Source organism: Pedobacter sp. NJ-S-72, from assembly GCF_053890575.1.
Window position 1 is genome coordinate 1623566 of record NZ_CM132681.1, and the last position, 57118, is coordinate 1680683.

Annotated in this window: 65 protein-coding genes, 2 tRNA genes and 7 pseudogenes (2 of these 74 cut by a window edge); 24 read left to right on the forward strand and 50 right to left on the reverse strand. The window is 37.6% G+C overall.

Translation table 11 applies throughout. The features are described 5' to 3' along the window. The 10 genes from ACWYN3_RS10770 to ACWYN3_RS10815 form a co-directional block, all read right to left on the reverse strand. On the reverse strand, nt 1–317 hold the 5' portion of the coding sequence (locus ACWYN3_RS10770) for a glycoside hydrolase family 2 TIM barrel-domain containing protein (protein WP_456221143.1). Its footprint begins 145 nt before the window's first position; only the first 317 of its 462 coding nucleotides appear in the window; it begins with the start codon at nt 315–317; the stop codon falls past the left edge of the window. 29 nt (nt 318–346) lie between these two features. Beyond that, complete coding sequence (locus ACWYN3_RS10775; protein ID WP_456221144.1) at nt 347–1324, reverse strand: glycoside hydrolase family 2 protein; 978 nt, start codon at nt 1322–1324, stop codon at nt 347–349. Continuing rightward, nucleotides 1315–1665 carry a sugar-binding domain-containing protein gene (locus ACWYN3_RS10780; RefSeq protein WP_456221145.1) on the reverse strand — a complete coding sequence of 117 codons (351 nt, stop codon included), beginning with the start codon at nt 1663–1665 and terminating at the stop codon, nt 1315–1317. Before ACWYN3_RS10780 ends, ACWYN3_RS10775 begins: the two co-directional genes overlap by 10 nt. 203 nt (nt 1666–1868) lie before the next feature. Next, nucleotides 1869–2303: a hypothetical protein gene (locus ACWYN3_RS10785; RefSeq protein WP_456221146.1), complete on the reverse strand. Its 435-nt coding sequence runs from the start codon at nt 2301–2303 to the stop codon at nt 1869–1871. Then, complete coding sequence (locus ACWYN3_RS10790; RefSeq protein WP_456221147.1) at nt 2300–2899, reverse strand: RagB/SusD family nutrient uptake outer membrane protein; 600 nt, start codon at nt 2897–2899, stop codon at nt 2300–2302. Before ACWYN3_RS10790 ends, ACWYN3_RS10785 begins: the two co-directional genes overlap by 4 nt. After that, nucleotides 2877–3863, reverse strand: coding sequence for a RagB/SusD family nutrient uptake outer membrane protein (locus tag ACWYN3_RS10795; protein ID WP_456221148.1), 987 nt, complete (start codon nt 3861–3863; stop codon nt 2877–2879). The genes ACWYN3_RS10790 and ACWYN3_RS10795 overlap by 23 nt, the downstream gene beginning before the upstream one ends. Before the next feature lies 1 nt (nt 3864). Then, a complete protein-coding gene (locus ACWYN3_RS10800) occupies nt 3865–4011 on the reverse strand; it encodes a hypothetical protein (protein WP_456221149.1) in 147 nt (48 codons plus the stop codon). A gap of 55 nt (nt 4012–4066) precedes the next feature. After that, on the reverse strand, nt 4067–5896 hold the full coding sequence (locus tag ACWYN3_RS10805; RefSeq protein ID WP_456221150.1) for a SusC/RagA family TonB-linked outer membrane protein: 1830 nt from the start codon (nt 5894–5896) through the stop codon (nt 4067–4069). Then, complete coding sequence (locus tag ACWYN3_RS10810; RefSeq protein ID WP_456221151.1) at nt 5871–6407, reverse strand: hypothetical protein; 537 nt, start codon at nt 6405–6407, stop codon at nt 5871–5873. Before ACWYN3_RS10810 ends, ACWYN3_RS10805 begins: the two co-directional genes overlap by 26 nt. Next, on the reverse strand, nt 6361–7197 hold the full coding sequence (locus ACWYN3_RS10815) for a TonB-dependent receptor plug domain-containing protein (RefSeq protein ID WP_456221152.1): 837 nt from the start codon (nt 7195–7197) through the stop codon (nt 6361–6363). Before ACWYN3_RS10815 ends, ACWYN3_RS10810 begins: the two co-directional genes overlap by 47 nt. Before the next feature lie 419 nt (nt 7198–7616). Between ACWYN3_RS10815 and ACWYN3_RS10820 the strand changes: the two genes are divergently transcribed. The 10 genes from ACWYN3_RS10820 (at nt 7617) to ACWYN3_RS10865 (ending at nt 14336) form a co-directional block, all read left to right on the forward strand. Then, nucleotides 7617–7889: an ATP-binding cassette domain-containing protein gene (locus ACWYN3_RS10820; protein ID WP_456221153.1), complete on the forward strand. Its 273-nt coding sequence runs from the start codon at nt 7617–7619 to the stop codon at nt 7887–7889. Nucleotides 7890–7912: 23 nt separating this feature from the next. Then, nucleotides 7913–8491 (forward strand): ATP-binding cassette domain-containing protein, encoded by a 579-nt coding sequence (locus ACWYN3_RS10825; RefSeq protein WP_456222959.1) that lies wholly within the window; start codon nt 7913–7915, stop codon nt 8489–8491. Between the two features lie 3 nt (nt 8492–8494). After that, nucleotides 8495–8878 carry a hypothetical protein gene (locus ACWYN3_RS10830; RefSeq protein ID WP_456221154.1) on the forward strand — a complete coding sequence of 128 codons (384 nt, stop codon included), beginning with the start codon at nt 8495–8497 and terminating at the stop codon, nt 8876–8878. Between the two features lie 11 nt (nt 8879–8889). Next, the gene (locus ACWYN3_RS10835; protein WP_456221155.1) at nt 8890–10092 is read left to right on the forward strand and encodes a hypothetical protein; all 1203 of its coding nucleotides are present in this window, start codon (nt 8890–8892) and stop codon (nt 10090–10092) included. A 188-nt stretch (nt 10093–10280) separates the two neighbouring features. Continuing rightward, nucleotides 10281–10889: an ABC transporter permease gene (locus tag ACWYN3_RS10840; RefSeq protein WP_456221156.1), complete on the forward strand. Its 609-nt coding sequence runs from the start codon at nt 10281–10283 to the stop codon at nt 10887–10889. Continuing rightward, complete coding sequence (locus ACWYN3_RS10845; RefSeq protein WP_456221157.1) at nt 10882–11436, forward strand: ABC transporter permease; 555 nt, start codon at nt 10882–10884, stop codon at nt 11434–11436. Before ACWYN3_RS10840 ends, ACWYN3_RS10845 begins: the two co-directional genes overlap by 8 nt. A 14-nt stretch (nt 11437–11450) precedes the next feature. After that, a complete protein-coding gene (locus ACWYN3_RS10850; RefSeq protein WP_456221158.1) occupies nt 11451–12671 on the forward strand; it encodes an ABC transporter permease in 1221 nt (406 codons plus the stop codon). Nucleotides 12672–12738: 67 nt separating this feature from the next. After that, nucleotides 12739–13194, forward strand: a complete 456-nt coding sequence (locus tag ACWYN3_RS10855; RefSeq protein WP_456221159.1) for a PaaI family thioesterase — start codon at nt 12739–12741, stop codon at nt 13192–13194. 53 nt (nt 13195–13247) lie between these two features. Further along, a complete protein-coding gene (locus tag ACWYN3_RS10860) occupies nt 13248–13925 on the forward strand; it encodes a serine hydrolase domain-containing protein (RefSeq protein WP_456221160.1) in 678 nt (225 codons plus the stop codon). Nucleotides 13926–14099: 174 nt separating this feature from the next. After that, a complete protein-coding gene (locus ACWYN3_RS10865; RefSeq protein ID WP_456221161.1) occupies nt 14100–14336 on the forward strand; it encodes a hypothetical protein in 237 nt (78 codons plus the stop codon). Here ACWYN3_RS10865 and ACWYN3_RS10870 read toward each other — a convergent pair. Together ACWYN3_RS10870 and ACWYN3_RS10875 are read right to left on the reverse strand one after the other, a co-directional pair. Then, nucleotides 14321–14584 carry a hypothetical protein gene (locus ACWYN3_RS10870; protein ID WP_456221162.1) on the reverse strand — a complete coding sequence of 88 codons (264 nt, stop codon included), beginning with the start codon at nt 14582–14584 and terminating at the stop codon, nt 14321–14323. The two genes, ACWYN3_RS10865 and ACWYN3_RS10870, sit on opposite strands and share 16 nt — an antisense overlap. Before the next feature lie 18 nt (nt 14585–14602). After that, nucleotides 14603–14722, reverse strand: a pseudogene (locus tag ACWYN3_RS10875) (sigma factor-like helix-turn-helix DNA-binding protein); the annotation flags it as partial. A 231-nt stretch (nt 14723–14953) separates the two neighbouring features. Here ACWYN3_RS10875 and ACWYN3_RS10880 point away from each other — a divergent pair. The 3 genes from ACWYN3_RS10880 to ACWYN3_RS10890 all read left to right on the forward strand — a co-directional run bounded on the left by ACWYN3_RS10880 (nt 14954) and on the right by ACWYN3_RS10890 (nt 15935). Beyond that, nucleotides 14954–15026, forward strand: a tRNA-Lys gene (locus tag ACWYN3_RS10880). A 178-nt stretch (nt 15027–15204) separates the two neighbouring features. Further along, nucleotides 15205–15444: a hypothetical protein gene (locus ACWYN3_RS10885; RefSeq protein WP_456221163.1), complete on the forward strand. Its 240-nt coding sequence runs from the start codon at nt 15205–15207 to the stop codon at nt 15442–15444. A 101-nt stretch (nt 15445–15545) separates the two neighbouring features. Continuing rightward, the gene (locus ACWYN3_RS10890; RefSeq protein ID WP_456221164.1) at nt 15546–15935 is read left to right on the forward strand and encodes a zeta toxin family protein; all 390 of its coding nucleotides are present in this window, start codon (nt 15546–15548) and stop codon (nt 15933–15935) included. Between the two features lie 472 nt (nt 15936–16407). Here the strand turns inward: ACWYN3_RS10890 and ACWYN3_RS10895 are convergent, their stop codons facing one another. The 7 genes and pseudogenes from ACWYN3_RS10895 to ACWYN3_RS10925 all read right to left on the reverse strand — a co-directional run bounded on the left by ACWYN3_RS10895 (nt 16408) and on the right by ACWYN3_RS10925 (nt 20310). Next, entirely contained in the window at nt 16408–16782 is a 375-nt protein-coding gene (locus tag ACWYN3_RS10895) for a helix-turn-helix transcriptional regulator (RefSeq protein ID WP_456221165.1), read from the reverse strand. A 14-nt stretch (nt 16783–16796) separates the two neighbouring features. Beyond that, nucleotides 16797–17195: a cupin domain-containing protein gene (locus ACWYN3_RS10900; protein WP_456221166.1), complete on the reverse strand. Its 399-nt coding sequence runs from the start codon at nt 17193–17195 to the stop codon at nt 16797–16799. Between the two features lie 491 nt (nt 17196–17686). Further along, nucleotides 17687–18060: pseudogene (locus tag ACWYN3_RS10905) on the reverse strand (DUF6122 family protein). Next, a complete protein-coding gene (locus tag ACWYN3_RS10910; protein ID WP_456221167.1) occupies nt 18050–18373 on the reverse strand; it encodes a hypothetical protein in 324 nt (107 codons plus the stop codon). The pseudogene ACWYN3_RS10905 and the gene ACWYN3_RS10910 overlap by 11 nt, the downstream one beginning before the upstream one ends. Next, nucleotides 18366–18752 carry a hypothetical protein gene (locus tag ACWYN3_RS10915; protein ID WP_456221168.1) on the reverse strand — a complete coding sequence of 129 codons (387 nt, stop codon included), beginning with the start codon at nt 18750–18752 and terminating at the stop codon, nt 18366–18368. The genes ACWYN3_RS10910 and ACWYN3_RS10915 overlap by 8 nt, the downstream gene beginning before the upstream one ends. A gap of 197 nt (nt 18753–18949) precedes the next feature. After that, a complete protein-coding gene (locus ACWYN3_RS10920; protein WP_456221169.1) occupies nt 18950–19885 on the reverse strand; it encodes a hypothetical protein in 936 nt (311 codons plus the stop codon). After that, nucleotides 19882–20310 (reverse strand): hypothetical protein, encoded by a 429-nt coding sequence (locus ACWYN3_RS10925; protein WP_456221170.1) that lies wholly within the window; start codon nt 20308–20310, stop codon nt 19882–19884. The genes ACWYN3_RS10920 and ACWYN3_RS10925 overlap by 4 nt, the downstream gene beginning before the upstream one ends. Before the next feature lie 341 nt (nt 20311–20651). On the opposite strand from ACWYN3_RS10925, the gene ACWYN3_RS10930 reads away from it, so the two are divergent. The 3 genes from ACWYN3_RS10930 to ACWYN3_RS10940 all read left to right on the forward strand — a co-directional run bounded on the left by ACWYN3_RS10930 (nt 20652) and on the right by ACWYN3_RS10940 (nt 22076). Then, nucleotides 20652–20915 carry a hypothetical protein gene (locus tag ACWYN3_RS10930; RefSeq protein ID WP_456221171.1) on the forward strand — a complete coding sequence of 88 codons (264 nt, stop codon included), beginning with the start codon at nt 20652–20654 and terminating at the stop codon, nt 20913–20915. A 273-nt stretch (nt 20916–21188) separates the two neighbouring features. Further along, nucleotides 21189–21326 carry a twin-arginine translocation signal domain-containing protein gene (locus ACWYN3_RS10935; RefSeq protein WP_456221172.1) on the forward strand — a complete coding sequence of 46 codons (138 nt, stop codon included), beginning with the start codon at nt 21189–21191 and terminating at the stop codon, nt 21324–21326. Between the two features lie 93 nt (nt 21327–21419). Continuing rightward, on the forward strand, nt 21420–22076 hold the full coding sequence (locus tag ACWYN3_RS10940) for a sugar phosphate isomerase/epimerase family protein (RefSeq protein WP_456221173.1): 657 nt from the start codon (nt 21420–21422) through the stop codon (nt 22074–22076). Nucleotides 22077–22299: 223 nt separating this feature from the next. Here the strand turns inward: ACWYN3_RS10940 and ACWYN3_RS10945 are convergent, their stop codons facing one another. The 8 genes and pseudogenes from ACWYN3_RS10945 to ACWYN3_RS10980 form a co-directional block, all read right to left on the reverse strand. Further along, complete coding sequence (locus ACWYN3_RS10945) at nt 22300–22905, reverse strand: helix-turn-helix domain-containing protein (protein ID WP_456221174.1); 606 nt, start codon at nt 22903–22905, stop codon at nt 22300–22302. After that, nucleotides 22886–23209, reverse strand: coding sequence for a hypothetical protein (locus ACWYN3_RS10950; protein ID WP_456221175.1), 324 nt, complete (start codon nt 23207–23209; stop codon nt 22886–22888). Before ACWYN3_RS10950 ends, ACWYN3_RS10945 begins: the two co-directional genes overlap by 20 nt. A 418-nt stretch (nt 23210–23627) precedes the next feature. Next, the gene (locus tag ACWYN3_RS10955) at nt 23628–24260 is read right to left on the reverse strand and encodes a GIN domain-containing protein (RefSeq protein ID WP_456221176.1); all 633 of its coding nucleotides are present in this window, start codon (nt 24258–24260) and stop codon (nt 23628–23630) included. Between the two features lie 638 nt (nt 24261–24898). Then, the gene (locus tag ACWYN3_RS10960) at nt 24899–25045 is read right to left on the reverse strand and encodes a hypothetical protein (protein ID WP_456221177.1); all 147 of its coding nucleotides are present in this window, start codon (nt 25043–25045) and stop codon (nt 24899–24901) included. 88 nt (nt 25046–25133) lie between these two features. Further along, a pseudogene (gene xylA, locus ACWYN3_RS10965) lies at nt 25134–26476 on the reverse strand (xylose isomerase). Nucleotides 26477–26499: 23 nt separating this feature from the next. Beyond that, the gene (locus tag ACWYN3_RS10970; RefSeq protein WP_456221178.1) at nt 26500–27903 is read right to left on the reverse strand and encodes a xylulokinase; all 1404 of its coding nucleotides are present in this window, start codon (nt 27901–27903) and stop codon (nt 26500–26502) included. 78 nt (nt 27904–27981) lie between these two features. Further along, the gene (locus ACWYN3_RS10975; RefSeq protein WP_456221179.1) at nt 27982–28479 is read right to left on the reverse strand and encodes a gluconate 2-dehydrogenase subunit 3 family protein; all 498 of its coding nucleotides are present in this window, start codon (nt 28477–28479) and stop codon (nt 27982–27984) included. Nucleotides 28480–28551: 72 nt separating this feature from the next. Next, a pseudogene (locus tag ACWYN3_RS10980) lies at nt 28552–30234 on the reverse strand (GMC oxidoreductase). Nucleotides 30235–30457: 223 nt separating this feature from the next. Here ACWYN3_RS10980 and ACWYN3_RS10985 point away from each other — a divergent pair. Both ACWYN3_RS10985 and ACWYN3_RS10990 read left to right on the forward strand, forming a co-directional pair. Beyond that, nucleotides 30458–30751: pseudogene (locus ACWYN3_RS10985) on the forward strand (AraC family ligand binding domain-containing protein); the annotation flags it as partial. Between the two features lie 443 nt (nt 30752–31194). Then, the gene (locus ACWYN3_RS10990; RefSeq protein WP_456221180.1) at nt 31195–31308 is read left to right on the forward strand and encodes a helix-turn-helix domain-containing protein; all 114 of its coding nucleotides are present in this window, start codon (nt 31195–31197) and stop codon (nt 31306–31308) included. 284 nt (nt 31309–31592) lie between these two features. Here the strand turns inward: ACWYN3_RS10990 and ACWYN3_RS10995 are convergent, their stop codons facing one another. From ACWYN3_RS10995 to ACWYN3_RS11010, 4 genes are all read right to left on the reverse strand, one after another. Then, nucleotides 31593–31898, reverse strand: coding sequence for an ABC transporter permease (locus ACWYN3_RS10995; RefSeq protein ID WP_456221181.1), 306 nt, complete (start codon nt 31896–31898; stop codon nt 31593–31595). Next, entirely contained in the window at nt 31882–33909 is a 2028-nt protein-coding gene (locus tag ACWYN3_RS11000; protein ID WP_456221182.1) for an ABC transporter permease, read from the reverse strand. The genes ACWYN3_RS10995 and ACWYN3_RS11000 overlap by 17 nt, the downstream gene beginning before the upstream one ends. A 532-nt stretch (nt 33910–34441) precedes the next feature. Beyond that, nucleotides 34442–34906 (reverse strand): TMEM175 family protein, encoded by a 465-nt coding sequence (locus tag ACWYN3_RS11005; RefSeq protein ID WP_456221183.1) that lies wholly within the window; start codon nt 34904–34906, stop codon nt 34442–34444. Next, nucleotides 34885–35046, reverse strand: a complete 162-nt coding sequence (locus tag ACWYN3_RS11010) for a TMEM175 family protein (protein WP_456221184.1) — start codon at nt 35044–35046, stop codon at nt 34885–34887. The genes ACWYN3_RS11005 and ACWYN3_RS11010 overlap by 22 nt, the downstream gene beginning before the upstream one ends. A 57-nt stretch (nt 35047–35103) precedes the next feature. On the opposite strand from ACWYN3_RS11010, the gene ACWYN3_RS11015 reads away from it, so the two are divergent. The 4 genes from ACWYN3_RS11015 (at nt 35104) to ACWYN3_RS11030 (ending at nt 37199) form a co-directional block, all read left to right on the forward strand. Then, nucleotides 35104–35451: an AAA family ATPase gene (locus ACWYN3_RS11015; RefSeq protein ID WP_456221185.1), complete on the forward strand. Its 348-nt coding sequence runs from the start codon at nt 35104–35106 to the stop codon at nt 35449–35451. Between the two features lie 389 nt (nt 35452–35840). Next, nucleotides 35841–36452, forward strand: a complete 612-nt coding sequence (locus ACWYN3_RS11020; RefSeq protein WP_456221186.1) for a hypothetical protein — start codon at nt 35841–35843, stop codon at nt 36450–36452. Nucleotides 36453–36493: 41 nt separating this feature from the next. Continuing rightward, nucleotides 36494–37024 (forward strand): hypothetical protein, encoded by a 531-nt coding sequence (locus ACWYN3_RS11025; RefSeq protein ID WP_456221187.1) that lies wholly within the window; start codon nt 36494–36496, stop codon nt 37022–37024. 102 nt (nt 37025–37126) lie between these two features. Continuing rightward, a tRNA-Lys gene (locus tag ACWYN3_RS11030) sits at nt 37127–37199 on the forward strand. Nucleotides 37200–37438: 239 nt separating this feature from the next. On the opposite strand, the gene ACWYN3_RS11035 is transcribed toward ACWYN3_RS11030, so the two are convergent. Beyond that, the gene (locus tag ACWYN3_RS11035; RefSeq protein ID WP_456221188.1) at nt 37439–38080 is read right to left on the reverse strand and encodes a hypothetical protein; all 642 of its coding nucleotides are present in this window, start codon (nt 38078–38080) and stop codon (nt 37439–37441) included. Nucleotides 38081–38105: 25 nt separating this feature from the next. After that, the gene (locus ACWYN3_RS11040; RefSeq protein WP_456221189.1) at nt 38106–39608 is read right to left on the reverse strand and encodes a hypothetical protein; all 1503 of its coding nucleotides are present in this window, start codon (nt 39606–39608) and stop codon (nt 38106–38108) included. A 223-nt stretch (nt 39609–39831) separates the two neighbouring features. Between ACWYN3_RS11040 and ACWYN3_RS11045 the strand changes: the two genes are divergently transcribed. Then, the gene (locus ACWYN3_RS11045; protein ID WP_456221190.1) at nt 39832–40002 is read left to right on the forward strand and encodes a DUF1003 domain-containing protein; all 171 of its coding nucleotides are present in this window, start codon (nt 39832–39834) and stop codon (nt 40000–40002) included. Between the two features lie 346 nt (nt 40003–40348). Here the strand turns inward: ACWYN3_RS11045 and ACWYN3_RS11050 are convergent, their stop codons facing one another. From ACWYN3_RS11050 to ACWYN3_RS11090, 9 genes and pseudogenes are all read right to left on the reverse strand, one after another. Next, the gene (locus tag ACWYN3_RS11050) at nt 40349–40840 is read right to left on the reverse strand and encodes a hypothetical protein (RefSeq protein ID WP_456221191.1); all 492 of its coding nucleotides are present in this window, start codon (nt 40838–40840) and stop codon (nt 40349–40351) included. Nucleotides 40841–41346: 506 nt separating this feature from the next. Continuing rightward, a complete protein-coding gene (locus ACWYN3_RS11055; RefSeq protein ID WP_456222960.1) occupies nt 41347–41592 on the reverse strand; it encodes a glycoside hydrolase family 95-like protein in 246 nt (81 codons plus the stop codon). A gap of 54 nt (nt 41593–41646) precedes the next feature. Then, nucleotides 41647–42946 (reverse strand): annotated as a pseudogene (locus tag ACWYN3_RS11060) (glycosyl hydrolase family 95 catalytic domain-containing protein); the annotation flags it as partial. Further along, the gene (locus ACWYN3_RS11065; RefSeq protein WP_456222961.1) at nt 42939–43493 is read right to left on the reverse strand and encodes a glycoside hydrolase family 95 protein; all 555 of its coding nucleotides are present in this window, start codon (nt 43491–43493) and stop codon (nt 42939–42941) included. The gene ACWYN3_RS11065 and the pseudogene ACWYN3_RS11060, both read right to left, overlap by 8 nt. Nucleotides 43494–43675: 182 nt before the next feature. Next, nucleotides 43676–46282, reverse strand: coding sequence for a glycoside hydrolase family 3 C-terminal domain-containing protein (locus ACWYN3_RS11070; RefSeq protein ID WP_456221192.1), 2607 nt, complete (start codon nt 46280–46282; stop codon nt 43676–43678). Between the two features lie 153 nt (nt 46283–46435). Next, on the reverse strand, nt 46436–48211 hold the full coding sequence (locus tag ACWYN3_RS11075) for a RagB/SusD family nutrient uptake outer membrane protein (RefSeq protein WP_456221193.1): 1776 nt from the start codon (nt 48209–48211) through the stop codon (nt 46436–46438). A 79-nt stretch (nt 48212–48290) separates the two neighbouring features. Next, nucleotides 48291–49565: a hypothetical protein gene (locus ACWYN3_RS11080; RefSeq protein WP_456221194.1), complete on the reverse strand. Its 1275-nt coding sequence runs from the start codon at nt 49563–49565 to the stop codon at nt 48291–48293. Further along, complete coding sequence (locus tag ACWYN3_RS11085; protein ID WP_456221195.1) at nt 49562–49921, reverse strand: hypothetical protein; 360 nt, start codon at nt 49919–49921, stop codon at nt 49562–49564. Before ACWYN3_RS11085 ends, ACWYN3_RS11080 begins: the two co-directional genes overlap by 4 nt. 5 nt (nt 49922–49926) lie before the next feature. Beyond that, nucleotides 49927–51435 (reverse strand): TonB-dependent receptor plug domain-containing protein, encoded by a 1509-nt coding sequence (locus tag ACWYN3_RS11090; protein ID WP_456221196.1) that lies wholly within the window; start codon nt 51433–51435, stop codon nt 49927–49929. Nucleotides 51436–51693: 258 nt separating this feature from the next. Between ACWYN3_RS11090 and ACWYN3_RS11095 the strand changes: the two genes are divergently transcribed. Continuing rightward, on the forward strand, nt 51694–52473 hold the full coding sequence (locus ACWYN3_RS11095; protein ID WP_456221197.1) for an AraC family transcriptional regulator: 780 nt from the start codon (nt 51694–51696) through the stop codon (nt 52471–52473). A gap of 99 nt (nt 52474–52572) precedes the next feature. On the opposite strand, the gene ACWYN3_RS11100 is transcribed toward ACWYN3_RS11095, so the two are convergent. The 8 genes and pseudogenes from ACWYN3_RS11100 to ACWYN3_RS11135 form a co-directional block, all read right to left on the reverse strand. Next, a complete protein-coding gene (locus ACWYN3_RS11100; RefSeq protein WP_456221198.1) occupies nt 52573–53004 on the reverse strand; it encodes an L-rhamnose mutarotase in 432 nt (143 codons plus the stop codon). 7 nt (nt 53005–53011) lie between these two features. Beyond that, nucleotides 53012–53434, reverse strand: coding sequence for a hypothetical protein (locus ACWYN3_RS11105; protein WP_456223357.1), 423 nt, complete (start codon nt 53432–53434; stop codon nt 53012–53014). After that, nucleotides 53400–54572: pseudogene (locus ACWYN3_RS11110) on the reverse strand (sodium:solute symporter family transporter). Before ACWYN3_RS11110 ends, ACWYN3_RS11105 begins: the two are co-directional and overlap by 35 nt. A gap of 15 nt (nt 54573–54587) precedes the next feature. Beyond that, nucleotides 54588–55478, reverse strand: a complete 891-nt coding sequence (locus tag ACWYN3_RS11115) for an enolase C-terminal domain-like protein (protein WP_456221199.1) — start codon at nt 55476–55478, stop codon at nt 54588–54590. Beyond that, nucleotides 55465–55761 carry a hypothetical protein gene (locus tag ACWYN3_RS11120; RefSeq protein WP_456221200.1) on the reverse strand — a complete coding sequence of 99 codons (297 nt, stop codon included), beginning with the start codon at nt 55759–55761 and terminating at the stop codon, nt 55465–55467. The genes ACWYN3_RS11115 and ACWYN3_RS11120 overlap by 14 nt, the downstream gene beginning before the upstream one ends. 195 nt (nt 55762–55956) lie before the next feature. After that, nucleotides 55957–56433, reverse strand: a complete 477-nt coding sequence (locus ACWYN3_RS11125; protein WP_456221201.1) for an aldo/keto reductase — start codon at nt 56431–56433, stop codon at nt 55957–55959. A 10-nt stretch (nt 56434–56443) separates the two neighbouring features. Continuing rightward, nucleotides 56444–56683, reverse strand: coding sequence for an aldo/keto reductase (locus ACWYN3_RS11130; RefSeq protein ID WP_456221202.1), 240 nt, complete (start codon nt 56681–56683; stop codon nt 56444–56446). 288 nt (nt 56684–56971) lie between these two features. Beyond that, on the reverse strand, nt 56972–57118 hold the 3' portion of the coding sequence (locus tag ACWYN3_RS11135) for a hypothetical protein (protein ID WP_456221203.1). The gene runs 837 nt beyond the window's last position; only the last 147 of its 984 coding nucleotides appear in the window; its start codon lies beyond the right edge, outside the window; its stop codon occupies nt 56972–56974.

The window sequence follows — 57118 nt, forward strand, 5'->3', positions numbered from 1 at the left end:
CAGGCCATAGCACCGCTTACAAAAGGCTTTTTGATAATCTCATTTAAATAAACCTGGTTGAATTTGATAGCATACTCCATACTCTTATCAAACCTGACTGGTGAAAATGAGCGGATCCGCGGGTCAGCATCTGCACCATACTCAGTAACAAGCATTGGTTTATCTGCTAATTCTTTATGATGACGATCCAGGAATTTCCCAAAATCATCGATATTACCAGAATACCAGCCAGAATACAGATTCCAACCCACAATCATTGGAATTCTTGTTAAACCTATTTTATGATAACTATCGAAAGAACCATGATTTGCTATCATTGTATATCTTGATGGATCTTCTTTTCGCGTTAAGCTATCCAGTGTCTGCGCAAGTGCAACGATACGATATGTTTAAAATAAACTGCTTGCCTGGCTTTATCATCAGCAAACTTAGGCCGCAGCAAAATCTCATTCATATATGCCCAGATCACAACACTTGGATGGTTAAAATTCTGTCTGATCATTTCTACCTGCATATTTTTGCAGTTTTCAGTAAAAGCAGCTGATTCTGTAATTGTATTCACAACCGGAATTTCTACAGAGGCCAGAATTCCTAAGCGGTCACAAGCTTCAAGAACCTGGGGGTCTTGCGGATAATGTGAGACTCTCAAAAAATTACCTCCCATTTTTTTTAGCAATTCTACATCTCTGATCTGTAAAGCATCAGGAACAGCGTTTCCCATATCTTTATAGTCCTGATGACGGCTAGCCCCTATTAATTTTAAGTGTTCCCCGTTTAGTGAAAAACCTTTTTCTGCATCAAATTTAAACCAGCGAAAACCTAATGGATTTGAAACCTGATCTAATACAGTTTTAGTTTTAACATCAATAATCTGAGTAATAACCCTATATAGATAAGGATTTTCCGGAGACCAGAGCTGTGGATTCTTAACATTTTTAATATCCTGTACAATGGTGCTGTTTTGATGGGCAGGTAATGTTAATGTGCTTAGATTTGTAGCAACAACCAAACCTTCAGCATCTGTTAGATCTGTATGCACCTGAACTTTAACACCTTCTGCTAAAGCGTTTGCAATTATGCTTTTGATCTTTATACTTGCAATTTCTTTTGAGACAACTGGTGTAGTCAGATAAACACCAGACGTAATGCCATGATCATTTTTAGAGAAATGGACCGGTTCTGTGATCATTAGATCAATATTCCGATAAATACCTCCAAAAAAGGTAAAATCAGCAGTTAATGGCGCAATATCCTCATTAAACCCATTCGTTACTTTTACTTGTATTTCATCGTCCTGATAATTCAGCAAATGAGTCACAGGCACAACAAATTTCGTATATCCTCCAATATGGCTTCCTGCAAGCTTTCCATTGTATAAACTTCAGCTTCTTGATTCACACCATTAAAAACCAGGAAAATTTCTTTTTTTTTTAGGTTAGCATCAAGTTTCAGTTTTCTTTTATACCAGCCAGTACCGCGGTAATATCCAGGTTCATCGTCCATGACATCTTCCGCATTCCATGTATGAGGAATACTCAGATTTTGCCAGTTTAAATTCGAAGCTGGAGCCTGACCGGTACTCTGGTCTTTACTAAACTTCCACTGCTCATTTAAACTGATCAGTTTGGCTGGTTTACTTTGGGCATAGCTAGTAGAGGCACTCAATAAAATGCAGGGTATCAGCAATGAGATGAGGTGTCGGCAAGTATATTTCAAAATTCAGGGTTTAATTAAAATTTATTTTAATCCCGGATTACTCTCTTCCTAATCCGGGATGTATAGTTATTTTATTTCCAAAAAGCGTATATAAGCCTGTGAAAAGGTTCCTACGGTATATTTTTCATTGGTATTTTTCACCAGGTCAAGCTCTATTTCCTGGTTCCGGCTACAGCACTATTCAAGACCTTAATATAGATCGTATCTACCAAAGCTTTAGCTTGAGGAAAATTAAGTGAATATATTGCATTAGCTGTTGTAATCGTATTTCCATTTTTATCGACAACGGCAAAGTCCTGTCCGGCAACTGCTGGATTTGTGATTCCTGTGGTCACGAAGGTAAAAGTCGCAGTGGCATCATAATCACGTACAAAAGCCGAATGAAATTCAACCGGGAACTTCACCAATTTCGTTTGAGTCCGCAGTACGGATTCAGTCCCCGTATTATTCCATGGCAGGAATCCAGCGTAATAATAATTTTCATATTCAGGCAGACCTTTCTTTGAATTATCATTATCCTTCTTACAAGCAGTTAAAATAATGGAAGAAAGTGCGAAGACGGTTAGATATATAATTGTTCTGTTCATATTTTTAGTATTAAGGCCCAGGCTGGAATTAACTCCAGCCCGGATTTAAGATTAATTCCAACCTGGGTTTGTACTACTACATTATTTCCGCTCAGTGATATTTCCTGCAATGGAACCGGATATAAATAATCCCTCGCAGGATCAAAAGTCCTTTTACTGGCATCTTCTACAACCAGGATTTTATCCGCATTTAGGTTTAAAGAAGCCGCAGTAGTCCCTACCCATTCAGTAACGTTGTATTTCGCACCTAATAGCGTTTTTGGCAATACTGTTTCAGCAGTTCTCCAACGCATTAAGTCTGTGTAGCGGAACCCTTCCAATGCCAGTTCTACAGTTCTTTCTCTTCTGATTTCTTCACGCATATTCAGGTTATTAGCGATAACAAATGAATTGGTTAATTTAACTGTCAAACCAGCTCTTGTTCTTAAAGCATTAACGGTCAGATTCAAATCCTCATCGGTAATTGCACCATCAATTTCATATTTTGCTTCTGCATAAATTAATAAGACTTCGGCATAGCGGATCAATGGCTTATGAACATTTGCATTACCGTTAATTGCCCAATCTGCTGCATTAAATCCCTTTTTTACCAGCAAAAGCAGATCTTGTACCTAAAGACGTACCCGGAACCCATGCTCTTTGATAAGATTGTTCACCACTTCTAAATACTAAAGTGGTAATCCTTGGATCCCTGTTATCTAAAACAGTATTGTAGCTTACTTCATCTTTCTCATTCACAAAAAATGCGGATTTAGTAGTAGAGGGTGTGTTATCCGTATTATATGCAGGCAAACCATCTTTATATAGAAACATCCGGATTAAATTACGGGTAGGCGCAATCCTTCCGTTTTCAAGATCACGCGAGGTATTATGTGTTAAACCTAATGCTGCTGTTAATCCATAAAGTTTTACAAAAACATTTTCTGTATTCCCCGCTCCCTCACCATCATGGGTAAACATGCCCTGGTAATTAGCGAATAAAGTATGTCCCTGCCCCATTACCAAAGTTGCTGCCTGTACTGCAAGCTGAAGATTTTGCTGATAATTTGGCGTATTAAAAAACTTACCTCTCGTTCCTTCATCTAAAGCAACTCTAGCCTTTAAAGCCCATGCTGCGCTTTTAGTAACCCTGCCATATTGTGCCGCAGGAAGTGCTACTCTTGTTGGTAACCAGAGCGCCGCATAATCAAGGTCATCATAAATTGACTGAACAACTTTTGCTCTTTCGGTACGTGGCATACTGAGCTCTGGTGATTCAATTGTTAACGTTTTCAGCAGCAAAGGCACATCTCCATATCTTTGTACTAAAGTCGCATAAGCATAAGCCCTAAAAAAGCGTGCTTCTGCAAAGTATCTGTTTTTAACAGCGTCTGTAACCTGTGCTTTACCAGCTTTCTCCAGAATATTATTAGCAGTATAAATCTGCTGATATGGAACTTTCCAATCATCACTAGTACCGGAAACACCACGATTACCATTGCTTATTGTATTTAAGCCACCCTGGTTCACATTATCATCTCCCCGGTTGTCAATAGAATAGCCAATCAACTGCTGATACATTCTATTTGCCGCATTTTAAATCATTTTCAGTATTCCAGAATTGATCATCTGTAAAAGATGTCTCTGGTAATCTGTCCAGTTTTTTACACCCGGCATTAAGTAGTACCAGTGCCAGAACAGAGATTAATAGTATATTAATTTTTTTCATTGTCATCTTACATTTTGTGATTACTGATTGGTTCCATTAATAATCGGTTCTTTGGTTACAAAGTGATATTCAGTCCAAATGACACAGAACGATAGAAAGGATAGGTCTGTGCATTTACCCCATTTTTATCACTTCCCAATTCCGGATCAAATACACTCAGTACCTTAGTACTTTCAAACAAATCCTGACCTGAGAAATACACTTTAAGATTTTGAATATATTTTCTGTTAACCTTAAAAGTATAGCCCAGCTGAATATTCTTCAAACGGATATAATTCCCGTTCTGAGCCCATTTATCTGAAGGCTTGAAATTATGTGCACTAGTCTGATACATGCGGGGGAAAAAAGCATCAGGATTGTCTGGTGTCCAGTGATCCTGGTGAATTGTCCATGGCATGTTAGCTGTACCAAGAATCGGTGAAAGTGTACCCTCGTCAATTAAAAACGTACGTTTAAGGACTCCTTGGAAGAATACTGAGAAGTCAAAACCTTTCCATGTAGCACCTAAATCTACCCCAAAAGTATATCTGGGATTAGTATTACCCAGGTAGACTAAATCCCCTGGTTTATCTGGTGTACCGCCACCTGCATCAATAACGCCGTTCCCGTCTAAATCTTTATATTTCACATCTCCAGGCCCAGGGCTGGCAAAAAAAGGATATTTTACCTTTGCTTTATAAGCATCAGCCTCTGCCTGAGTTTGGAAATAGCCATCTGTTTTATAACCCCAGACACTATTTAACGAATACCCTTGCAATAGTGGAACATTACCTCCCGAACCAATAGAATTTTTACCATCATATTTCGTCAGTTTATTTTGGTTATCAGCAATGCTAAATCCAATATGATAATCACCATTTTTAAAGATATCTCTCCATTTAATTTCTAATTCAGATCCCCAGCTTTTCAGTTCACCTACGTTACTGCTTGGAATACCTACACCTATAATACTCGGCAGGTTCAAAGTAGCTAACATGTTTTTATTGTATTTTTGATAGTATTCTGCTGTAATAGTAAGCCTGTTTTTAAACAAACTAGCATCAATACCGATATTACTGGATTCTACAGTTTCCCATGTTTTACTTCTGGCCGCCAGATTTTTTTGATACAAATACTGAGCCTTAGCGCCATTAAAGACAAGATTTGGCTGATTTTTTGTATCATCAGTAACAGTTAAACCACTAGTAATTAAACTGATATAATCATACAAACCTAATACTGAGCCATTACCTTGCTGTCCCCATGAACCACGTATTTTTAAATTATCTACAAAATGTACGTTGTTTTTGAAAAAAGGTTCTTCACTAATACGCCATCCAGCAGAAAAAGCTGGAAAGATGTGGAAACGGTTATCAGGCGCTAAGCGTGAACTTCCATCACGTCTTACGACAGCTTCAAACAAATATTTTCCGTCATAATTATAGTTAAATCTTCCAAACAGTGAACCAATTGCCCATGTTTCTATATTGTCACTATTGGTCTTACTGGCAGGATCTCCGAAATTCAGACTAAAGAAATCATTGGTTACCATACTCGTTGCACTTGCCGCATTTTCATCCTTACGGTATTGTTCAAAAGAGGCACCGCCTAATAATTTAAAATTATGTTTATCAGCCAGTTGAAGATCATAAGTAAACTGTCCCGTAAGGTTATCCTGATAACCTTTATTCTTTAAAAGATCAAGCTGATTAGGTGTATTGAGCGAATTTCTAATCGTAGACGTACTTCTTCCATACCAGTTTAACGTTCTTTTCTCCGACCTGGAATTATAGAAATCCTGATTTCTGGAAGCCGATACATCAAAGGCCAATCCTTTAACCAGGTTTTTGATATTCAGACTGATTTTACCTAAATAACTTTCAAGTTGACGTCTTAGTTCCCGCATTGTTTTCTATATCGATCGGATTCAATTGCAGATCGCCATTATATTTCTGGCCAGTTACATCTTCTGCAGGCGTAAAAACTGACTGTCTGGTACGAACCCTGTATAACAGATCTATGATATTACCTGAATCATAGGAATTTTCATGGATTGTTGAATTTACATAACCCGCAATCAAACCAATGCTCAGATATTTATTAACTTGTGAATTTACAGACAAGCGTAAGTTCTTTCTGGAATTGTCATCAGGCCCATAACGTAACACACCATCACGTTTATAGAGAGATCCAGATAATAAATAATTTAGTTCCTGTTTTCCGCCACCTACAGATAGCGCATAATTTTGAGAGGCATTTACCTTACTCATCCCCTCTTTAATCCAATCGGTATTATCGTAATAATCCCAGCGATCTGCTGTTAAGCTTGGTCTGTAAGTAAAGTTTGGATTTTTAAGCCATTCGACCTGCTCATCGGTAAACTCCTTTAGCTCCTGTAGCATTAAACCTCGCTTCATCAACAAGCGCTTGTTCATCCCAAGAGTTTAATCGTTTTGGTTGTCTGGCAGTAATGTTTAGACTATAATTATTACTAAAATTGATTCTTGTTTTACCACTTGTTGATTTTTTAGTAGTTACCAAAACTACTCCGCCGGCTGCTCTTGCCCCATAAATAGAAGCTGCTGCTGCATCCTTTAAGACTGAGAGGTTCTCGATATCATCAGGATTTACAAGTGCAAGATCCATTTCCACTCCATCTACCAATACCAAAGCTTTGGTCTCATTGGCTGATGAGAAACCGCGGATACGCATATTGTAGCTTTCGGCTCCCGGTTTCCCGCTATTTCTGGATATTGTTACACCAGGCGAAATTCCCTGAAGTGCAGCAATTGCATTGGGTACAGGTCGGTTTGTCAGGACATCTCCGCTGATCTGAGCCACAGAACCAGTCAAATTAACCTTCTTCTGTGTACCGTACCCTACTACAACGACCTCATTCAGTCCTTGTGCATCTTCGTCCAGTGTAACGTTTACATTTGATTTTCCATCAAATGAAAGCTCTTTAGGGAGGAACCCTACATAACTGAAAATAATTACACCATCGTTATTAGTTGAAGAAATACTGTATTGGCCATTACCGTTAGTAAATGTCCCCGTTTTAGTATTTTTAATTTTCACACTCACACCGGGTAAGGGTAACCCTTTAGTGTCTCTCACTGTACCTGTTACTTTTTGTTGTGCAATAGCAGTAACGGAAAGGCAACAGCACAACGAGATATATAGAAAATAGCTGTAAAGTTTATCCATAATTTTTAAATATTTGGTTGGTTAGCTTGTTTAACCCAATTGTGGAATTGGAAAGACCATTGATTTATAGCTAATCTTATACAGGAAAGGCTTGATTAATTTGCAGATTAAAAGAGGAGACATAGAGATGCCGGCATCTCATAATGAAGTTTAGGGAATTCATCATAATATATTTTTTTAGTTTAATTAGGAAATGAAATTAAACAACGGCACTCTAAATGGTTTAGGCTAAATCTTCAAAAACGGGCTAAAGGCCGCTTTTCTATCATTTCAAGCGTTTGAAATAATTTGATATATATAGGGGATAGCACTAAAGCCCATCATTTTAAATTTCCCTATCAAAAGCGGCAATATTCATTTATTTCATCAACCATGTAACTTAATACAGGATGCAATGTCTTATTAATACAAATAAACTTATGACGCTCGAAATTAAAAATCTAACCAAGAAATATAACAAACATAAAACAGGGCTTTCTGATTATTCCATTACACTTGAAAAGGGAATTCTAGGTTTACTAGGACCAAATGGTGCTGGGAAGTCAACATTAATGAAAATTATCGCTACGATCAGCAAACCGACACAAGGCACTTTGTTTTTTGATGGTGTTGATATAGTGCAGAATCCTGGTCATATCCGCAAAGTTCTTGGCTACCTGCCTCAGGATTTTGGTGTTTTTACCCTAATCTGAATGCCTATGAGTTCCTGAAATATATTGCTGCTATGAAAGGTGTTGGCGGTAGAGGACTGAACCAGCGTATAGATATGCTACTTGAAGGCGTAAACCTCATTGCAGATGCAAAAAGGCCTATTGGTACTTATTCTGGTGGTATGAAACAACGTATTGGTATTGCCCAGGCCATGCTTAACGACCCTAAAGTATTAATATTTGACGAACCAACCGTTGGCCTTGACCCTGAAGAACGCGTAAGATTTCGTCAATTGATCACAGACCTTGCCGATGATTGTATCATTATACTTTCATCACATATTGTATCAGATATTGAGACTATCGCAGATGAGGTTGCAGTAATGCAAAATGGCAGGCTCATCACAAAAGGTAGCCAGCAGGATATTATAAAGTACGCAGAAGACAAGGTCTTTGAGGTGCTTTTAAGCACTGCTGATGTTCCTGCCTTCAAAACTAAATACAGTGTAATTGATACTGGCAGACAGAATGATCAGGTTCGTGTACGCTATATTAGCCGTGGTAACGATGTTGTCCCGGGTTCAACCCCTGCTAAAGCAAGTTTAGAGGATGCTTATTTATTCTTAACTCAAAGCAAAGTCTAGCCTGTGAAATACTTCTACAATATCATCAAAGCTGATTACCTGCAACGCACGCGCAGTTATTCTTTTCTCATCACGCTGGTAATTACAGTATATGTAGCTTATTTATTTGTGCCGCTTCATACGGCAAGTTATACAACACTAAACGTCAAAGGTTTCAAAGGGGCTTATAATTCAGCATGGGCCGGATACATTTCAGGGATAATGACTACGTTTATGCTTTCCTTGTATGGTTTTATGCTGGTAAACAGTGGTATAAAAAAAGATATCGATACCGAAGTCGGTTTAATCATTGCCTCTACTCCTATTTCCAATTTCAGCTACCTTTTAAGCAAACAGTTAAGTAATCTCTTAGTCCTGCTAACTATTGTAGGCTGCACACTTTCATAGTCAGTATAATTATGTTTTTTATACGTGGTGCAGCTTATCCTTTTGTTTTCTCAGACTTCATTTTTCCATATCTTATTTTTGCTGTTCCGGCAATGTTCTTAGTAGCCGCCCTTGCTGTAGTTGCAGAAGTCTTTTTAGGTAAAAAAAGTATTTTACAATTCATTCTTTACTTTTTCCTTTTTGGTTCAGTGATGTCTGCGATTAATTTTCGGCATGCAGATGGTCTGATTACTTTAATCGACCCATTTGGTTTAAAGACGCTAACGCTGAGTGTCACGAAAGAGATTAATTCACAATTCCATACCAATATCCAGGACGTATCATTTGGATTTATATTTAGTGGTCAGAAACCCTTTAAAATCTTTGTTTATGAAGGGATCAACTGGCAGGTTCCTTTCCTGATCAGTCGTTTTCTCTGGATAGGTATTAGTTTAATGATGGTCTATTTTTCATCGTTCTTTTTCCATCGGTTTGATTTTAAACAGACCGCAACTAAGAAAAGTCTTAAACCGGTCAAAGGAGAATTAGTTCAGGATCAGCAGCAGCCTAATGGGTTCAGCATTTCCCCATCAGGAATAAACAGAGCATCAATGCCACCTTTAGTTTCAGACTATAGCATTTTTCCCTTTGTAAAAACTGAACTACTCATATTGATCAGGAAAGGTAATAAATGGTTATGGCTCGTGAACAGCGGCTTATGGATAGCCATGTTATTTGTCCCTTTAACTATAGCTCATGCCTATCTGCTGCCTATTTTATTATTCCTGCAAGTAACCCGATGGTCGGATCTTACGACAAAAGAGAAAACAAACAGGGTTCATTATTTTACTTATGCATCTTACAAACCATTGTTTAGAATACTACCGGCACAAATCATATCTGGTATTATATTAGCGATTGCGATGGCATTACCTGTAATTCTACGTTATGCTATGATTTCAGATTTATATTCAATTATCAATATCATCAACGGATCAGTTCTTATTATTTTATTAGCTGTCTGTCTCGGAATTATAACGGGTGGTAAGAAACTGTATGAGATTATATTCTTTATGCTTACCTATTCGGCATTAAACAAGCTGGCTATAACTGATTACCTGGGTAATACTGTCCATGATAACCGGATAGGTTATATGATTGTATTACTGGGATTAAATTTAAGTTCACTATTGATCAGTTTTATCGTTAGAAACTACCAGTCAAGGCATTTATAATTGCTCTGAATGGTAGTTTCCTCCAATTATTATAACTGTACGGTTCCGGTCATTTGCTGTTCATCAATGAACAGTTGAATTAATTTACATTACCAATAAATTGATTTAAAGCCATTTATTGATTAATTTACAATTGGCATACCATTAGCTAACCAGATAACATATTACGAATAGCTAATTAGAGAAACATGTTCAAGTTAAATTTGAAGATTGCATGGCGAAACCTTTGGAAGAACAAAGGTTACACGCTGATCAATATACTGGGTCTTTCTATTGCAATGGCAAGTTGCATTCTCATTTTTATTTTTATCCGTTATCAGCTGAGTTTCGATGAAGGTTATAAAAATCAAGATAGGATTTACAGGTTCACAACCCATTGGAAATACAGTAGTTTCGAGGATGACAGTCAAGGTGTGCCGGTCCCTTTAGCCGCAGCAGTAAGAAATGAACTGGCAGGTTTAGAAACAGCTGCAACTGTTGTTAGAGGCAATGGTATTCTCCAAATTAAAAACAAAAATGGAACGGATAGGATAAAAATCCAGGAAAGGGTTTATTATGCTGAAACTGGTTTCTTTGACATATTCAATATGGGCTGGCTTGCCGGAACACCCCAAACGGCTTTAGCTGAACCCAACACAGTAGCGCTATCCGAAACAATGGCAAAGAAGTTTTTTGGTACTGTCCAAAATGCCATGGGGAAAAGCATTGTTTTTGATAACAATGTAAACCTGAAGGTTACTGCCATATTTAATGATATGCCAGCTAACACAGCAGCATGCCTTTCAAATCATGATTAGCTATCAAAATTTTTATGGGAAGAATAGCAAGAGCTGGGATTCTGTAGGTTCACAAATTGAATGTTATGCCTTATTGAAAAATGGTGTAACAGCGGCCGATTTACAAGAGCCGCTAAGATTATTTAATAAGAAGTATTATCAGGATAAAAAAATTGAAGGGAACCAGACTAATGCACTTCAAGCGCTAAGAGATATTCATTTTAGTGAACGATATGGCAATTTTGCTGATCTGTCCATTACGAGAAAAGAAATTTATGGATTGGCTATTATTGGTCTGTTTTTAATGATTACTGCTTGTATTAACTTTATCAACCTAACCACTGCACAATCAATTAACCGTTCTAAAGAAGTTGGTGTACGTAAGGTAATGGGCAGTAAACGCAAACAATTAATTGTTCAATTCTTAACAGAAACTTTTACGATCACCCTGATTGCTTTAATCTTTGCCTGTATCTTAACAGAATTAGCACTTCCACAAATGCAGAACCTTTTAAGGCTCAGATCTCATTTAGCTTCTTTCAGCATCCAATTATTTTTGTATTCCTGATCGGACTTGTTGTTATGGTCAGTTTACTTGCCGGTTTCTATCCTGCATTGATCATTTCTGGTTTTAGCCCTGCTTTAGCTATCAAGAATAAAATAGCTGTAAACTCAGGAAATATGAGCTTACGCAAAATTCTAATCGTGATACAGTTTTCGATAACGATTATACTGATCATTGGAACTGTTGTGATTTTGCAGCAAATGGATTATGTCCATAAAAAATCATTGGGATTTAATACCAATGCCATTGCAATGATGAATGTCCCCGCAGATAGTTTGAGTCAAACCAAATACAATACTTTTAAAGAACGGGCACAACAAATAAATGGAGTACAGCTTATAAGTTATTGTCAGCGGCCTCCCCTCTCAGGTGATGTAAGTTCTACTAATTTCACTTATAATGGTCATAAAAATGATGATTTCGAACTGAGAACGTCTATGGCAGATGCCGATTATTTTAAAGTTTTTGATTTAAAACTGATTGCCGGAAAGATATTCTTAAAGAGTGACACGAATAATGGTTATGTCGTTAATGAGACCTTTCTTAAAAAAATGAGTATCATCAATCCGCAGGATGCAATAGGTAAAATATTACTTCAAAACGGTCAAAAAGTCCCTATAGTGGGTGTAGTTAGAGATTTTAATGATAAATCGCTCAAAGAGCATATTTCCCCACTGGCAATTTTTTCTCAGAAGAATGCCTATTATAAAATAGCGGTAAAGATGGATAAGGATCAGCTTATGCCAGCGATGAACAAAATGGAAGCTTTGTGGAACAGCACTTTCCCTAATGGGATTTACAGCATCGAATTTGTAAATGATGATATTAACCGGTATTATGAAAGTGAACGCGTCATGGGTATATTATTCCGTGTCTTTGCAGGGATTATCATTTTCATTTCATTCATTGGTTTATTCGGATTAATCTCTTTCGTAGCCACACAGCGTACCAAAGAAGTAGCGATAAGAAAAGTATTAGGTGCATCAACACTGGAATTAGTAAAAATGCTTAATGGCTCGTTTCTATTGATGGTTTTCATAGCCAACCTGGTGGCCTGGCCTCTGGCTTATTTATTTGTCTCCAAATGGTTATCGGGGTTTGCCTACTGCATAGATTTGAGTATATGGCCGTTCGTGCTGGCCTTTGTACTCTCTATGCTGATTACTTTGATCACTGTTAGTATCCGGTCTTATAAAGCTGCTGTTGCCAATACAATTGATGCGCTTAAATATGAGTAATGTTATTTTTTAAATAATAACTTGAATTATAATACCAATTGGTATATTAGTGTTATAATTTAAGAATATGAAAAATGACACTACCCAAATCAGAGAAAGCCTGATCAATCAGCTCGGACAAACAGTAACAGAATCACCGTCAGCATTTATGTTATGGCTCGCACCGGTTGTTAGAGAAATTGATCAGGGCAGTATGACTTTTGAATACTGTATCAGGAAAGAAATGACCAATCCTATCGGGACATTACATGGTGGTGTAACTGCAGCTATAATGGATGACATGATTGGTGCTACTATTATTAGCCTGGGCAGAGAGCATTTTTATACGACGGTCAATAATGCCATAGATTATTTCTCAACAGCGAAAATTGGTGATATTATTACTGGTAAAACAAAAGTAATTAAGGCTGGTCAGCAAATTATAAATGTCCAGTTTGAGTTGTGGAACCTGGAGAAAGAGCGTCTACTGGCAAGAGGTTACTCCAATGCATTAAAAACAGACCATAAAATAAATGGGGCATAGAGCATTAAACTATGCTAATCTGTTTGTAAATTGACTATTCAATTTTTTTCTTTATGCAAAGAGTTCTCTCCTGCTTTAGCTTATTGCTTTTATTTCCTCTGCTTTTACAGGCACAAACCAATTCTCTTAACAACTCTGAAATAAGAAGGGTTGATCATGTGCTTGACTCCTGCATTCAGAAGAATTTCAATGGAGCCGTATTAATAGCAAAAAATGGAAAAATTGAGTATCTGAAATATACTGGAATTGCTAACAGGCATTATGACATTAAATTTTCAGAAAAATCGAGGTTCAAGATATTTTCGATCACTAAAACTTTTACCGCTGTTTTAATTATGCAATTGTATGAACAGGGAAAGATTAACCTGGATTCTACAATATCTGCATACTACCCTGCATATAAGGGTGAAGCAGCTAAAAAAGCCACGATCAGAAACCTTTTGACGTATAGCAGCGGAAGAGATACAAAAGACATGAGAGATGTTTTCGAAGCGTATAGCAATGATATATGGTCTGTTGATGAGTTTATTCAAAAATTCTGTTCCGAAAAGCTGATTGATACCCCAGGAACTAAATTTAATTACAGCAATGGAGATTATATCATTTTAGGCAAGATCATTGAAAACATATACAAGAAACCATATGAAGAAGTATTAAGAGAAAAAATTCTGAGACCTCTTCTATGCACACACAGATTATCTGCATCATCAGGATATCATAAGCGGTATTGATGAGGGATATGATAACGTAGCATCGAGTACAACAAAATTAATAATGCCTACCAATCACTATATTGACAATCATTTTTCTGCCGGGGCGATGTATTCAACACCAGAAGATCTACTGATTTTTGATCAGGCAATTTTCAACCATACGATTCTCAAAAAAAAGAAACTGTTGATCTGATGCTCACTTCTTATGAGAATCTTGGAAATGTAGCAATTGGTTTTTGGGTATACCCAAAAACATTCGGAAAAATAAATACCATATTCGCCGAAAGACAAGGCGCAGGCTATGGTCACAATGCCAATTGGATACATCTTATTGATAAAGGATTAACTTTCATTTTATTATCAAATACCAATACGGTTGATTTAAATAAAATGCGGCTAAACGTTATTTCTGCTTATCTGAGGCAATAGCCATAGCTTATCAATAGCTCATCCGTAAAAAACAGCAATGCTGACTGATGATTAGCTGTACCTACCTGAATAGTCTGCATCTTTTGATAAGCATCATAAACGTATAAAAGCAATTCAGAGGTAACCTTAATCTGATCAGATAATAAGTTTTCCAGAGCAACTGTCTCACCACTTTTAATGATATTAATATAACTAGTCAAATCTGACGTCTGATCAAGAGATTTCAGCTCAGGATTTTCATTCTTCATCAGACTAAGTTTTGTTTTCGATCTGCTCAATAATTTTCTTGAATTCTCAATAGTACAGGACAGCACTTCAGCTATTTCCTGATGTGAATAATCGAAACCCTGGTTTAAGATAAATACAGATCTCCCTTTTGGGTTCAGCTATTCCAGCAAAACCATCAAAAAAACAAAAAACAGGTAAAAAAACTACTCCACAGACTTCAAATATATTAAATGATGAAAATTATTATAACTAAGATTCAACGCTTTAGCCTATAAAAACGGAATAACCTGCTTTATTAGTATTTAAAACGCATTATATTTCATTTTAAAATGATACTTTTGCATCACTGGAAACGGAAACGCTTACAGTATTGTTCTGAAAAGAATGATGATTCCGTAGCTCAGCTGGTAGAGCATTACACTTTTAATGTAGTGGTCCTGGGTTCGAATCCCAGCGGGATCACGAGATGCCTCAATGCAAATTGAGGCATTTTGCATTAAAAAATAGTACTAAATCCCCCTGTATAAATATCACTTCTGTGATATTACCACCATTATAATTATATTTGAATAATTCCTTTAATGAATTATCGGAATTGTTTCTTATACTGTAATGACTTCTATCTAAATATTTTATCCTCATGAAAACATCCTCTATTGTAGACAAACTTTTAAAAAACATGGGTAATATGCATGAGCTAGGCCGTCAGCGAGCATTTGAATTAGGCAATCCATTTTATGCACAGTTTGCAGAAGACAAGGGATATTGGCGTAAAGAGTTGCCAACAGGCGAGAAATATCTTGTTTCTCTGGAAGTGATAACTGATGAAAATGATATGCCTATTGAGGTGAGAGATACGATTATCAAAAGATTGGATTAACATTATGCCTGAATTGTTTTTTTGTAGCTGGCTGTAATGCTGCCGGTAAATCGACATTTATTCGTACAAGGTTAAATGAACTTGAAGGTTTTGAAGTATTGATGACCGATGTGTATAAGGGCCGAACTAAAGATCTAGCCAAACAAAGCATTGATAATGGTAAAGATGTATTGATAGAAACTGTTTTTAATGACGCCTCATTTAAAGATTTAGCTGATTATGCTCGTAATGCTGGTTACAAGACGTCTCTGGTGACTCTTTTTTTAGATAGCATTCAGCAGTCGATTACAAGGGTAGCTCTCCGTGGTATACAACAAAGTGGCTTAACTATATCTGGAAATAACATCAGAATTAATTTCAACGAGAGCTTTAAAAATATAGCGAATTTCTTCTTCTATTTTGACAGATCTGATTTTATTTACACCGGTGAAGGAGAAAGTAAATCAATTGATCATGAGCTTTCAAAATGGAGAATTACTCAAATACCATAGTAATGAATTAATTTACCCTCAAAATTTTGCTAAATATGGATTTAGCAATGGAAGATTAGATCAGCATATTTATGATGTTATTGTTGAAAATAAGAATTTTCATAAACCGAGTTCAAATCAATCAGGAAGAAAATTTAAGATATAAATTTAGATCGCTTTATTTGAAATTATGATGGGTTTTCATAATTTTATTCTATTGCAATTGCAGCTAAAACGTATCGAAAAAAATGGTGAGCGATTGGGTGAGTGAAAATCGAAAACCACATTAAATACTATTTAAACGCTGATTTTAGCACTAGGTGCAAATCCCAGCGGGATCACTGAGAAAAGCTCCACTGAAAAGTGAGGCTTTTTTCTTAAATACTGTCAAAATCAGTACTTGATCCATTTCTATGACGAGTTTAAATTAGCAAAGTCAATAAAAACCTCTCCATTCTCTTATTACTAGAAAAAATAAAACGCACAATTTATTCTACACCCTTGACATTGTCTTAAATTCGGTAGGCCTCATGTTTGTCAATTGGTGAAAATTATTACTGAATGCAGATATATTAGAATATCCAATCTCATAGGCGATTTCGGTCATATTCAGATCGCTGTCTTTAATCAATTCCATAGCCCGAATAATCCTCAACATTTTTATATACTGAATAAAGGTGATGTGAAGTTTTGTCTGAAATAATCTTGTCAGACTTCTTACACTTATACCCCATTGTTTGGCCGTATCTTCTAAGGTAAGGTTTTCATTCAGTACACTTCGAAGCTGACCAACAATGGCTTGGAGCCTCTGATCGTTAGTAGTAGGAAGTTGAATCGAAAACTTTTTAAGGTTTTCTTTAGGCAGCACGTTTTTCAGTGTTGTTAAAAACTCGAATTCCCACGATCCTTTGAAATAATCACCGTGCCATTTTTCGCTAAAAGATAGCATTTCAGATAAGAGCTTACTCCCGGATAAATGCCCAATTCATTATAAAATTCGCCGGAACTTTCTCCCGGAAAATAAATATTTATGATATACAGATCCTGTGTATTGAACATCAAATTATGTGGATAATTTTTAGGTATCCAGATATAATGACTGGACGGAATATAGAAATCCTTTTCGCCTGTTTGCAGGTAAGCAATCCCTCCAAAAACCAATAGTAACTGGGCTTTATCGTGTCGATGTGAAGGCAAACGTTGTTCGGTTTGCTGTCGCACCACCAAGATAGAGTCAGGATTCTGGTCAACACTATCTACAAGTTGCTTAAGAACATCCATATGGCCGAATATAACAAATATTAGGCTTATTATATAAAAAGATACTTTACCAGTATGAATAATTTTGCTATGTAAATAATAATAGAGTCATTATGAAACAGAAAATCACAAACCATAATAAAAGCGTTGAGCTTGTAACACAAGAGAAACCTTGTGATCATGTAGAATCCCATTCAGCAGAAGAAATTGAAGCATTTTAATCTCTTCTGGGTTGCTTATTTTTATCCTTTCATGCCCATGATCGATTTAACCATCGTCTTCAATGAATTAAGAAAGATGGTAAAAAATTGGTTCTTAAATAAAAGAGAACATACAAATCATTTCTAAACTCTTCAAATTTATATTGATCCTCAAGCAATTGAAAAAGGTCAGAATTCTTTTAGATATTGGCCAATTTCTCCAATTCTTCCACGAAGTGGTTCGACAAACGTATCATCGGGATTACGAAGGCCTCAATACAAATTGAGGCTTTTTGTATTAAAACATATTAATTAACCAACTCGATAATTAGCGAGTAACTTTATTTGCATCAGAATCGCAGACCAATGGCAATCCTGCCAATCAGTAAACATATGAAAGAGCAATCCTACCGCAATTATTCTGGTTTTAGGGAACAGTAGTAATATAAAATAAACTGCAATTGCGTAATAAGAATGTAACGGATGATAACCAATACTACACCTGGTCGATCGAAAATTGGTGTTGCCAATAAATGATCAGCGTCTACTATCATAGTACAGACCATGATGAGCCATGCCCGCTTCCATTCTTTTCTAAAAAATAAAAAAGCGATAGCCCCGGGGACTAAAAAATGGAAACTGTAGTGAACAATTGGTTGCAATACATTCATAAAATCACTGTACATATTGCTCAATAAAGGATTTTCTAGTCATAATATGCAGATACGGATAATCTTCAGATAGTTGTCTGCGCTGCTTCAACTGATAAATAAAATGCCCTCCCAAATCAACAATGATTGGATTTTTTGCCTGATACCACACCCGGTGCGGGTGTTTCCAGCAAAATGAGTAATAGTAAGAGGTCAATGGAATCTTCTTAAGCTCCGGATGATGAAAATTCAGAACCCGGGGCCTCCCCTGAAGAAAATCAGACTTTCTGATCATCGACAGGTGGTCAGTATTGCAGAAATCATAATCAACAATTCTGGGATCATCCACATCCGGAAGATTTTTTCAAGACCCGGAAGCCTTTAAATTTTTTTCCATTCAGAATCCATATCAGCTTCGGATAAAAGGCTTCTCTGCTTTTTAGCTCTTCCAGACAAATTGGAGAATTCTGAAATTCAAGCGTAGTGCCACAGGGAGTATGTACATCTGCGCGGTGAATTTCTCCCAATGTTACATCAGAGAAGCTCACCTCCCTGAATACTCGTGGGAAAGCTGCTTTCCAGTCGCGATGCCACTCCGTCTCACCATGATATTTTCTCAAACTCCTCTCCTTTTCTATAAGAGATTCCTTCCCTGGCTGCTTGTTGTCTATGCGTATAGAAGAATTAGGCTCCATATAATCAGGCTGCAGGAATTTAGCAGCACACAAATCTATACTAATATTTTTAGTGAATCAAAATATTAAAAAAATAGTCAGTTTATTGCACTGTCTTCAAAACCTATATTTTAATATCCTGACTATAAAGTGGAATTAATGATTAATTTTCCTATTGTGCGGAGTATTTATAATGAGTTTTTCAAACGCCATAAAATCCAGATCCAGTTTGGCAAGCAGCTGCTGCTTCACTAATGGTTCCTTAATAAAAGAATATTTTTTATACTATTATAAATAATTCTTTTAATATCATTATAGGTAAATTCCGGATATCTGCTGGCCAGCAATACATATTGTTCAGTCAGATTGGTTCTCAGTACCCCTGCATCATCTGAACCGATTACAATGGGTACATTAAATTCTTTATAAAGTGTTACCGGATGACGGTCACCTTTTACTTTCAAAATAAATTCATTACTGAACAGATTAATTTCTACAGCTATCCCCTTTTCTTTCATATAATTCATTAAAGCATAGCTATTTGCTTCATACGGCATATCTACACCATGTCCAATACGTGAAGCACCCGCATCATAAACAGCCGAACTAATATGCCAGGTCAATTCTTCGGGTTTAACCAGACCAAGCGCAAGTTCACCTGCATGCAATGTATATTTAACTTCAGATTTTTTTTTATGACAGTAGCTGAACATCTGCATATGTAACCAATAGTCACGCATAGCTACCTCATTATTTTCCGGAGAAAGAATGTTTACGCCAACTATAAGCGGGTTTTTACTAGCCGCCTCAAAAGCTAACAGCAGCCGTTTGAAAACTTCACTGGCTCCAAGAGTTCTTACAGTATACGTCTGGTAACGCATGATAAATGAATCGTCGTCGATATGCAGCGAGTTATGTAGTTTGTTAATCGTATTTACACTAAAGTTATCCGCACAGGAAACAATATTTCTCTCCATAAGCTTACCATAAAGCATATCCAGGAGTGCCTCACAGTGCTGCTTATCTTTTTGCTGAAGTACAATGCGAAATTTCGGATCGAATTGTAGACTCAGGTCATCTGTACGATCACATTTAACAGAGGCAAGCATAGTTTCTATATAGCTCACATGTTCCCTCACAGCCCGGTTCTTTATCTCCAGTAATCCAGAATCGATATTTTTTTTCACTTGCAATATGCAATATCAAAACTCGGGAAAGTTTCGAAAAATTGCTTATCGGAAGGAATACTGACGTTATTATAATCTTTAACAGACCATTTTTTTAAAAGCCTGAATTTATATTCCGCTGATTGACCATCTTTTTCAAGGGAGCTGAACCTAGTCCAGTCTCTATCATTTGATGGTTTCTTTTCAGCTATTTCAAGTGTTTCCCTGTGTATAAAATAATCCTTTTCGACAATATAATCAATGAAGGTTTCTGCATAAACAGAACCGCTATAATGATGATGAAGATCACCACCCTTAGGCATTTGCGAAAAGAAAGCAGTAAGCTTTGCTGGATTGTTCCTGATTTTCTCCAGATAGTTACTTACTGATTGGGCATGTGCATGAAATAAAAAAAAGGCAAAAAATACAGTTAAATACTTTCTCATTAACTAGGTTGGATTGTTAACAGCTAAAAACAGTTGGCTTAAATAATATCCAAACATACTATAGATATTTCAATAACAATAGTAGAGATTGGGCAATTTCTCCTAATATCCCACAATTTTTGTTCGATAAATAGAAACGACAGGAGCTTACCAAACTATGAGCGTCTGATTAAAACACATTGTATATCAGCCTAAGTAAATCTTTTTACTTCAGCCTCGAAAACTGCTTAATATATTGCCGCAGGTCTCTCTATAGTTGCGATAATAGGAGTAATATCATTAAATTTGCCGGCCGAAGGCACTAAAGGCCTTGAATACTTTAAAAATTACAAAAAATATAAATGGAAGAAAACGATTTTGTATCCATCTGGCTTGAAGAAACCGGAAACCCCGCTATAGAGGAATTAACCCAGTTGAATCTGGACATTGCCAGTAAAGCTGTAAAAACGTTAGCCGATAAAGGCCTTTCAGAAAATGACCTCGCTGTCTCTCTGGACATCAATCCAGACGAAATCAAAAGGTGGCTGATGGGCAGGCATTCTTTCAGTATAAAGACAATAAAGGAAATCTCTGGTACGCTGGCAGATTATTCTTGCTTTTCTTAAAAAAATACATTTAGACATTGTTTTGGGTGTAACTGGGAATACTTTAACATCAATTTTCGCACTATTCTGATCTTTAGCAATTTTTGCAGGAATAAGGTTACAATTCTGATTTTTTACCCCAACTATTAAACCCGGGGTATAGATAAATTAATAGCTAAAATAAATCAGGTTATTAATAAAACAATATGAATTAAACCTTGTAATAATTTTGTGGCTTAATTGTTTTATATGGTCAATATGTTAAATTTATTTAAACCAACTAATTTATTAACAATGACATCAAGACGTTCGTTCCTGAAAAGTAGTGCAATGCTGTCAGCCGGCTTATTAATAGCTCCCGGATTATTTGCAGCAAAAAAAAAAAAGATATGTAGGTTTACAACTTTATACTGTACGCGATGCAATGGCTAAGGATCCTATTGGCTCCCTGGCTAAGGTTGCTAAGGTAGGCTTTAACTCAGTTGAAGGTGCCACATATACCGGTAGCCAGAAAAATTCTATGGAATGCCTCCTGCAGAATTTAAAAAGGTTTTAAACGATAACGGCCTGATTATGCCAAGTGCCCACTTTATGCTTGGCGAAGGAATGCCCGGTACGAAAGGAACTATTAGCAACGACTGGCAAAAAGCCGTTGACGATGCAAGTGCGGCAGGCATTAAATATATGGTTTGTGCCTATTTACTTGACAGCGAACGCGGAACGCTTGATCATTATAAAGAAACTGCTGAAAAGCTAAATAAAGCTGGCGAAATTACCAGGAAATCGGGTATACAACTCTGCTATCATAACCACGATTTTGAATTCATAACGGAAAATGGCAAATACCCATACGACATATTACTGAACAGCACAGATGCCGGGCTTGTAAAAATGGAAATGGATATTTATTGGATGTACAAAGCTAAGCAAGATCCTATCGCGATGTTTAAGAAGCACCCCGGACGTTTCCCGTTATGGCACGTAAAAGATATGGACAACACGCCAAAACAGATGTTTACTGAGGTTGGTAATGGTGTTATTCCTTTCAAGAATGTTTTTGCAAATGCTAAAACGGCGGGATTAAAGTATTTCTTTAACGAGCAGGATATTTGTCCAGGCGATCCGTTTGATAGTATCACCAAAAGCTACAATTACATTAAAGCAAATAATTTTCACGTGTAATTTAGAGCGGTGGAAATTAAAATTTAAATATTAAGCTGTAATCGATTGTGTTAATTATTATAGTTCTTATAATAATTAACACGCAAACTCAGAAGAATTATGGTCCGGATCACCCCCCAAAAAAGGATGATCCGGTTTGTATTCAGCATAGTATATATCCAACCAGCAAAACGATTGTTGGGTGACTTGTAATACTGGTTGCTACAATCTGAGAATAATCATGCTATGCAAATGATAAAATAGTATCCTTAACCTTCCTGAAATCAGCAGGTGAAATCCCAGAGTAATTTTTAAAGAAACGCGTAAAATAGGCAAGGCTTTCAAAGTTTAGGACGTCAGAAATTTCCCGGATAGTCTGAGGAGTATATTTCAGCAAAAACCTGGCTTCCCGGATAATCCTGTAATGGATCATACGAAGTGCAGTTTGATCGGTGTTTTCCCTAATAACTTCTCCAAGAAATCTCGGACTAACATTTAAAAGATCAGCATACTCCCTAATGGTTTTAATACTATGAAAATGTTCATCAATCAGTCTTTGATACGCTCTGACCAGTTGCTTACTGCTGGACAAATTCGAATCTGGTGAAGCGGGACGCACTGTGCAGAGCCTGTTCACCTTATGTAGCAATTCGATAATCTGATTCTGAATAATCTGTTTACTGAAAGTAGCACGAAGATGGCATTCCAGATTAATCTGGTTAAAACATCCTCTGACCATATCAAAATCAGCATCGCTAAGTTCAAAAGGAGGAACCAACTCTGGCTTCATGTTTAGCAGGTGCACAATATTATCCTGGACAATCTGGTTATCAGGATAAAATGATGGCAAAAGTAATTACAAAGCAGCGGAAATCAGGACTTACCTCAAAAACTACCTGATTCTGATTTGGTTTTACAACGTGTATAGAATATACCGGCACCCTGAACATATGCTGTCCAATGATTTTCATGCACTGACCACCCATACACAACACAATGGAATAAAACCTTGATTTAAAAGGAACGTTTTCTAAACCGCCACTCCTTACTTCAGATAACATAAAGTCTTCGAAAACTTCAACATATTGATTATCCTGACTAAGATAACCGAAAGGCGAAGGGTTATTAAGTAAACAGTCTTTTTTAGCAATCATAATGGGGAACTTTGATTGAATAAACGATTACAAACACAAAATAGGTATAAATATCCCAACGAAAATAAAAAAAAAAAAAATATATACTAAACACTGCAATCACACAAAATTCAGGATCAATCAAGAAAGCAACACCTCAAATCATTTCCAGGACAGAAAAAAAAACAACACTGTTTCACTTTATTCACCGGAAATATAGAGTATTTAACCCAAATTTATAAAATTATGCAAAATATTTATCCAGTCCCGTAAGCAGCTTTTTTCTTATTGATGCCTCTGCTGCAACAGTAACTAATACTGTTATACCTATTAAACATACTTCAATATGTACTTTACATTAATGTAAATAAAAATCAAAAACCCGGTAGTCTATGCAGACTACCGGGTTTCATACAATATTAATGTTCTGACTGAAACACTATTTGCTAAGACTTACCAGGCTCAGGCTGTCAGCAAACTGACGTTCAAGATCTATTTTTCCAAATACTAATCTCGATGAAGTACTAGCTGTTGCTGCAAAATTCTTTGTATTTAGTTTCGATGCATCATCTTTGATGGAGGTCAAAAGAGCTGTTGATCCGCTTAATTTTAAAGAAGATTCATCTTTAATCACGGTATATATATCCCTAGCTGTTACTTCAACATTTGCCTTTGCTTCATTTTGCAGAAAAATCTGAAGGTTGGTCAGCTCTAAGCGGCCGTTAGATTTTACAATCGCATTGCCGGAAGCATCAATCCTTACCAGGTTTTTTACGGTTAGATATACATCTACCATCTGATCACCCGTAGCACTAATCAGCAGTTTCTGTCCTTGTCTTTTTAAAGAAACTTTTTCGCCTGACTGATTTGTTTCTATGCTGATGTTTTCTTTATTTCCCTGACTTAAGTATACTCTTACATTCCCTTCTACTTTGATCATGCTAAAATTAGCTGTATTCATCAGGACTGGTGGGTTCTTATCACCATCTTTTGCATAAGTTGCAAATGCAGATGAAGTTAAAACGATAGCGGTTAAAGCTGTTGCGAGTAAGGTTTTGATAGCAGTTTTCATATCTTTATGTTTTTAAGTTTTTTAAATTCTTTTGTACATAAGATACCCACAGGACGAAAACGTTTCACCGGTTTTTTACCTATTAGACCAACAGGAGTATTACCATCGACAAACGGACAAATATTGACGACAAATCCTTTAACAAAGAATTGATTTTTTGGCCCGGATTTTTTTATGGCTATAAGAACACCTCACTCATTACAGCCTCATCCCCAGAATTCTATACCGGTATAATATCTACATGAAAATTTAATAAAAACAATTACTTTTGAGTATAGCGTTTAAACAAAAAAAAATATGTTTTTCTTGTTTTATAAGAAACCAGTTATCATTCAATTTATGAAGTATCTTTCTTTACTCTTTCTAATTGTTTTCCTTTCTGCCTGCTCAAAGAAAGAAGCATATTGCCAGGCAGTGATCAGAATCTGCTGTGTATTTAAATATTAACCGTTAATTCTTCACAAGTAAGCGCAAAATAAAGATTCTGAATCTGGTGAACATATTGCAATTTATAATCTAACATAGCTATCTCTCCATCCATCGGTTGTAAACTATCATTTAATACGAACTGATGACCATTCTTCTTTTCCAGTACATAAGTGATTTCATTTCCTTCTTCATATTCAAACTCAAATCGCTCAAAACCAAATTTTCACCAGCCATTCTTCTGTTAGAAGAATCGGGTCCATCATTCCTGCCGAATCAATATCAGATCCATATGGTATTTGTTCAGGATGACCGTGATCCAATGTATAATTCCCAATTCTTAGTTCGCTTGCTTCCATAATCTATTCTTAACCTGCAAAAGTAAAATAAAAGATCGCTTTCTATACCTGGAAGACTTAACAAAAGTTAATTAATAAACAGGCAATTTCAAATATATCTGTTGATCAGGTTTTCAAGGTACTCCTGCTTGCCGCTGCGAACTCCTGGCTCCCCATTTTTCACGGCATAATTCCTTAAATCTTCTAAACTTAATTTACCCTGCTCAAAATCAGCCCCTTTCCCACTATCAAAGGAGGCGTATCTATCAGTTCTTATCTTTTTATAATCTGATTTTTGAAGAATAGCATCTGCAGTAACTAAAGCCCTTGCAAAAATGTCCATACCACCAATATGGGCATAAAATAAATCGGCAGGATCATCAGTCGAATTTTTCTACGGATTTTAGCATCAAAATTTACACCTCCGCCTTTTAATCCGCCACCTTCTAAAATAATTAACATGGCCTCGGTCAGTTCATTGATATCGTTAGGAAACTGATCTGTATCCCAGCCATTCTGATAATCACCCCTGTTCGCATCAATTGACCCAAGTAAATCACTATCAGCTGCTACCTGCAATTCATGCTGAAAAGTGTGTCCGGCCAGAGTAGCATGGTTCACTTCGATGTTGAGTTTAAAGTCAGCAAGCAGATCATACTCCTGTAAAAAACTTTTTACTGTTGCCGAGTCGTAGTCATACTGATGTTTAGAGGGTTCACATGGTTTAGGTTCGATAAAAAATGTCCCTTTAAACCCTTCTTTTCTGGCATAATCTTTAGCTGTATGAAGAAATCTGGCCAAATGTTCCTGCTCACGCTTCATGTTCGTATTCAACAAACTCATATACCCTTCTCTTCCCCCCAAAAAACATAATTCTCACCGCCAAGTGCATGCATATAGTTGCATCTAAAGCTGCTTTTACCTGTGCTGCACCATGAGCCAGTACGTGAAAATCAGGATTGGTTGATGCCCCATTCATATAGCGTTTGTGGCTGAATAAATTGGCTGTTCCCCAAAGTAATTTCACTCCGCTGCTGGTTTGCTTTTCTTTAGCATACTCGACTAAAACCTGTAGTCTGCGTTCATTCTCTGCAATATCATTCCCATAATCGACTACATCTACATCGTGAAAACAATAATAAGGCAATTGCATTTTGGTGATAAATTCAAAAGCAGCATCCATTTTATCTTTTGCCCTTTCCACTGCATCTTTCTTTTCGTCCCATGGAAAAACATGTGTTGCTCCTCCAAAAGGATCAGCGCCATTACCATTAAATGAATGCCAATAAGCACAAGCAAACTTAAAATGCTCGTTCATGGTTTTTCCTGCTACTATTTTATTTGCGTCATACCATCTAAAAGCCAGCGGATTATCACTCTGCAAACCTTCAAACTGCACTTGATTTATTCCCTTAAAAAAAACTCCTTTACTCCTGTTACTACTTTTGTCATCTTGTTTTTTTTTTTATCAGTATTTATAGCGCTTTGTCTAAAATATTTTTCCATTCGATGTATAAAGGCTCATAGGCCGCCGCATTTTGGGGCGTCAGATACCTGACCGGCTCATGCCGGGTAAATGCGTCTCTGGCACTTTCGAAAATCCCTGAACCTATCCCTGCTCCCAGAGCCGCTCCTACACTTCCATCATTTTCATACAGCTCTACAGGAATCCCGGTTACATCAACAAAAGTCTGGGCAAAGACCTCACTCAGAAACAGATTGGCTATTCCGGCTCTGATCACTTTTGGCCGCATTCCATTTTCCCTCATGATATCTAATCCGTAACGAAAAGCAAAAGCTATCCCTTCCTGTACAGCTCTGAATATTTCAGGTTGCCCATGCAGATTAAGGTCAATTCCTACTAACTGTGCACCTGTGTATTTGTTATTCAGCATCCGTTCGGCCCCATTGCCAAAAGGCATCACTTTCAGGCCTTTGCTTCCAATAGGCGCAGTTGCTGCAAGCTCATTAAGTGCATTATAAGAAAGAGCCGGTGCGAAATTATGTTTTGCCCATCTGTACATACTTCCTGTTCCATTGATACATAACAATACACCTGTATGTTTTTGTTCTTTAGAATAAGTAACATGGGCAAAAGTGTTCACCCGTGACTGAGGGTCATAAGTCAAATCGTCACTGACCCCATAAATTACACCGGAAGTTCCGGCAGTCGCAGCAACCTCTCCAGGTCTTATCACATTTAAAGAAAGCGCATTATTAGGCTGGTCACCTGATTTATAGGCAACGGGAATTCCTTCCTTTAACCCTAATAACACAGCGATGTCCTTTTTAAGCTGCCCGTGTACAGAAAAAAGTGGCTGGATGTCTGGGATTAAACTTTCATCAAAGCCATAATGTTCCATTACCTCTTTTGATAATTCATCGTTACGAAAAATCCCAAAAAACACCCCCTCAGACAGTGCCGCAATACTCGTTGTGATACTTCCAGTAAGTTTCATCGCGATAAAATCCCCGGGCAGCATGACTTTAGCTATCTTTTTATAAACCTCAGGCTCATTGTTCTTTACCCATGCTAATTTTGCAGCTGTAAAATTTCCGGGAGAATTTAATAGATGATGCAAACATTTTGCCTGCCCTATCTGCGTAAAAGCATCCTCACCAAGCTCAACTGCCCGGCTATCACACCAGATTATACTGTCGCGCAATACGTTCTGATCTTTATCTACAATAACCAATCCATGCATCTGATAGGCAATACCGATAGCCTTTATATCCTCAGGATTAAAAACCCCCGTTGCATTTAACCGAAGGATGGCCTGAATAGCATTTTGCCACCATTCATCCGGTGACTGCTCTGCCCAACCGGGTTGGAGAGATTGAATTTGCACCTCCTCATCAGGATACTGCGCTGTGGCCACACGTTTCCGGGTTACTATTAACAATAGAAACTTTGATAGAAGATGTGCCTATATCTATACCTAGTAAATACATATCCGCTAAGCCCAGGCTTTATCGCCTTTTTTATAAGAAACAGATCCCTCATATTTACCGGGTACGGCGATATAGCGCATTGCCTTTGTACAACCGGGTTCTGAGGTGAAATACCCAAGAAGTGTTAATTGCTTCATCATGGTAAAATAATGAGATGGTAACTCTCCTCTTTTTGACTGATAGTCTTTTGCTTCTTTATCCAGTTCTGTTAACAACGATAACCTTTGCTGTGCAGTAGCCTTCATAAATTCAGAGCCATGCATCTTTTCACTTGCCGCATTGAGTTTACTAATACCTTCCATAAAAACTTTCTGATCCCTTTCTTCATAACAGTCATTCACCATAACGGCCATGAAAGCACCAATTTTAGCTGCTTTAGCACCCGGACTTTGAGTTGCTGGTAATATCGTATCTGAAACCTCGTCCAGAAAATCCAGATCCTGCTGGCTAAAGATGACGTTGTTTTTCAGCTTTCCCTTTTCAGGACTACAACCAGTAAGCAAAGCATTACCTCCAATAATAACCCCGCCAGTAAGCAGGGCAATTTTTTTAAAAGTTCTCTCCTTTCCATATGCTTAAATATTATTTTTCTTTAATTCACTTACCGCATAATCTACTGCTCTTGCTGTTAATGCCATATAGGTCAGCGAAGGATTCTGACAGGCCGATGAAGTCATACAAGCACCGTCAGTTACAAATACATTCATACAGTCCCAAATCTGGTTCCATTTGTTCAAAAAACTGATGTTTTTGGATCTCTCCCCATTCTTGCTGTTCCCATCTCATGGATTCCATGTCCTAAAGCATGGCCATTATCCCAGGTACTGATATTTTTTATCCCTGAGGCATCAAACATGGCTCTCATTTCTTCCTGCATATCTTTACGCATTTTAAACTCGTTCTCTTTCAGTTCTGCATCCATCGCCAGCACAGGCAGCCCCCACTTATCTTTCTTATTTTTATCCAGCGAAACCATATTTTCATGGTACGGAAGTATTTCGCCAAACCCGGTTGCTCCAATAGTCCATTTGCCCGGCTCTGTCAAAGCATCCTTAAAATCACCTCCAATATTCAATTCGGCAATCTCCCTGCCCCATCCTTCTCTGCTTGCACCTCCCTGATATCCAAAACCCCGCAGATAATCTCTTTTATCTCCACCTAAATTCACAAACCTTGGGATATAAAACCCATTAGCCCTTCTTCCAAATACATATTGATCTTCATACCCCTCAACGCTTCCTGATGCACCAACATTATAATGATGATCCATCACATTATGACCTAGTTCACCGCTGCTGCTCCCTAAACCACCTGGCCAGACATCAGTTGCAGAATTAAACAAGATCCAGGCAGTATTTAAGGTAGAAGCACATAAGAAAACGATCTTACTTTTAAACTCATAGGTTTGATTTGTTTCAGTATCCAGTATCTCTACCCCTGTTGCTTTTTTGGTATCCGGATCATATAAGACCTGTTTTACTAAAGAATAAGGCCGAACAGTAAGATTCCCGGTTTTCATTGCTGCTGGTAAGGTAGAAGACTGTGTACTAAAATAGCCACCAAATGGACATCCTTCCCAACACCTGTTCCTGAACTGACATTTTGTTCTTCCAGGGATCTCTGCTGTTAGATTTGCCACTCTTCCAATAATTAAATGTCTCTTTTCATGATATTCCTTTTTTATTCTTTCTGCCATATCCTTCTCCACACAATTCAGTTCCATAGGTGGCAGAAAATGCCCGTCAGGTAATTGAGCAAGGTTTTCTATAGATCCACTAATTCCTGCAAATTTTTCCACATGGTCATACCATGGTGCAAGATCTGCATAACCAATCGGCCATGGAGTGGCAATACCGTCCTTCTCATTACCTTCAAAATCCATCTGGCTCCAGCGATAAGATTGTCTGCCCCATAAAATAGACCGGCCACCCATACGGTAACTGCCCACCAGGTAAAAGGCTTAGTTTCTGTATAAGGGCAATCTTCCTCATTTGCCCAGGCATCGATTACCGCTTCTGAGGCTGCCCAGCCCCGATGAATGACTGGATTTTTTTTTTTTTCTGTTCGACTGTCGTCCCTCCGCGGTGTTCAAATTCCCAGGGGTTTTTCTGAGCAGTCTTATAATCTTTTACATGATCATAAGGCCCTCCTCGTTCTAACATCAAAACTTTTAACCCTTTTTCACAAAGTTCCTTTGCGGCCCAGCCACCGCTGATGCCAGAACCAACTACAATTGCGTCGTATGTATTATCCTTCATAACCGACTTTTATTGAAATTTTATTCAAAAAAAAATATATTTGGTTTTTATTCTTTTAAAATTATTGCAGCGTCAAAGAATTCGTTAGTTTTAAATCTACAGAATTAGAGAACCTCCGTTCAACCGTTATTTATTAAAAAAAATATGCTATCTGATCAATTATTAGATTTAATAGGGATATTTAACGTCAGATAGCAGTTGAATAAAATACATACCCAATTTTATGAAGACACTTATTCAGAAAATTCATGTAGAAGAGCATTACTCCTTTGCTTGCCGGACTTACAAAACACCCGATTTTGAAACGGCCTGGCATAAGCATCTGGAATGTGAATTAATTCTGATCACAGAAGGAAATGGTACTGCACTGATAGGTGATTACATTGGAGAATATAAACAAGGAGATATATTTTTACTCAATACGAACGTACCACACTGGTTTAGAAAATCACAGAAAAATATAACCGGCAGTGCAATTGTCATTCATTTTCTGAGAGATTTTTTGGGTGAAGCATTTTTGGCTCTCCCTGAGATGAAAAATATAGCCGCTTTATTAGAAAATAAAAACACGGGTATCCAGTTGCAAGGATATTTATCCGATGACATTACTATTTTGATCAGGCAACTGGAACATGCCCAAGGACTTGAACGTATACAGCTGTTATTGAACTGCATGCAAAGGATTAGTATTTCAGCAGATCAAAAGGTTGTTACAACGGCCTTTGACACGATGAATAGCGGTGAAGAAAATTCAGTTATTGAAACCATTATAGATTACTCCTTTAAGCATTTCCTTAACCCAATTTCTTTAAAAGAAGTAGCAGGAATTACCCGTATGTCGATTCCCGCATTTTGCCGTTTCTTTAAACGGAACATTAAGAAAAGCTATTTCGATTTTATCAAAGAAATCAGGATCGGTCATGCTTGTAAACTACTGAGAGAAACGAACAGACCAGTTTTTTGGATATTTGTTATGATAGTGGTTATAACAGCTGGGCACACTTTAGCAAACAATTTAAAATTGTAACTAAAATATCTCCTTCACAATATAGACGACAGCATACAAAAATATAGGGCACCATAATGTGGTTATTACTATTTAACGAATAGCTGAGTTTGATAGAAAAATATCATTTATCCTTCAAAATACTTTATTCTCAATCTTGAGTATTATAACGGCATTTATATCTTTATCGAATCGAATCGCCATATAATATATGATAAGAAATATTCAGTATAGTTAAATAAGCGATTCTTTTATTGAAGCTTGTGGCTATAAAAGAGCAGTTGATAAAATTTTCAAATGCAAAAGCCTCACATTTCCGTGAGGCTTTTGAAACATTTCCAGAATAAATGAATTATTCATACTTCAATGCGTCAACTGCATTTGCCCTGGCTACTTTAAAACTTTGCAGGCTTACTGTTAGCAAAGCGATCCCCAAAGACATTACTGCAGCAATAATAAAAGGTCCCGCAGCTATTGAAATCTTATAATCATAACTTTTTAACCAGTTATTTGCGAAAATAAAAGCTATTGGGAATGCAATTACGTTAGAGATAATAACCAGTTTAATAAAATCCTTGTTCAGCAGGATCAGAATACTGCTCAAATCTGCCCCCAGAACCTTTCTGATACTGATTTCCTTTTTACGCTGTTCGGCCATATACAATGCCAGCCCTAATAAACCTAAGCAGGAAATAAAAGATGGCAAACCCGCCAAAGAAGTTAGATAATACACTTAAAAGCTGCTCACTTTTCAATTTAGCCTTTAGATCCTGGGCAACAAAGCTTAATTCGGATGGATATGCAGGATTAAGTTGCTTACTGATTTGTTTTATTTTACTTATAGCCCCACTTAAATTCTCATCCGGATTGATTCTCAAGATCAAAACATTACTTTTCTTCACATTGTAAAAGAAGAATGTAGGAAGAGTTTTTCCTCCAATGTTTTCATTTGAATAATTTTTAACGACACCTACAATAGTTAAAGGTGGATTATCCCCCCAATGAATAATTGTTCCTACAGGAGACTTCAGCTCCATAGTTTTTGCCAGTGCCTCGTTAATCAATATAGAAGTAGCCGTATCAGCAACAAACTTAGGAGATAAATCCCTGCCTTCAACTATTTGTGCTCCAATAGTGGAGCTAAAATCATAACCAATACTTCTGTAATCGATTACTGAGTTATCATTATCAGGTTTCCCTGGCCAGCTCAAATTACCTGTAATAGATCCTTCTGAGGTAAAGGATTGTGCAAATTCTGTTGCAGAAATTACAGCACCGGATTTCTTCAGTTCAGCTTTGAAAAGCTCCAGTTTTTCTGGTTTGCGCCACTCTCCTTCCAGATTCATCTCAACCAGATTACTCTGAGAAAAACCCAATGGCTTATTTTTCATATATTGAATTTGCGAGTAAATAATTATGGCACAAATAATCATGCAAATGGAGAGACTGAACTGCAATACGACTAAGATCTTACGTACAGGTAACGAAGACCTTCCAATCCCTGTCAAACCTTTTAAAACCTTTATTGGGGTAAATGATGATAAATAAAATGCAGGATAACTTCCTGCGAGAACGCCGGTTAATATAACCAGTACGCATAGTGTAAGCCAGAAAGGATAAGAGTTATAACCGATATGCATAGAAATGTCCAGCAAATTATTAAAATACGGCAAACTTAGTTCAAGAAGTCCAAAAGCGACGACAATTACAGCAATTATAGAAAATAACATAGACTCTATAATGAACTGCCCCATTAAACTCGTTCTGGTTGAGCCTAATGCTTTTCTAACTCCTACTTCTCTTGCACGTTTCTCTGAACGGGCAGTAGACAGATTCATGTAATTGATACTCGCAATTAGCAATACACAAAAAGCCAGAAACGCAAATAATCTTACCTGGTCAATTCTCCCTCCTGATGGTTTACCATTTACAAAGTCATTGTAAAGATGATACTTAGTATATGGAAGTAAAAAGGCTTCAAGCTGTGTGTTTTTGTCATTCGCTTTGATCATCCTTCGCAGTCCTGCATCAACAGCCTCAAACTGATTTTTATCTTTCAGCTTAAAAAATGTTGCACAAGTAATAGATCCCCAGCTATTGTTTTTACTTTCAGGATGTTCCTGTTCAAAAAAAGACCAGCTTAATAAAGCATCAAACTGATTACTCTGATTTTTAGGTAAGTCTTCAATTACTGCATTTTTGAGAAATTTCCTGTTATCATATTCTATACTTTGCCCTATTGGATTTTGATTACCAAATAACTTTCGGGCAGTCGATTCCGTAATTAATACTGAATTAGGTGTACCCAATGCAGAGGCTTTATTACCATAGATAAACTTATACTCAAAGATCTGAAGAAAAGAAGGGTCTACTTGAGCAGCCTTCAGTTTATAATGTTCCTGATCACGACTAAATAATTTGTCATCATTAAATCCCAAAACCATCCGGCTAACCTGTTCTACACCCGGCAAGATCTCAGAAGCAGCAGCAGCTAACCGGTCAGGTGTAGCAATAGTAGTTGCCAGCTTTCCATTGATATCAATATTTAACCGCGAAATGAAAATACGATCGATATTTTTAAATTGTTTATCATAGCCCCATTCATAACTTACATAGAGTAGTAACAATAAACAACAAGCCATACCTATGGCCAGACCACCTATATTCATAAGTGAAAAACCTTTGTTCTTTTTTTAAGATTACGTAAGGCGATTTTTAGATTAATGAAAAAAACATAATAAAGCGAATTTATCCATTGAAGTCTAATTGTATGCCAATTCAAAAACATTAAATAAAAAGGGTTAAATGATAAATTAAGTAGGTATTACAATCTATCATGTTCATTATCGGACAATTTATGTTCACAACCGAACGCTTGCTTATTGTTATAAATATCAAAAAACTCACCTTTAAACTTACTATAAGCTTATACTACTTATTTCGGGTCAACGCACAAGTTTGACATAGACATTCTGAATGACAGAGACAATGACGGTCATTTTATCTATGAACCACTTCCCGAAACTTTGGGAAAGACAAAATATAACAACATTAGTTTTGGACTCGGAATTACTGCGTCTATCTGGTAAACAAACATTCCAACACGATCCATTGCTTACGGGAGATCTTCCTCTTCAGAGGCACCTTCCGAACTGTTTTCCAACTGTTTACACTTTTCATCATATTGACGTTTCAAAAATCTCATAATAAAAATGGGATAGCCAGTAAAAACACCCGGCTAATGCTGTGATAGGGCAATAATAATCCCAACAGGAAAACACCAATGAAAGTAGCAGGGACTGTCAATGCTCTTTTTTGCTGGTAGCGTACAAACATGACACTTTCCAGGCCTTCACTCAGCTGATGCTTGGCGTTAGCGATATATCCCCATAAAACAGCAATCATACCACCTGCAAATGAGACATTGAGAGTATATATAAAAAAAGGAGTAATAAAGTTCTGTCCTGTATATTCACTGTCAAGAGCAGTACTGAAAGGAAATAATACGATAGAAAGTAAAAAGAGCAGATTAAGCCAGACTAATTTCTGATTATAATTGATCAAATAGTTCATCAATTGATGATGTACAGTCCAATACAATCCTATAAAGAAAAAGCTAACGAAAAAACCAAGAAATTTCGGCATCAGTTCAAGATAAGCGTGCATGACTTCCGGATTTGTATATTCCGCAGCAGATGATGCGGCACCTTGATTTCAATAATAAGCAGCGTAATAGCAATTGCAAATACGGCATCACTGAAAAGGATAATCCGTTCAATCTGAAATATTGTTTTGGAATGAGACATCGTTAATTAATGAAAAGCTATTATGAATATAGGAAAAGAATCGGTTAAATTTGCTGAATGAGTAATGGCGTGCCTTCTAGTTCAATTTTCGACAAAATATTATCATTTATTGAGTACACTAATCAAAACATTTTTCTTACCGGAAAAGCAGGAACCGGAAAAACTACACTCCTTAAAAGAATAAAAGAAGAGAGTTCAAAAAAGATGGTGGTAGTCGCCCCTACTGGCGTCGCTGCCATGAATGCAAAGGGTACTACAATCAATTCCTTTTTTCAGTTACCAGCAGGTTCTTTTTATCCTGGTGAAATTAGTTTAGAAGATCTGCAATCGGGTATTATCTCGATTGAATCTATGGTTAATGATTTAAGTTATAACAGGGAAAAAACCGCACTATCAATGAATTGAATTAGAATTACTGATCATTGACGAAATATCGATGGTTCGTTGTGATTTAATGGATATGATTGACGCCATACTCCGTTCAGTGAAAAAAAAACAATACTCCTTTTGGTGGGGTACAGCTTTTACTTATAGGTGATCTGTATCAATTACCCCCGGTAACTAAAAGAGAGGAATGGACATTTTTAAGCAGAGTTTATGCTTCTCCTTACTTTTTCGAAGGACATGTTATCCGCAGAAACCCTCTTTTACAAATAGAACTAACCACTGTCTTTCGTCAAACTGAACCAGAATTTGTCAATATTCTGAACAGTATCAGGAATAACCAGATCAATGAAAGTGACCTGGCTTTATTAAATAAAAGATACGATCCGCAATTTGTTGCGACAGATGAATTGAGTCCTATTATTATTACTTCTCATAATGCGGAGGCAAATGCTGTCAATAAAGCGAAACTGGATGAACTTCCGGGTGAGGAACATACTTTTGTTGGAGAGACTAGCGGAGAGTTTAGAGATGCTGGTTTACAAGCAGAACAGACACTTAAATTAAAAGATGGTGCACAGGTAATGTTCATCAAAAATGATAGTGGTGATAATAGGAAATTCTACAATGGAAAGATTGGAAAAATAAAGTCTATCACAGCTGGTGAGATCTATATTTCTTTTCCTAATGAGGATGACTTGTTACTGGAAAAAACTTCGTGGCAGTCTTTTGAATATAAAACAGATCCTGAGCAGGTTATTGTGCAGCAACAAGTGGGTGAGTTTTCTCAATATCCGATAAAACTGGCCTGGGCAGTAACGATTCATAAAAGTCAGGGATTGACGTTTGACCACGCTATAATCGATGCGGGAAAATCATTTATTGCCGGACAGGTATATGTGGCTTTGAGTCGTGTCAGAACATTGAATGGGTTAATTTTGAAATCGAAGATCAGTACCGAAAGTTTAAGATCAAACACTGAGGTAATCAACTATATGAATTCTGCTAAAGAAGAAAACTGAATGATCTTCTTGTTCGTGGTCAGGAAGGATTTATTCTTCAGTTGGTACTGAACCACTTTTCATTAAACAGGTTATTGAGTGAACTGGAAGTTGTAACTTCCAAACCTGAAATTGTCAGATCAAATATTCCAGAATACTCAGTTCTATTCACTCAGCTTAGAAAATCAATTAAGAATCTGATCGATTTATCAGACCGCTTTCAGACTCAGGTAATCAATCTCCATAAGCAAACTGGTTTTAACGATCTGCCAGCACTGCAGACCAGGATAGAATCTGCAGCAGTCTACTTTACAAAAGAGATTAATCTGCAGGTATTAAACCCTGTCAATAAGAATATCCGGATCAAGCCAAAAAACAAGATTCAACAGGAACTACAGCATCTTTTCCAGAAATATAGAACAGTGATAGAACACAGAATCTCTCTTTTACAGACAGCAGAAGGTTTATTAAAGAATCCTATAAAGGCTGAAAATTATATTTCCTGGATTACTGAACATCATCATGCACGAGCGACTGTAAAGACAAAAACATCATATGGAAATCAGCAGTCAACAACACTGCAATTGTTCTGATCAGTAATAAAGAATATTTTTTTCATTTTTTTTTCAAACTATTATGTAAGGCTCGATTTTTTTTTTCTATCTTCGCACCTCCTTAAACAAAGGGAATTAATTGATTCCGTAGCTCAGCTGGTAGAGCATTACACTTTTAATGTAGTGGTCCTGGGTTCGAATCCCAGCGGGATCACAAGATTCGATATCACAAAACGTATAAACCCCTGTAAACGCTATGTTAACAGGGGTTTTGTTTTCCAAGGATATTAAAGCCGATTCGGCACATAAAATTGAGCGGTTTAAACAGCGACTACTCTTTTTAAGTCAAATAATTATTAATTATTAATGTAATTCCTAATCCTTCTGGACATCACCTTTCCAGTTATGCCATGTATGACTATATCTTCAATTTTATCTGAAGATTTTAACCAGCTAACTTCCCAAACCGAGAGATTGGTTATCAGAAATAGTTCTCTTTATGGAAGTCAAATATCCAGGGTTTTGTGCTATAGGTCCTTTTTTCAATGGAATTTTTTCTTCTTCTAAGAACTGAACAAGTTGTTCAAAAGTAAATTTAAATGGTGTATCATAGTTAATGGTTGAGGTTAACTTACCCTCTGGGCTAAAACCGTACCAGGTACCCTTCTTAAAAGTCCCATAAAACACATTAAACTCCAGTCCTTTAGTTTTTATATTTCCATTCTGATTATAAATCTTTATCAAATTAAAATAAGCACCATTAATCCTCTGCTCCAATCTATACTCTCCATAATTGTCACCAGAGAACCTGATATTATCGCCATTTTCTGCTAAAAACTGATAATCATAAACCTCTATTTCAACGGTTTTTCTATCGGCCAGCACTTTAATACCATGGCTTTTATTGGCCTTCGCCTTCAACTTGTTTAAATCAAGTTTTTCGAAATCATCTGAAACCTTTGGAAGCTGCATATTTTTGGAATTTATATTAGTATTCAATTGATGCTTTTGACCACTACAAGATAATGTTGTTCCAACTAAAAGAATAGCAACAACAAGAACTTTGATTGGGAACCGCTTATTTATTTTCTTCATGATGGTTAATTATAATGAGCTCATACTATTCATTTTCTGCTGCGCCATGTGCAACTTTCCATTGCCAATGCCATAAATTAGTTCGTTGTATATTAACCTGATGACTATAGTCCATTACATTATCTGTTTTCTGAATCTTGAAGGTGAATTTTGCTTTAGGCGCAGCCTCAACATTCACAAATGTATGAGGCAGATCCAGGGAATGTAAAAACTCATGAGCAGCAGTTTCATCATTTTTCGTTGGGAAAAGGACTACATTATCACCTGAAGAATATCCATTCAACCCCTGTACATTATTAGAAGTATCGACATAGCCACCACCATCATTAAGATAAAATGCTTTAAAATACCCATTATATCTGGAAGGGAGAAGACTGCTCAGAAATACTTCCATAGACTGAAAATTACCAGGCCGATGTGAATTTCTTGTAATTGGAGCTGTCGTATAATCATCTGCATAATATGCTGCAATTTGTCCGTTATTAATATATTTACTATCAAAATCAGGGAGCGAACTAACATCCAGCATATCAGTTGCAACTTCCGGATTAACTAATGCCTGATTCAAGAATTTCCTGAAAAGATCCTCCTGACCTGTAGTGGCGATATAAGCATTAGAAATACTTGTTTTAACAGCGACAAGGACAATCTTTTTCTTTTTTCTTTGAGCGTTAGCCCATACTTTTACTCTTCCGGCAACCGCACTGGTTTTTGTTCCATTAGTAGCAACTTTAATAGTACGTATAGTTATCACCTGATCATCTGCAAATTCCTTTTTACATTCAATAGTCACTACATCATTTAACCTCTTAATTCCTGCCCCTCTTACATTCACCTGTTTTGGCGTAATTACGAAATTTGGATTATCATCAAATTCCAGCGAATCTGCATCTTCTTCAATATCGACAATCAAACTTAAAACTGCTTGCGTATTAGAATAATTTGTAGCCCGTTCAGGAGTGCCAATCATTTTTGGAAATAAACTCAACCATGGAACAAAGTATTCTTCTTTAATAGGATTGTTATTTGCGTCTTTAATCTCAACGCCAGAACTATTTTTCTTATTTCGCCATGGAACAGTATGTTTATCATACTCTGATTTCAAAGTAAGAAATGGGCCAGAATTCAATACACTTTCACCATTATTTACACTAAAATCCGGGCCAGCAGAATTAATATCCTTATAAATATTTACAGGAGTATGGGGCGTTCTGCTATAATATTTTCCTATAATCGTTTCATACTTTACATCACCAACCATACTTGGGCTAATATCAGCTAATCTTAACCAATCAAAACCATAACCATCACCCTTCCAGCCAACCTTCGGTCTGAAATGAACAATTATTTTTGCATCTATTTGCTTAGAAGGTATGATTGGCTCTCCAAAAACGATCCCATCATTTGAATTTTCTATTATTTTTCCTGCAGCATTTGTATTAATTGTCTCAGCAAAAACAGTATAATCGTTCTTCGATACCTCACTAAGAACACCACCAGATATTTTAATAATATTTCCTTTACTCATAGTTGAGAGTGGTTATTACTTCTTTTGAAAGCATGCATCTTAGTTATGAATATGTTTATAAATAAAACTTATCAGCAAAAAGTTTGCCACTAAAATTCATAAATTAATAATTCATACTATAAAAATTAAATTCATTATATAAAAAGAAAGGTTAATGCAAAATTCGTTCCTTTTTCAGCAGAAACCACAGTTTTGCTTCATGAGACTTTATATACTATTACTTATGTATATTTTATTGAACTTGCTTTTCTCAACACAGGCGGCCTATACTGCACCGATCATTATGATGGCTCAGAATCCCCAGAATGATCGCGACCGCGTTAAGGCTGATGAAGATTTCAAGACTAATAATGTCGAGCTAAAAAAAAGATATCGAGGACCTGCATACACTTAAATAAAATCGACGTAGATAAGCTGGATAAGATCCTGGTCATACCCGAAAAAATGGATTCAAAATAGCCTGGCTGGGGCTTGCAATTTGGAATGAAGCTATATCAGTAAAAGACAATCTACTTTGTCTTAGGGCTGCCTGGTTAAAAGATCAGGGAAAACCTTACGGGCCTACCGATTCCATGGCGAAGCTTTTTGCATTGGAAGTGGCTCTATATGCACAATTATTGAGGTAGTCAAATAGCATCTATTGATGCTGGCCGTGTAGTTGAAATCAGATCATTCTGCCTACAATAAGTAATATTGTTGAGAACCTGCAAGTATTTTCCTTAAAAATTCAACACCATTTCCTAATGGATATTCCTAATTAAAAGATCTTCTTTTTTAATGACCTGTATGATTTTAAAAATTCTCTCAATGCATGATGCAACAATCCACCAGTTACGGTGACTTGTATGTGGATTATATGAAGTTAACCTGATATTATTATAAACAGTATCAATGAAAGTAATCGTTTTCACAAAATATCCTATTTTCCCTTTCTTGTTTCTTAATGCCAATACTAAGGGCTCTCCCATAGGGATTTTACCTGAATTCTCAATTAACGGCAGGGAACAATCTATTTGCAAATCATAAACCAGAATCCCGCTTCCATCAGGTATCGATCGCTTATCGCTACAAGTCATACTGTCACCCGATACAGGAAACACACCATAAAAGATGGAGTTTTTAATGCAGTTCTCAATTATTGAGACGATTTCTTTTTCCATGACGATCTCTACATTTTGGGAGATGCAAGGGTTGAAACCTACACTTTTAGATGTTTTTTTAGTCCTTTTCATACTAATAGTTTTTAAAAAACAACTATAATTTTAACGTTTTAAAAAAGGTATTATTATCATATAAAGTTCTATTTTAATACTGCAAATATCCCGATAATTACTTCTTAGAAGCACAGCGATCGATCTATATCAAATAGATGGATCTCTCCTACTCTTTTTAATAGAAACCAAAGGACAACTTTTGAACTAAATTAAGATATTTTCATAATAAATTTTGAATATGAACTCCATACAGTATTGGGAATATATGCTGAATATTTTGATTGACTACTAAATAATTCTTATATTTAAGTATAGCAATTGCAGCTAAAACGTATCGATAAAAATGGTGAGTGATTCGCTGAGTCGAAATCAAAAACCGCTTAAAATACTATCCTTGCGTCAATTTGAGCCATTCCTTAAAGCAACAATTTGTTTACTGGATTTATCCGTGCTTAACTAAATGTTTTACTTAACAGATTGAGAAATGAAAAGCAACCAAACATTAACAATAAAGGTGACCGATTTTATTCATTTTTTTTTTTAAAAAAAACTGTCGCCTGCACTTCCTTCACCTCTCCATTGACACGTACTTTGACTTTACCTGGTTTTGCAGCGGTAATTTTGTATGAAGTAACCTTTCCATTCATCCATGAACAATCGACTATAAATCCTCCACGTGCGCAAAGACCAGTAAATGCCCCTTTAACAGCCCAATCTTTTGGAATAGCCGGCAGCAAATCTATTATACTCTCATGGCTTTGCAGCAACATCTCGGTTATTGCGGCGGTTATGCCGAAGTTACCATCCAATTGAAAGGGAGGGTGATTGCAAAATAAATTAGGTAAGGTGTTATAAGTGAGTAATCCCCGGACCATAATGCCTGCACGCTCACCTTCTCCCAAACGGGCCCAAAGTGCACATCGCCACGGCCATGTCCAAGAGCGACGGCTGTCGCCAACAGTCGACTCCACCGTAAAAGGAGTATTAATGTTTGTCCCATAATTACCACTGCGGCTCCTTAAGGAAATAACTGCCGCCTTTGCTAACTCTGGTGTTTGGATCATACTAATCTGACGGCCAGGATACACTGCAAACAGATGTGACGTATGGCGATGCTGATCATTTTGGTCGTCCCGGTTCCTGCCATTCCTGCAACTGCCCCCATTTACCTATTTTATTAGGCGCTAACCGTCCTTGCATACTAACTATTTTGCTTTGATAGGCTGCGTCAATATGCAGCACTCTGGCTGCCTCCAGGTAATTCTGAAAAAGATCCCAAACTATTTGTTGATCCATCATAACCCCGTCTTCACGTGGTCCATGTTCAGGTGACCAACCATTGGGAACCACAAGTGAACCATCAGGCAATTGCTTGAGTTTGTCTTCCCAAAACTGACATATTTCTTTGAGAATAGGATAAGCTGTTTTACGCAAATAAGTGTTGTCCCGAGTGAAGTCCCAATGTTCAAATACATGACGTGCATACCATGCACTAGCCGGAATATTCCATTCCCAACCATTGCCACCAAAGATATTCTGACTTGTACGGGCCGTCCAGCCTCTTACGTTTTGGCCAAACGCTTTTCTGGTTGCAATCCTGCATGGCTCCTGTGCTGCTACAATAAAATCGATAAGCGGAGTATGACATTCTGAAAGATTAGCCGTTTCAGCAGCCCAATAATTCATTTGGATATTGATATTGTTGTGGTAATCACTTGCCCATGCCGGCTTATTACTATCATTCCACAATCCTTGCAAGTTGGCTGGCAAACCACCCGGTCTGGAGCAACTTATTAATAAATACCGGCCATATTGAAACATAGTTTTTTCAAGGTCCGGATCATTACCACCAGCTGCATATTTTTTCAGACGCTCATCCGTAGGCAAAGCAACAGTGGCTACATCGCTGCTACCAACATGAATAGCAGCACGTGCTGCTAACGATTTGAAATCCTTTAGATGTGCCGCCTTTAATTTTTCATAGTTTTTATTTTGAGCTAAAGCCAATTCTTTTTTAATACGCGGCAAGGGGTCCTCCTTTCCACGCCACCCAGCTTTATAATCCGCCAGATAGTTGGTACGGGCGTCTAAAAAAAGAGTGAGTGATCTACAATTTTCAAACACCAGGCAATCTCCTTTTTATTTTGACATTCCCCTCAGTATGCTTAAAAGTCACCGCTGCTGCATATTTTAAGCCATTAGGCATTACATCACTGAATATCAAAGATTGGTTAGTAGCGATGCTTTTTGCACCTTGTGCTGATTTTAATGAAATTTCTCCTGAAAGTGCTCCTTCTTTATCTGCTTTGAAACTAAAAACCATTACCTGATCAGGATGACTAGCAAAAGCTTCTCTATTGTAATTCACGCCGCTTTGAGTAAAACTGGTTTTGTGGATGCCCGTAAACAAGTCGAGTGACCGGGTATAATCTGCATTAGCCGATTGACCAGTAAACGAGATTAAAAGTTCTCCAAAATCCCTATAGGAACCAAAACCATGATCACCCGTTTCATACTCACCGTCCCAATTGTTATCGCCCGACCATAAGCTCTGCTCATTAAACTGAATACGTTCATGAGCAATACCTCCATAGATCATCGCTCCCATACGGCCATTACCAATTGGCAATGCATCCAGCCATTTTGATGCCCTCCTCCTTATACCAGATATTTAAACTACTATTGTTTTGGGCCATAGATAATCCACCTAAATGGAGCAAAACAACTAAAATTGGGAATATTTTTTTCAAGCTCATTAGTAAATTGGTTATAGAAATAAATTATTAATCATTTTTCTTTTCTGGAACTATAAGCACCATACGATCAGCTTTCAACTCTTTTTCAGCCATTTCATTACTTACCAACAAACACCTTGTACTGAAGCACATTAGAGCTCGCATTTAGTTTAACATCTGGTTGCCCGCCACCCAAACTAAAAAACAGCTGTCCTTCGGGCTGGTATTTCTTCCCATCATTTTTTACCAGCATTAACTGATCTGCATTAACCTCAAAACGGATTTTTTTTGAGGCTCCCTTATCCAGTTCTATTCTTTGAAACCCCTTTAAGGAACGTATAGGTGCCCTACCCTTAGCTTTTGGATAAGAAATGTATAACTCGGCAACCTCTTCTCCTTTAAATTTACCTGTATTGGTAACAATTGCTTCTACAACTAATGGTTTCCCTGATTTAAGCCTGGTTACGGCCTTCAAATTAGAATATTTAAAGCTACTGTAGCTCAGTCCATAACCAAATGGATACTGCACTTCCCCTTTGAAATAACGGTAAGTTCTATTTTCCATACTGTAATCCTTAATGTCAGGCAAATCTGCATCACTCTTATAAAAAGTAACAGGAAGCCTGCCAGCAGGATTATAATCTCCAAAAAGAACATCTGCTACCGCTGTTCCGGTACTCTGTCCGCCATACCAGGCGTTTATAATTCCAGGTATATGTTCACTTTCCCATGGCATTGCAAGGGCACTCCCCGTAAACAGTACCAGAATGACTGGTTTCCCTGTAGCCTGTAAACGTTTAAGCATTTCAGTTTGCACCGCTGGGAGTAAAATTGAAGTGCGATCCCCGCTCTTAAAACCTTTTGCATTCACAGGCATTTCTTCTCCCTCCAGTTCTGGAGAAATCCCTCCAACAAAAACGATTACATCTGATTGGCTGACTTTATCCGCCAGTGCTGGCATATCCGCTTTTTTATAACTTCCTTTTTTCATTCTCATGGTAGCATTACCATTGCCTTGCCAATATTCAAGTACAATCTTATAAGTTTTATCCTTCAGCGTCTTTAGATTAAAGTTACGATAACCTGAACTACCTCCCCATTCATTGATCACCAGCGAATCGTTCACACGTAAGCGGTAACCATCATCTCCCTCCAGACGAAAGGTGATTTCCTGGTTGGCATCAGCGTGTAGTGTTGTACTAAAACGCATGGAATAATTGGTATTGGCAACACCAGGGGCTGGCGATTGTCCTTCAGCAAGAGAAAAATCTATTCCGTGCATCACCGTGTTGTAAACTACAGATCCCTCAAGTCTGGTATTATTGTAATATTCTACCTGTATTCCAGCCCCGGATATTGACTGGTCAGGATCAGGAATAAACAAGGTATCGGTAGTAAAGCCTACACCTTCATCATATAAAACTGAGCTATTTGGACCACTTTTTTCCTTAATTGCCTCAAGAACCGAAATGTTCTTTGTAGGAAAACCATTATAATTCCCTAATTGTGCAACTTTATTATCTGCATTAGGCCCAATAACCGCAATCTGCTTTGCTGCTTTGATCAGAGGCAGCACGCCTCCTGTATTTTTCAGCAATACAATGGATTGTCTGGCCATTTTAAGCGCATGTTCCTGATGGGCCGGCGCTTCAAGTATGTGCTCAGAGATTTGTCTGTATTTCACCATTTCGGCAGGATCAAACATACCCAACCGATATCTGATGGTAAATAGACGTTCCAAAGAAATATCTATATTCTTTTCACTAATTATACCCGTTTTTACTGCATCTACAAGTGATTTGTAAACGGACATACCACATTCCACATCTGTACCGTGAAATACGGCATCTGCAGCCGCTGCAGCTTTATTTTTATGTGTTTTATGATAATTAATAAAATCATCTATTGCGCCGCAATCACTGGTAACATAACCGGTAAATTTCCACTGTCTGCGTAAAATATCGTTCATTAACAAATCACTGGCACAACAAGGCTGATCATTTATCGCATTGTAAGCACACATTACCCCAGCAACCCTGGCATTTACAATCAGTTCCTTAAAAGCGGGCAAATAAGTATCCCACAGATCATACATGCTGGGATTAATATTATCAGAATGCCTGGTAGGCTCAGGGCCGCTATGTACAGCATAATGCTTTGCGCAGGCTGCTGCCAGCAAATAATCCGGATCGTCTCCTTGCAGCCCCTTTACAAATGCTGATCCCATTTTAGCCGTTAAAAAAGGGTCTTCCCCATAAGTTTCCTGCCCTCTGCCCCATCGTGGGTCTCTGAATATATTGATATTTGGGGTCCAATAAGTAAGTCCAAGATAACGGTCCTTTGTTTTATTTTCTCTGATGGCTTTGTTGTTGATGGCCCGCCCTTCCATACCACTATATTGTGCCATTAGTTTAAGCGAGTTGATATCCCAGGTCGCTGCCATACCAATCGCCTGGGGAAAAACAGTTGTTTTATATGGCGTACGGGCTACGCCATGCAGCACCTCGTTCCACCATTCATAGGCAGGAATACCCAACCGTGGAATGGCCGGGGCAGTATTCATCATCTGTGCCACCTTCTCCTCTAGCGTTAGCCGGCCTACGAGGTCTTTTACTCTCTTTTGTACCGGTATCGTCGTATTCCACATCGGATAAGATTTAAAGTCCTGTGCTTTCAAAAACACTGGTAGTAACAGGCACACAATCTGTATGGCAATCCTTTTCATATTTTCTTTTATTGCAACAGAGCAATTCCTTTTAAATGTAAATCTAGTAGCTTACAGTACTTCCTGGTTCAGGTAAATTGACCAAAGTCTATGTTTTATTGGCTTCTTAAACAACGATGAGCTGTGCAACCGTAGTTGCCCAGCTCATCATACTCATTTATATGTAAAAAGGATTTTATGGGAGGGGTCAAATGTGCCACCCCACTCTATATTTTGCTGTAAAACGTTTTTGGATTGAGAAATCTGATCTGGTTTCAACGCGTTGAACCAATGATTTAGGGTCAGATTAAATTTATAAGTAGCATCTCCATCTATATTATCAATATAAACCCCTGTGAATTTTGCCCTGGTTCCAGGATTTAATATCGTTTCGGATGGGGTAACTACTACCCCAGGCTTAAGCGTAGTATACAATGCATGTTTAAATCCCTGGGTATTTAAAATATCGTACCGTTTCCAGCGCCTTAGATCGCCAAAACGCATATTTTCAAAAGCAAATTCTATCTGGCGTTCGCTTATATAGGCATTTCGAATATCTGTAGTTGATGAAGCAGTGATCCCGTAATTGTTCACTCCTCCTATATCAATTCCTGCCCGTTTGCGAATATCCTTCAAGACCTGCAAAGCCTCAGATGTTTTGCCCGTTTCATTAGCACACTCACCATAATTCATCAATACTTCGGCATACCTGATAACAGGCCAATCTGTTTGTCCTTGTGGATATAAGGCCGCGACCAAGGTAGTATCCAAGCCCTTTCTATCCCAAAAACCAGTTTGACCACCACCTGACATACCAGGATGTATGACACTCATTGCACTCTTATAAACATTAGTTGCAGCATCATATTGCCAGACATCCCAAAAACTATTACCTTTCACATACACTGGCGGCACCTCATCGGGTGTAGGGTAAGGTGTACCACCAAAGAAGATTGTTGCATAAAATCTGGAATCCCTGTTGGTATAAAAATCTGTCATAAATTGTGTATTGTAGACAGGATCAGTTAACCTGTTTTTATCAAACTGCATCGGACTACCATCTTTTTTGGGAAAAGCTAACAACAGATTAAGAATTGGCTGGTTACTATTTGTGTTGTCTTTCGTTAATGGCACAGGCCTTATGGTGTTAAATGCTATACCTGCTCCCGGGTAGAAATGTTGGCGCACCATAATGACTTCCTGATTTCTTTTTGTATACCAGATATTCTTATAATCGGGGAACAAACCGCAACCTTGTGAAACAGCATAATCTACAGCCGCCTTATTTGCATCATAAGCTGTTTGCCATCTGGTCATATTGTTGCCTGGATTAAACAATGGGCTCGCATAAGTAAGTAATACTCTTCCTTTCATTGCCATCGCAGCAACTTTGGTAATACGTCCATAATCGACGTCATTACTGTATTTACCAGGTAAAACCGCAATAGCATCATCTAAATCTTTTATAATCTGAGCCACACACTCCGAGGTTTTGTTACGAGGTTTAAATAATCCAGGTAAATCATTCGCATTTTGAGTATGCAAGATTAAAGGCACTCCACCCACACTATTTACCATTCCCCAATAGGCCCAGGCCCGCCAGAACTTAGCTTCAGCAGCATATTGCGCTTTCACATCAGCAGATAGAACAGCAGCAGGAACAGCATCCAGTTGGTCAAGAAAAAAATTGGCCTTATCAATCCATGTATAATCCAGCTTAGTGTTTGTCTGATCAACAGCAATGATCCCCCGCTGAAAATCACCTAAAGTTTTAAGTCCATCATAACCTTCATCAGAACTGTTACCATCAAAAGCCCAGTCAGGTGTTAATCCACCATAAATATCTGTCAAAAATGCATTAATCATGGCTGGGTTGCTCCATACTTTATCGGGAGTGATACCATTATTATTCTGGAAATCTAATCCCTTTTTACAGGATGTCAGCAGCATGACTGCACACAGGAAGGAACAAAAAAAAACCTGCTGCTAATCTTTTATATATTTTCATAATTTTTAAAATTTAAATGAATTAGAGCGATATACTAACACCAAAGTTGAAGGTCTTCATGATAGGGTACCCGAATGGATCGCTAGTTTCCGGATCAAAATAATCCTTATTGAATTTGCTTAAAATAAAAAGGTTAGAGCCGCTGAAATACACTTTCATTCCGGCAACTCCTATTTTATTCATATACTTGGCAGGAATGTTATAGCCTACATTCAAAAGCTTCATGCGCAGAAAACTGGCGTCCTTTAACCAGAAAGTACTTGCAGAATTGGTAACAGTTGTAATCCCATCATCTGCCGAATAGCGTATAGGTAGCGTAGCATTTGGAGTAGCAGGTGTCCAGGCATCGGTTGCCCAGTTAGACCACATACGATTCCATTCTACATTGCCATCCACCAGATTGTTTACAAATCTCATCTGGTGCAGGTTTCCACTAAAGGTGGCGGCTATACTGAAGCCTTTCCATTCAAAACCGAAATTAAGTCCCAGTACAACAGGGTTATTGTTATTTTTAACCTGAGTCTGATCCCACGAATCTATGATTCCATCTGGTTTACCATTTGGCCCGCTAAGGTCTGCATAAGTCAACTGCCCCACTGCAGGAGCAATACCATTAAATTTATAGTTGGGGTGAGCTGCTGCAAAGGCATCCAAATCAGCTTGTGTGCGTATCATACCCGTAGCCTTGTAGGTAACTATACGACTAACAGATTGCCCTGTATTGGATTCCCATGGATAGGTTACATTCTGATCTTGTATAATATATCTGGCGGCGCCATAAGAAGCATTCACATTTGCATAGTAATTAACATTGCCTATGCTGCTTTTATAACCAATATTGATTTCAATACCTTGTGCATTAACCTGACCATAATTAGAACTGGGTAGTTTAACACTAAAAGTTGGTGGTACAGAGGCTAATCTGGGGCCCAGAATATCATAGGTTTTTGTGAAATAATACTCGGCACTGGCATTAAAATGTTGCAGAAAATTAACATCTACTCCGGCATTATAGCTTAATGTTTTTTCCCAGGTCAGATTAGGATTCGTCAAATCACCATAGGTTATACCCACGTTGGTTCCCTGATTGGTTCCGAAAAACGCGGACTTACCTGCCTGATACGATTGTTGCCACTGCCATCCCCCTACTGCATCATTACCGGTTAAACCAGCTGAAGCGCGAACTTTCAGCATATTTATACCTTTCAGATTTTCCATAAATTTTTCTTTGGAAATGATCCAGCCTACTGAACCAGAAGGAAATAAACCCCAACGCGCATTTGGTGCAAAGTTCATAGATCCATCGTACCTACTAGCAAAACTGGCCAGGTATTTACCATCATAATCATAAAAAAAATCTGGCCTATATAAGATTTACGTCCGGTACTGTACTCTGTATCTCCACTGTTATAGCCATTCGCTCTGTCTGCACTTGCGGCCCACCATTGGTCAGTAAGATAAACAGGAAAAGTTTCACGGCCAGCCTTTATGCCGCCGCCATTGGCTTGCGCTTTTTCATAGATTAACCAGCCTTTTATATTGTGCTTATTAAATGAATGCTCGTAGTTTAGCTGAAAATTCAACTGGTAATCGTTGCTCCAGCTATAATCTTCCTCAATAAAGGGTTTACTGACTTGTGATGATTGTTTCAACGCTACTACATCTGCATCATTCGTACTGATCTGCCGGGTACCCTTATTTTCATCACAGACATGGAGTATTGTTTTTCAAAATACTTGGTTCGGTTATTCGTATAGGATTTATTAAATTGAGCCGAAGCACTTAAGCCCTCTATTGTTGGAAATTTATAAGTCGCTTTTAAGTTCAGCACCGGTTTAATGTAATTGCTTTTAACATATCCTCCATCGCCACGTACTTCTGCACCAACGTTACCAATCCATCCGTAATCAATAGGATTACCGCCATCTGTCCATACAGGTAGTTCAGGTTGCAATAACAATTGCTTTCTATATAAACCTCGTATATCATCGCCGCTAATGGCTGTACCTATTGGGGGACTATACGAAAGATTATTGTTTACTGTAATCCCTGCAAACAAATTCAGGTCCTTGGTGATGTCGGCAGAAATGTTAGTACGGAGGTTATATTTACCATAAGTAGAGTTTTTCATAAATGTTCCCTGCTTGGTATAAGAGCCACCAATAAAATAAGTGATTTTATCGCTACCTCCTGAAGCACTCAAATTATGCGTAGTGATATAAGGGGTTTGATATACAGCCGCCAGTTGATCATAGCCCCAACCATTGTTAATGTTTTTAAAATAATCAAAATCTGATTGAGTCCAAATTGAGCTGGAACCTGGATTAATCCGGTTATAAATTTCACCAGTTTGAATAGCAGAAGTTAATGATGCATTTTTTCCACGTTTGTCGAAGCCAGTGTTGAATGAATAATTAATTTGCCCCTTCGTTTTTTTTTTCCCTGTGCGTGTGGTAACCACCACAACACCCCCGGCTGCACGGGAACCATAGACAGCAGCAGCAGCGGCATCCTTCAATACGCTAATATTATCAACATCATTAGGACTCAGATTATTGAAATCGTCTGCACCGCTGATTTTACCATCAATTACATATAATACATCTTGCGCATTGTATACTACATCACCATCGTCATTCTTTTTAAAAGAAGTCCCCACGCGGACATGAATACCAGGCGCGGTGCCTGGAACTCCATCTGGAGTACCCACATTTACACCAGCCATCTGACCAGCGAGCAAATTACCTAAAGAAGTAGTTGGGGAATTTCTGCGGGTATCATCCAGCTTTACTGTTACAACAGATCCGGTGACCAAATCTTTTTTCTGGGTACCATAACCCAGGATGACCACATCATTAAGGTCTACAGCAGTAGCTACAAGTTCAACCACCATTCCAGCACTGGCCTTTACATTCTGGCTCTGGTAGCCGATCATGGAAATCGTGAGTATACTACCATTGTTTACATAGCTCTCAAATTTACCCTCTGCATTGCTTAATGATTTTCTGCCGCCCTGAACGGCAATCGTTACCCCCGGTAATGGCTTCTTATCCTTGCCATCAATAATAGTTCCAGAGAGTTTTTCCTGTGCAAGGACATGAAATGGCTGTATGAGCAGCCAGATAACTCCGAGCACCCCCAGACTCTTTTTTAATTTACGATACATATTTTTAGTTGTTTATTTGGTTGATTAGGTTAAAGAGTAATCCGATGATTAAACTCTTATCCTATAAATCTCCAAAGAATTGACAGGGCCTGCCACCATTAATTTGACTGTTTACAATGTTTTTTTTGCATAAACAGTTGTTCTGAAATTGTTTAATTAAACCCTATGGAATGGCTGTTTTTTTTTGTAACTTTCAGCTGTGAATATTGAAATTTTTATCATCCGGGCTGAGTTAATCTAATATTCAGATTTAACAAGATGCAGTACATATACGAAAACTTTACTTTTCCTCCTGATCAGTCATTCACGGTCCGCTCAGAGATCCTGGAAATAAAAAAGTATGCCATACTAAAATCTCATGTCAATTTTGAAATTGCCTTGTTAGAAAATTGTTGTGGAAAGCGCTTTGTTGGAGATCATATCGAGGACTTTGAGGGAACGGAATTGGTTCTTCTAGGCAGTTATTTACCACATTGCTGGCAATACTATAATGCCATAGATAACAAAATTGTCCCTCAGGCCACAGTGGTTCATTTTTTTCCTGATTTTTTAGGCAAGGATCTCCTGCAAAAACCTGAAGCTATTCATTTGAACCAGCTCTTTACCAATGCCACAAAAGGTATATTATTTTCCGGGCCAACTGTACAAAGAGCTAAGGTTATACTAAACCTTATGCTGTTTGAAACCGGCCTTGTCCGGGCGGCATTAATGCTGCAGTTATTAGATGTGCTGGCACAATCGAGCTCTTACAGACTCTTATCGTCTCCATGTTTCAATATCATCGAAACTTCTGCTGAGGCAAATAAAATTAACCGGGTTTTTGATTATATATTTAAAAACTTCAAGGAAGACGTTTCACTGCAAGATGTTGCAGCTATTATCCCCATGTCTACAGCAGCTTTCTGCCGGTTCTTTAAATTAAAAACCAATAGAACGTTGGTAGACTTTATTAAAGAAATAAGGATTGGACATGCCGCAAAATTATTAATGGAGGGGAACTACAATATCACCGAAACATGTTATAAGAGCGGTATATAATAACATCTCCAACTTTAACAAGCATTTTAAAGAGGTAAAGGGACTTCCTCCCAGAGATTTCATTAAACAATATAAAACCTCTGCTTAATGCTGCTTCTGCTACTTACTAAATTTATAAAAAGGAATGGCTTCTGCCCATTTCTCTCCGGCTGAAGTACCCTTAACTCCTTTTTGATAATTGCCCATTAACTTATTCCATTCTGCACATCGGGGACTATAGGATTCTGCCACTCTTCCCATCTCCTTTAAATTGGCATCTTCAGGAACAGTTATGGCCATTACGATCAGATCGTTGAAGCGGTAAAGGGTAATATTTTTATACCCTGCTTTTTTAAAGCCGGCCTCTACTTCGGGCCATATTTGTTTATGACAGGCTAAATATTCATTCAATTTCTTATTGTTATCTACCGTATTTACAACAAATACCTTTTCTACAAACTTAGCTTCTTTACGCTCTGGATTTGCTGGACTGCACATCATGCAAGCTCCGGTAAGCGCGATCAATGTGAACTTTAAGAATATTTTTTTCATCAGGAGATCAATTAAAAAGTAAATAAATCAGGACCATGACCGAGGCCAGGCCTAACCACATGAGCCAAATCGTTCTTGAACCACCAGTTAGCTCCATTTTTGATTCAAGCAGTGAAGGGATTACCGGTTTTACCTTAGTTTTTGTCAAAAGTGTTGTGACAACGATTACAATACTTAAGGCCAGAAATATATAAAATGAGAGTAATAGAAAATGTGGCCAATAGCCTTTAAAGGGATAATCTAATACATGACAACCGCCAAGCAGCAAACAAACAAACCCGCCTCCATAAAGAACAATCTCTGCTGAGATACTGTTGACGCGCTTCCACATGATACCTGCTAAGAAAACAACAGATAATGGTGGGGCCAATATCGATACCAGGCCCTGGCTTAGTTCAAAAAAGTCCTTTCCTGAACAGGAGAAAAGCATGGCAATACCTACACCTAATATTGCTGCAATCGGTAATCCATCTTCCCATGGTTACCTGTTGCTTCTGATCAAGTACTCTGACCTGAGTAACCACATCTAAAGTAAATACGGTACAGAAGGCATTCAAGCTTGAAGATACCGTATCAATTAATGCGGCAATTAATGCAGCAATACTTAAGCCGAGCAAGCCATGGGGCATTAATCTTTTGATCATGGTAATGTAAGCATTGTCTGGCTGGGCTGTATCTTTAAATAGTATATAGCACATAATGCCTGGAAGAATGAATATTAAGGGCATAATGATTTTAAGAGCTGCAATAAATATGGTCCCATATTGCCCTTCCTTTAAATCCTTTGCTGCCAATACTTTTTGTACAATGGTCTGATCTGCACACCAATAATAAATAGCCACTACAGGATAGCCCACAACAATAGAGATCCAGCTGTATTCTGCATTTGATGCCGGAAGAAAAAGCTTCCAGTAAGAAGGTGGTGTTTTGCTAACCAATAAATCTATGCTGCTTTTTTTTTTGAAGGCCTAAAAAAAAGTAAGTACGATGGACGATATGATAATAATAACAGATTGAAAAACACCTGTACGAACGACAGCCTTTAAGCCCCCGATTGCCGTAAAGCTGGTTGCTATACAGGCAATAATAACTATGGCTGCAAATAATGAACAATCAAATATTCCGGAAATCAACAAGCCACCAGCATATAAGGCGCTCCCCAACCATACCACCAATATTGAAATCAGGCTGTAAATAATAAGGAAATTATAAGAGCGCCTGCCATAACGGATCAGCAAAAATTGCGGAATGGTGCTGATTTTTGCTTTTAAGTAGTAAGGCAAAAAAACCATAGAGAGCAACATCAAAAATATCCAGGCCAATAATTCAAAGTTGCTACCTACAATACCATGAGAAAATCCAATACCTGCAAAGCCGATCAGCATCATAGGACCTGCATTGGCACTAAACATAGAAAAACCAATTTGCCACCATTTTAATGTTCTTCCACCAAGAAAAATATCATCCTGTCCTTTTTCTTTCCTATTTAGGTAAAACCCGATAAAGAATAAGACAAGGATGTAGCATCCCAGTACTAAATAGTCAAGTTGATTAAAGCTTAAATTCACAGTGCGTTCGATTAATTACATGGATACTATCGGATTGTATTTCTGGACATTTTGTCTTTCCCATACTTTCTCCCATTTTATTTTCTTTTCTTTAAGGCAATAATCCCAATCAATCCTCACCGGAAATCCCGCTGTTTCCGGCAAAATAAACCGTCCCCTTTCCCATGTTGGATATATCAAAAAATACGCTTCAAGGCCGTGCATAATAGAATACAGGTATTCAATCATTCCAGTATCTTCAGCAGAAGTCATCAGAGCCGTTGAATATAGAGAATATCCGCCAGAAGAAAATTGTATTTTTCGGTTTTGGCAAAGATCCCTTACCTCCATCCACTCTCTGACCCCTCCTATCTGCGTTGGAACTGGTTGCAAATGACGTACGCCACAATTGACAAGGGTAGGGAAAATTTTTGAAGTACGTTCAGATTCACCATAGGCCACACTGATCGTTGTCTTTGTACAAAGTTTTTCTATCTGATCATAGGCAGCTGAATGCACTGGTTCTTCCAGCCAGCACAATTCATCTTCGCCAACAGCATTTATAAATTTTAAGGCATCATCACAAGACCAGATCTGATTGGCATCTACCGCTAGTTTCATTCTTTTACCAATTAACTGCTGTACAAATTTCACCCTGGCTATATCCTCCTCCATTTTTTTTCCAAAATCCTTCCCAACTTTCATCTTATAACACTCGGTTCCTGCGTCCATGAACAATTGTACTTCTTGTTCCAACTCTGCCAGGGTATAATTGGTTCCGCCACCACTTCCATACATTTTCACCTCGTTACGTTCGGCACCGATATAACGATAAAGCGGAATGTTTTTTCTCCTTGCAGCCAGATCATATAAGGCCATATCAATCTGGCCCAATAATGCAGAGGCGGCACCTTTAAAATCCTTCATTTCGAATAGACCAGTATAACCTTGGATAAAAGTCTTTATAAGGAACAGAATGACTATGAAATAAGATTGGAAACAAACAAGACTCTAAAATATTAAGATAGGTACTATAAACAGGTGCTTCTCCAATATTCCCATCCTCATCTTCAATCGTAATAATAGAGATTCCGAAATTGGGAAAGGGTCCCATAGTTGCATCTTGAAACGGGATTACCGACTGGACTTGTTCTAAAACTCTGATCCGAACTCTTTTTATATTAAAAATTTCGTCTTCTATCTGACCCATTTAATAAAGTTTAAGTGATTGAAAAATTTCTTGAAAAAAAAATGAACTCTGGCAGCTTTCCTAATCGCAGCGCCTCAAGTGTATCATTAAGTTCCTTTAGGTTTGCAGCTCCCATAACGATTTTAAACTCGCAAGGAATGTTTAACATAAACCGGTGAGCAAGCATTTGTAGTGACATATGATTTTTTTTAGCAATTAAACTGGCCTTTTGGCGTGCGCTATATTTTCTACATCGAGCCAGTCGGGAGGTGATTTTGTAAATTCAGAGAACCTCTTCCCCAGCAATCCCATATGGAGAGGGCTTGCTGCATAATATTCCTTCTTATTTTCCAGGCAAAAGGAGATACTGGTATCAAGAGCATCAATACAAGTGGCATTTAATCTGTTATACTCCATAAAAACGTCGAATACCCCCGATGTCAAATAAGGTTTAAACCATAATGGGGCATTTCCTCCAAGCCCAATTTTCCTGGCATATCCACATTGTTTAAAATATAGCATCTGCTTTAATATTTCTTCCACCCTATCTTGTGGAACTGCTGCCGGATCGTGTAGAAAAAGCACGTCAATCACAGAAATACCTAGCGTTTTTAAGCTATTTTCAACACTTTTTTTATTCATTCCATCAAGTGTATAATCATAATAGGCCTCGTCTGCCCGATAGCTTTTCAAACGCCCAACTTTAGTGCTTATCAGCGGTCGTTCTCCTGTCCAATGTGTGCAGTGCTTCTCCTAAAAAAAACTCTGCGTCACCATAGGCCGGAGCGGTATCAATAGCCAAAATACCCTGTTCAATGGCATGTACAATTGTCGATATAGATTCATAAGCATCGACCTTTCCCCAAACACCTCCTAAGCCAGCAGTACCCAGCACCAGGTTATCTGTTAATGAAAATCCATTATTCATTTTTTCTAGAACCACGTTTCAATTATTTAATTTTTACCGTTAATAACTATACAAAATAGTCTCTTTATTATTTAACCCACAATGTTTACGATCCGTCTCTTCTGGATACTGTTAACCATTCTGCAATCACTCGTTGTCCTTTAGCGACACCATTTTCCTTAAAGGAGTCTATTCTGAAAAATAAGGAACATGCTTATGAAGACTTGAAAAGATTTTTTTTCTTTTCATTTTACAGTGATTTTTCCGCTTTTATTAATGATTACCTGTACGGTTCCATGTGATCGTACCGCAATTTTTGGCCACTTAACTTAACATGAATGCAGTGTAAGACAGAGGCCGCATAGCCTCAAGACTGCTTTCTGCGAAAAAAGCTACACTAGCATCATATTCGGTTTTGTTCTTCACCAGCAATGTCGTCGTTTCCTTATCTTTTTTCAAAACTGATGCTTC

Excerpts from the sequence above, each read along its gene's own strand:
- ACWYN3_RS10785 (WP_456221146.1), bottom strand. The coding sequence starts at position 2,303 with ATGAACAGAACAATTATATATCTAACCGTCTTCGCACTTTCTTCCATT.
- ACWYN3_RS10795 (WP_456221148.1), bottom strand. The coding sequence starts at position 3,863 with ATGTATCAGCAGTTGATTGGCTATTCTATTGACAACCGGGGAGATGAT.
- ACWYN3_RS10800 (WP_456221149.1), bottom strand. The coding sequence starts at position 4,011 with ATGAAAAAAATTAATATACTATTAATCTCTGTTCTGGCACTGGTACTA.
- ACWYN3_RS10805 (WP_456221150.1), bottom strand. The coding sequence starts at position 5,896 with ATGCGGGAACTAAGACGTCAACTTGAAAGTTATTTAGGTAAAATCAGT.
- ACWYN3_RS10810 (WP_456221151.1), bottom strand. The coding sequence starts at position 6,407 with ATGAAGCGAGGTTTAATGCTACAGGAGCTAAAGGAGTTTACCGATGAG.
- ACWYN3_RS10815 (WP_456221152.1), bottom strand. The coding sequence starts at position 7,197 with ATGGATAAACTTTACAGCTATTTTCTATATATCTCGTTGTGCTGTTGC.
- ACWYN3_RS10820 (WP_456221153.1), top strand. The coding sequence starts at position 7,617 with ATGACGCTCGAAATTAAAAATCTAACCAAGAAATATAACAAACATAAA.
- ACWYN3_RS10835 (WP_456221155.1), top strand. The coding sequence starts at position 8,890 with ATGTTTTTTATACGTGGTGCAGCTTATCCTTTTGTTTTCTCAGACTTC.
- ACWYN3_RS10840 (WP_456221156.1), top strand. The coding sequence starts at position 10,281 with ATGTTCAAGTTAAATTTGAAGATTGCATGGCGAAACCTTTGGAAGAAC.
- ACWYN3_RS10845 (WP_456221157.1), top strand. The coding sequence starts at position 10,882 with ATGATTAGCTATCAAAATTTTTATGGGAAGAATAGCAAGAGCTGGGAT.
- ACWYN3_RS10850 (WP_456221158.1), top strand. The coding sequence starts at position 11,451 with ATGGTCAGTTTACTTGCCGGTTTCTATCCTGCATTGATCATTTCTGGT.
- ACWYN3_RS10855 (WP_456221159.1), top strand. The coding sequence starts at position 12,739 with ATGAAAAATGACACTACCCAAATCAGAGAAAGCCTGATCAATCAGCTC.
- ACWYN3_RS10860 (WP_456221160.1), top strand. The coding sequence starts at position 13,248 with ATGCAAAGAGTTCTCTCCTGCTTTAGCTTATTGCTTTTATTTCCTCTG.
- ACWYN3_RS10865 (WP_456221161.1), top strand. The coding sequence starts at position 14,100 with ATGCTCACTTCTTATGAGAATCTTGGAAATGTAGCAATTGGTTTTTGG.
- ACWYN3_RS10870 (WP_456221162.1), bottom strand. The coding sequence starts at position 14,584 with ATGAAGAATGAAAATCCTGAGCTGAAATCTCTTGATCAGACGTCAGAT.
- ACWYN3_RS10885 (WP_456221163.1), top strand. The coding sequence starts at position 15,205 with ATGAAAACATCCTCTATTGTAGACAAACTTTTAAAAAACATGGGTAAT.
- ACWYN3_RS10890 (WP_456221164.1), top strand. The coding sequence starts at position 15,546 with ATGACCGATGTGTATAAGGGCCGAACTAAAGATCTAGCCAAACAAAGC.
- ACWYN3_RS10900 (WP_456221166.1), bottom strand. The coding sequence starts at position 17,195 with ATGGATGTTCTTAAGCAACTTGTAGATAGTGTTGACCAGAATCCTGAC.
- ACWYN3_RS10925 (WP_456221170.1), bottom strand. The coding sequence starts at position 20,310 with ATGAGAAAGTATTTAACTGTATTTTTTGCCTTTTTTTTATTTCATGCA.
- ACWYN3_RS10930 (WP_456221171.1), top strand. The coding sequence starts at position 20,652 with ATGGAAGAAAACGATTTTGTATCCATCTGGCTTGAAGAAACCGGAAAC.
- ACWYN3_RS10935 (WP_456221172.1), top strand. The coding sequence starts at position 21,189 with ATGACATCAAGACGTTCGTTCCTGAAAAGTAGTGCAATGCTGTCAGCC.
- ACWYN3_RS10940 (WP_456221173.1), top strand. The coding sequence starts at position 21,420 with ATGCCTCCTGCAGAATTTAAAAAGGTTTTAAACGATAACGGCCTGATT.
- ACWYN3_RS10950 (WP_456221175.1), bottom strand. The coding sequence starts at position 23,209 with ATGATTGCTAAAAAAGACTGTTTACTTAATAACCCTTCGCCTTTCGGT.
- ACWYN3_RS10955 (WP_456221176.1), bottom strand. The coding sequence starts at position 24,260 with ATGAAAACTGCTATCAAAACCTTACTCGCAACAGCTTTAACCGCTATC.
- ACWYN3_RS10960 (WP_456221177.1), bottom strand. The coding sequence starts at position 25,045 with ATGGAAGCAAGCGAACTAAGAATTGGGAATTATACATTGGATCACGGT.
- ACWYN3_RS10995 (WP_456221181.1), bottom strand. The coding sequence starts at position 31,898 with ATGGCCGAACAGCGTAAAAAGGAAATCAGTATCAGAAAGGTTCTGGGG.
- ACWYN3_RS11000 (WP_456221182.1), bottom strand. The coding sequence starts at position 33,909 with ATGAATATAGGTGGTCTGGCCATAGGTATGGCTTGTTGTTTATTGTTA.
- ACWYN3_RS11005 (WP_456221183.1), bottom strand. The coding sequence starts at position 34,906 with ATGCACGCTTATCTTGAACTGATGCCGAAATTTCTTGGTTTTTTCGTT.
- ACWYN3_RS11010 (WP_456221184.1), bottom strand. The coding sequence starts at position 35,046 with ATGTCTCATTCCAAAACAATATTTCAGATTGAACGGATTATCCTTTTC.
- ACWYN3_RS11015 (WP_456221185.1), top strand. The coding sequence starts at position 35,104 with ATGAGTAATGGCGTGCCTTCTAGTTCAATTTTCGACAAAATATTATCA.
- ACWYN3_RS11035 (WP_456221188.1), bottom strand. The coding sequence starts at position 38,080 with ATGAAGAAAATAAATAAGCGGTTCCCAATCAAAGTTCTTGTTGTTGCT.
- ACWYN3_RS11040 (WP_456221189.1), bottom strand. The coding sequence starts at position 39,608 with ATGAGTAAAGGAAATATTATTAAAATATCTGGTGGTGTTCTTAGTGAG.
- ACWYN3_RS11045 (WP_456221190.1), top strand. The coding sequence starts at position 39,832 with ATGTATATTTTATTGAACTTGCTTTTCTCAACACAGGCGGCCTATACT.
- ACWYN3_RS11050 (WP_456221191.1), bottom strand. The coding sequence starts at position 40,840 with ATGAAAAGGACTAAAAAAACATCTAAAAGTGTAGGTTTCAACCCTTGC.
- ACWYN3_RS11055 (WP_456222960.1), bottom strand. The coding sequence starts at position 41,592 with ATGTTGCTGCAAAGCCATGAGAGTATAATAGATTTGCTGCCGGCTATT.
- ACWYN3_RS11070 (WP_456221192.1), bottom strand. The coding sequence starts at position 46,282 with ATGAAAAGGATTGCCATACAGATTGTGTGCCTGTTACTACCAGTGTTT.
- ACWYN3_RS11075 (WP_456221193.1), bottom strand. The coding sequence starts at position 48,211 with ATGCTGCTGACATCCTGTAAAAAGGGATTAGATTTCCAGAATAATAAT.
- ACWYN3_RS11080 (WP_456221194.1), bottom strand. The coding sequence starts at position 49,565 with ATGAACTTTGCACCAAATGCGCGTTGGGGTTTATTTCCTTCTGGTTCA.
- ACWYN3_RS11090 (WP_456221196.1), bottom strand. The coding sequence starts at position 51,435 with ATGTATCGTAAATTAAAAAAGAGTCTGGGGGTGCTCGGAGTTATCTGG.
- ACWYN3_RS11095 (WP_456221197.1), top strand. The coding sequence starts at position 51,694 with ATGCAGTACATATACGAAAACTTTACTTTTCCTCCTGATCAGTCATTC.
- ACWYN3_RS11100 (WP_456221198.1), bottom strand. The coding sequence starts at position 53,004 with ATGAAAAAAATATTCTTAAAGTTCACATTGATCGCGCTTACCGGAGCT.
- ACWYN3_RS11105 (WP_456223357.1), bottom strand. The coding sequence starts at position 53,434 with ATGCTTTTCTCCTGTTCAGGAAAGGACTTTTTTGAACTAAGCCAGGGC.
- ACWYN3_RS11115 (WP_456221199.1), bottom strand. The coding sequence starts at position 55,478 with ATGAAGGATTTTAAAGGTGCCGCCTCTGCATTATTGGGCCAGATTGAT.
- ACWYN3_RS11120 (WP_456221200.1), bottom strand. The coding sequence starts at position 55,761 with ATGGGTCAGATAGAAGACGAAATTTTTAATATAAAAAGAGTTCGGATC.